This window comes from Paraburkholderia sp. BL17N1, from assembly GCF_003634175.1.
GTDB lineage: Bacteria > Pseudomonadota > Gammaproteobacteria > Burkholderiales > Burkholderiaceae > Paraburkholderia.
The window spans coordinates 2691347-2747813 of the sequence record NZ_RBIW01000001.1 but is presented as its reverse complement, the minus strand read 5'-3'; the positions used below and the strand labels follow the sequence as shown (position 1 = coordinate 2747813).

At 63.2% G+C, this 56467-nt stretch carries 53 protein-coding genes (2 of these 53 cut by a window edge); 19 read left to right on the top strand and 34 right to left on the bottom strand.

Annotation, left to right across the window (positions count from 1 at the left end; genetic code table 11):
- Window positions 1-626, top strand: the 3' portion of a protein-coding gene (locus B0G82_RS12425; protein WP_121307537.1) for a DMT family transporter. It extends 301 nt beyond the left edge of the window; only the last 626 of its 927 coding nucleotides appear in the window; its start codon lies off the left edge, out of view; its stop codon occupies window positions 624-626.
- Window positions 627-1129: 503 nt separating this feature from the next.
- Here B0G82_RS12425 and B0G82_RS40055 read toward each other — a convergent pair.
- Both B0G82_RS40055 and bamC read right to left on the bottom strand, forming a co-directional pair.
- On the bottom strand, window positions 1130-1285 hold the full coding sequence (locus B0G82_RS40055; protein ID WP_199730080.1) for a hypothetical protein: 156 nt from the start codon (window positions 1283-1285) through the stop codon (window positions 1130-1132).
- Between the two features lie 181 nt (window positions 1286-1466).
- The gene (gene bamC / locus B0G82_RS12420) at window positions 1467-2696 is read right to left on the bottom strand and encodes an outer membrane protein assembly factor BamC (RefSeq protein WP_116117762.1); all 1230 of its coding nucleotides are present in this window, start codon (window positions 2694-2696) and stop codon (window positions 1467-1469) included.
- A gap of 461 nt (window positions 2697-3157) precedes the next feature.
- On the opposite strand from bamC, the gene B0G82_RS12415 reads away from it, so the two are divergent.
- From B0G82_RS12415 to B0G82_RS12405, 3 genes are all read left to right on the top strand, one after another.
- Window positions 3158-3622: a DUF2844 domain-containing protein gene (locus B0G82_RS12415; RefSeq protein ID WP_121307536.1), complete on the top strand. Its 465-nt coding sequence runs from the start codon at window positions 3158-3160 to the stop codon at window positions 3620-3622.
- A 60-nt stretch (window positions 3623-3682) separates the two neighbouring features.
- The gene (locus tag B0G82_RS12410; protein WP_121307535.1) at window positions 3683-4966 is read left to right on the top strand and encodes a DUF3443 domain-containing protein; all 1284 of its coding nucleotides are present in this window, start codon (window positions 3683-3685) and stop codon (window positions 4964-4966) included.
- 139 nt (window positions 4967-5105) lie between these two features.
- Window positions 5106-6980 (top strand): glycosyl transferase family 1, encoded by a 1875-nt coding sequence (locus tag B0G82_RS12405; RefSeq protein WP_121307534.1) that lies wholly within the window; start codon window positions 5106-5108, stop codon window positions 6978-6980.
- A 21-nt stretch (window positions 6981-7001) separates the two neighbouring features.
- Here the strand turns inward: B0G82_RS12405 and B0G82_RS12400 are convergent, their stop codons facing one another.
- Window positions 7002-7463, bottom strand: coding sequence for a hypothetical protein (locus B0G82_RS12400; RefSeq protein ID WP_121307533.1), 462 nt, complete (start codon window positions 7461-7463; stop codon window positions 7002-7004).
- Between the two features lie 314 nt (window positions 7464-7777).
- Entirely contained in the window at window positions 7778-8107 is a 330-nt protein-coding gene (locus B0G82_RS12395) for a hypothetical protein (protein ID WP_121307532.1), read from the bottom strand.
- Between the two features lie 266 nt (window positions 8108-8373).
- On the opposite strand from B0G82_RS12395, the gene B0G82_RS12390 reads away from it, so the two are divergent.
- Both B0G82_RS12390 and leuA read left to right on the top strand, forming a co-directional pair.
- The gene (locus tag B0G82_RS12390) at window positions 8374-9264 is read left to right on the top strand and encodes a class I SAM-dependent methyltransferase (protein WP_121307531.1); all 891 of its coding nucleotides are present in this window, start codon (window positions 8374-8376) and stop codon (window positions 9262-9264) included.
- A gap of 278 nt (window positions 9265-9542) precedes the next feature.
- The gene (leuA, locus tag B0G82_RS12385) at window positions 9543-11261 is read left to right on the top strand and encodes a 2-isopropylmalate synthase (RefSeq protein ID WP_116140006.1); all 1719 of its coding nucleotides are present in this window, start codon (window positions 9543-9545) and stop codon (window positions 11259-11261) included.
- 160 nt (window positions 11262-11421) lie between these two features.
- On the opposite strand, the gene B0G82_RS12380 is transcribed toward leuA, so the two are convergent.
- From B0G82_RS12380 to B0G82_RS12345, 8 genes are all read right to left on the bottom strand, one after another.
- Window positions 11422-12210 (bottom strand): amino acid ABC transporter ATP-binding protein, encoded by a 789-nt coding sequence (locus tag B0G82_RS12380; protein WP_116140004.1) that lies wholly within the window; start codon window positions 12208-12210, stop codon window positions 11422-11424.
- A complete protein-coding gene (locus tag B0G82_RS12375; RefSeq protein ID WP_012433671.1) occupies window positions 12210-12887 on the bottom strand; it encodes an amino acid ABC transporter permease in 678 nt (225 codons plus the stop codon). The genes B0G82_RS12380 and B0G82_RS12375 overlap by 1 nt, the downstream gene beginning before the upstream one ends.
- 22 nt (window positions 12888-12909) lie before the next feature.
- Window positions 12910-13692, bottom strand: a complete 783-nt coding sequence (locus tag B0G82_RS12370; protein WP_116117771.1) for an amino acid ABC transporter substrate-binding protein — start codon at window positions 13690-13692, stop codon at window positions 12910-12912.
- Between the two features lie 358 nt (window positions 13693-14050).
- On the bottom strand, window positions 14051-15502 hold the full coding sequence (gene hydA, locus B0G82_RS12365; RefSeq protein ID WP_116117772.1) for a dihydropyrimidinase: 1452 nt from the start codon (window positions 15500-15502) through the stop codon (window positions 14051-14053).
- A 65-nt stretch (window positions 15503-15567) separates the two neighbouring features.
- Window positions 15568-17079: an NCS1 family nucleobase:cation symporter-1 gene (locus B0G82_RS12360; protein ID WP_116139998.1), complete on the bottom strand. Its 1512-nt coding sequence runs from the start codon at window positions 17077-17079 to the stop codon at window positions 15568-15570.
- Between the two features lie 125 nt (window positions 17080-17204).
- Window positions 17205-18533: an NAD-dependent dihydropyrimidine dehydrogenase subunit PreA gene (preA, locus tag B0G82_RS12355; RefSeq protein ID WP_121307530.1), complete on the bottom strand. Its 1329-nt coding sequence runs from the start codon at window positions 18531-18533 to the stop codon at window positions 17205-17207.
- A 67-nt stretch (window positions 18534-18600) separates the two neighbouring features.
- On the bottom strand, window positions 18601-19950 hold the full coding sequence (locus tag B0G82_RS12350; RefSeq protein WP_121307529.1) for an NAD(P)-dependent oxidoreductase: 1350 nt from the start codon (window positions 19948-19950) through the stop codon (window positions 18601-18603).
- A gap of 129 nt (window positions 19951-20079) precedes the next feature.
- The gene (locus B0G82_RS12345) at window positions 20080-21360 is read right to left on the bottom strand and encodes a Zn-dependent hydrolase (RefSeq protein WP_116139992.1); all 1281 of its coding nucleotides are present in this window, start codon (window positions 21358-21360) and stop codon (window positions 20080-20082) included.
- A 302-nt stretch (window positions 21361-21662) separates the two neighbouring features.
- On the opposite strand from B0G82_RS12345, the gene B0G82_RS12340 reads away from it, so the two are divergent.
- Both B0G82_RS12340 and B0G82_RS12335 read left to right on the top strand, forming a co-directional pair.
- Window positions 21663-22412 (top strand): TetR/AcrR family transcriptional regulator, encoded by a 750-nt coding sequence (locus B0G82_RS12340; protein ID WP_181916709.1) that lies wholly within the window; start codon window positions 21663-21665, stop codon window positions 22410-22412.
- A 53-nt stretch (window positions 22413-22465) separates the two neighbouring features.
- On the top strand, window positions 22466-22699 hold the full coding sequence (locus tag B0G82_RS12335; protein WP_121307528.1) for a type II toxin-antitoxin system Phd/YefM family antitoxin: 234 nt from the start codon (window positions 22466-22468) through the stop codon (window positions 22697-22699).
- 59 nt (window positions 22700-22758) lie between these two features.
- Here the strand turns inward: B0G82_RS12335 and boxA are convergent, their stop codons facing one another.
- From boxA to B0G82_RS12315, 4 genes are all read right to left on the bottom strand, one after another.
- Window positions 22759-24000, bottom strand: a complete 1242-nt coding sequence (boxA, locus tag B0G82_RS12330; RefSeq protein WP_121307527.1) for a benzoyl-CoA 2,3-epoxidase subunit BoxA — start codon at window positions 23998-24000, stop codon at window positions 22759-22761.
- A 62-nt stretch (window positions 24001-24062) separates the two neighbouring features.
- Complete coding sequence (gene boxB, locus B0G82_RS12325) at window positions 24063-25490, bottom strand: benzoyl-CoA 2,3-epoxidase subunit BoxB (protein WP_121307526.1); 1428 nt, start codon at window positions 25488-25490, stop codon at window positions 24063-24065.
- A 114-nt stretch (window positions 25491-25604) separates the two neighbouring features.
- Window positions 25605-27275, bottom strand: coding sequence for a 2,3-epoxybenzoyl-CoA dihydrolase (gene boxC, locus B0G82_RS12320; RefSeq protein ID WP_121307525.1), 1671 nt, complete (start codon window positions 27273-27275; stop codon window positions 25605-25607).
- Window positions 27276-27392: 117 nt separating this feature from the next.
- Window positions 27393-28367 carry a helix-turn-helix transcriptional regulator gene (locus B0G82_RS12315; protein ID WP_121307524.1) on the bottom strand — a complete coding sequence of 325 codons (975 nt, stop codon included), beginning with the start codon at window positions 28365-28367 and terminating at the stop codon, window positions 27393-27395.
- A gap of 192 nt (window positions 28368-28559) precedes the next feature.
- Here B0G82_RS12315 and B0G82_RS12310 point away from each other — a divergent pair, with 192 nt between their 5' ends.
- The 7 genes from B0G82_RS12310 (at window position 28560) to B0G82_RS12285 (ending at window position 34518) form a co-directional block, all read left to right on the top strand.
- Window positions 28560-29027 (top strand): DUF4863 family protein, encoded by a 468-nt coding sequence (locus tag B0G82_RS12310; RefSeq protein ID WP_121308670.1) that lies wholly within the window; start codon window positions 28560-28562, stop codon window positions 29025-29027.
- Between the two features lie 8 nt (window positions 29028-29035).
- Window positions 29036-29158 (top strand): hypothetical protein, encoded by a 123-nt coding sequence (locus tag B0G82_RS41060; RefSeq protein ID WP_277872792.1) that lies wholly within the window; start codon window positions 29036-29038, stop codon window positions 29156-29158.
- A gap of 62 nt (window positions 29159-29220) precedes the next feature.
- The gene (locus B0G82_RS12305; protein WP_121307523.1) at window positions 29221-30813 is read left to right on the top strand and encodes a benzoate-CoA ligase family protein; all 1593 of its coding nucleotides are present in this window, start codon (window positions 29221-29223) and stop codon (window positions 30811-30813) included.
- Between the two features lie 8 nt (window positions 30814-30821).
- Window positions 30822-31676 carry an alpha/beta hydrolase gene (locus tag B0G82_RS12300; protein WP_121307522.1) on the top strand — a complete coding sequence of 285 codons (855 nt, stop codon included), beginning with the start codon at window positions 30822-30824 and terminating at the stop codon, window positions 31674-31676.
- 4 nt (window positions 31677-31680) lie between these two features.
- Complete coding sequence (locus B0G82_RS40415; protein ID WP_241974539.1) at window positions 31681-31923, top strand: hypothetical protein; 243 nt, start codon at window positions 31681-31683, stop codon at window positions 31921-31923.
- A gap of 75 nt (window positions 31924-31998) precedes the next feature.
- Window positions 31999-32325 (top strand): hypothetical protein, encoded by a 327-nt coding sequence (locus B0G82_RS12290; RefSeq protein WP_121307521.1) that lies wholly within the window; start codon window positions 31999-32001, stop codon window positions 32323-32325.
- Between the two features lie 81 nt (window positions 32326-32406).
- The gene (locus tag B0G82_RS12285; protein ID WP_121307520.1) at window positions 32407-34518 is read left to right on the top strand and encodes a phospholipase C, phosphocholine-specific; all 2112 of its coding nucleotides are present in this window, start codon (window positions 32407-32409) and stop codon (window positions 34516-34518) included.
- Between the two features lie 99 nt (window positions 34519-34617).
- On the opposite strand, the gene B0G82_RS12280 is transcribed toward B0G82_RS12285, so the two are convergent.
- From B0G82_RS12280 to B0G82_RS12250, 7 genes are all read right to left on the bottom strand, one after another.
- Window positions 34618-35907 (bottom strand): MSMEG_0569 family flavin-dependent oxidoreductase, encoded by a 1290-nt coding sequence (locus tag B0G82_RS12280; RefSeq protein WP_121307519.1) that lies wholly within the window; start codon window positions 35905-35907, stop codon window positions 34618-34620.
- A 26-nt stretch (window positions 35908-35933) separates the two neighbouring features.
- Window positions 35934-36218, bottom strand: coding sequence for an MSMEG_0570 family nitrogen starvation response protein (locus B0G82_RS12275; RefSeq protein WP_116117786.1), 285 nt, complete (start codon window positions 36216-36218; stop codon window positions 35934-35936).
- 124 nt (window positions 36219-36342) lie between these two features.
- Entirely contained in the window at window positions 36343-37326 is a 984-nt protein-coding gene (locus B0G82_RS12270; RefSeq protein WP_121307518.1) for a sll0787 family AIR synthase-like protein, read from the bottom strand.
- Entirely contained in the window at window positions 37323-37934 is a 612-nt protein-coding gene (locus B0G82_RS12265; protein WP_121307517.1) for an MSMEG_0567/Sll0786 family nitrogen starvation N-acetyltransferase, read from the bottom strand. Before B0G82_RS12265 ends, B0G82_RS12270 begins: the two co-directional genes overlap by 4 nt.
- 2 nt (window positions 37935-37936) lie before the next feature.
- Window positions 37937-39049 carry an MSMEG_0568 family radical SAM protein gene (locus B0G82_RS12260; protein ID WP_199730079.1) on the bottom strand — a complete coding sequence of 371 codons (1113 nt, stop codon included), beginning with the start codon at window positions 39047-39049 and terminating at the stop codon, window positions 37937-37939.
- The gene (locus tag B0G82_RS12255) at window positions 39000-40034 is read right to left on the bottom strand and encodes a Nit6803 family nitrilase (protein ID WP_121307516.1); all 1035 of its coding nucleotides are present in this window, start codon (window positions 40032-40034) and stop codon (window positions 39000-39002) included. Before B0G82_RS12255 ends, B0G82_RS12260 begins: the two co-directional genes overlap by 50 nt.
- Window positions 40035-40064: 30 nt before the next feature.
- Window positions 40065-40547 carry an MSMEG_0572/Sll0783 family nitrogen starvation response protein gene (locus B0G82_RS12250; protein WP_012433701.1) on the bottom strand — a complete coding sequence of 161 codons (483 nt, stop codon included), beginning with the start codon at window positions 40545-40547 and terminating at the stop codon, window positions 40065-40067.
- A gap of 352 nt (window positions 40548-40899) precedes the next feature.
- On the opposite strand from B0G82_RS12250, the gene B0G82_RS12245 reads away from it, so the two are divergent.
- From B0G82_RS12245 to B0G82_RS12235, 3 genes are all read left to right on the top strand, one after another.
- On the top strand, window positions 40900-42291 hold the full coding sequence (locus B0G82_RS12245; RefSeq protein WP_121307515.1) for a PLP-dependent aminotransferase family protein: 1392 nt from the start codon (window positions 40900-40902) through the stop codon (window positions 42289-42291).
- Window positions 42292-42531: 240 nt separating this feature from the next.
- Window positions 42532-44331, top strand: coding sequence for a methyl-accepting chemotaxis protein (locus B0G82_RS12240; RefSeq protein ID WP_121307514.1), 1800 nt, complete (start codon window positions 42532-42534; stop codon window positions 44329-44331).
- Between the two features lie 22 nt (window positions 44332-44353).
- Entirely contained in the window at window positions 44354-45934 is a 1581-nt protein-coding gene (locus B0G82_RS12235; RefSeq protein ID WP_121307513.1) for a methyl-accepting chemotaxis protein, read from the top strand.
- Window positions 45935-45993: 59 nt separating this feature from the next.
- Here B0G82_RS12235 and B0G82_RS12230 read toward each other — a convergent pair whose 3' ends face one another.
- The 5 genes from B0G82_RS12230 to B0G82_RS12205 form a co-directional block, all read right to left on the bottom strand.
- Window positions 45994-46374 (bottom strand): DUF5594 family protein, encoded by a 381-nt coding sequence (locus B0G82_RS12230; protein WP_116139958.1) that lies wholly within the window; start codon window positions 46372-46374, stop codon window positions 45994-45996.
- 133 nt (window positions 46375-46507) lie between these two features.
- Entirely contained in the window at window positions 46508-46858 is a 351-nt protein-coding gene (locus B0G82_RS12225; protein WP_012433706.1) for a ribbon-helix-helix domain-containing protein, read from the bottom strand.
- A gap of 147 nt (window positions 46859-47005) precedes the next feature.
- Window positions 47006-48592, bottom strand: a complete 1587-nt coding sequence (locus B0G82_RS12220) for a GMC family oxidoreductase (RefSeq protein ID WP_121307512.1) — start codon at window positions 48590-48592, stop codon at window positions 47006-47008.
- Window positions 48593-48762: 170 nt separating this feature from the next.
- Window positions 48763-49446 (bottom strand): tat (twin-arginine translocation) pathway signal sequence, encoded by a 684-nt coding sequence (locus B0G82_RS12210; protein ID WP_116139954.1) that lies wholly within the window; start codon window positions 49444-49446, stop codon window positions 48763-48765.
- Between the two features lie 112 nt (window positions 49447-49558).
- The gene (locus B0G82_RS12205; RefSeq protein ID WP_121307511.1) at window positions 49559-49957 is read right to left on the bottom strand and encodes a VOC family protein; all 399 of its coding nucleotides are present in this window, start codon (window positions 49955-49957) and stop codon (window positions 49559-49561) included.
- A 360-nt stretch (window positions 49958-50317) separates the two neighbouring features.
- Here B0G82_RS12205 and B0G82_RS12200 point away from each other — a divergent pair, with 360 nt between their 5' ends.
- Window positions 50318-50728 carry a DUF2000 domain-containing protein gene (locus tag B0G82_RS12200; RefSeq protein WP_121307510.1) on the top strand — a complete coding sequence of 137 codons (411 nt, stop codon included), beginning with the start codon at window positions 50318-50320 and terminating at the stop codon, window positions 50726-50728.
- Window positions 50729-50749: 21 nt separating this feature from the next.
- Here B0G82_RS12200 and B0G82_RS12195 read toward each other — a convergent pair whose 3' ends face one another.
- From B0G82_RS12195 to leuC, 6 genes are all read right to left on the bottom strand, one after another.
- Window positions 50750-51274, bottom strand: coding sequence for an Lrp/AsnC family transcriptional regulator (locus B0G82_RS12195; RefSeq protein ID WP_121307509.1), 525 nt, complete (start codon window positions 51272-51274; stop codon window positions 50750-50752).
- A complete protein-coding gene (locus B0G82_RS12190) occupies window positions 51271-52941 on the bottom strand; it encodes an acyl-CoA synthetase (protein WP_121307508.1) in 1671 nt (556 codons plus the stop codon). Before B0G82_RS12190 ends, B0G82_RS12195 begins: the two co-directional genes overlap by 4 nt.
- The gene (locus B0G82_RS12185; protein WP_121307507.1) at window positions 52938-53858 is read right to left on the bottom strand and encodes an SDR family oxidoreductase; all 921 of its coding nucleotides are present in this window, start codon (window positions 53856-53858) and stop codon (window positions 52938-52940) included. The genes B0G82_RS12190 and B0G82_RS12185 overlap by 4 nt, the downstream gene beginning before the upstream one ends.
- A gap of 94 nt (window positions 53859-53952) precedes the next feature.
- A complete protein-coding gene (locus B0G82_RS12180; RefSeq protein ID WP_121307506.1) occupies window positions 53953-55338 on the bottom strand; it encodes a dicarboxylate/amino acid:cation symporter in 1386 nt (461 codons plus the stop codon).
- Between the two features lie 100 nt (window positions 55339-55438).
- Window positions 55439-56050, bottom strand: coding sequence for a 3-isopropylmalate dehydratase small subunit (gene leuD, locus B0G82_RS12175; protein WP_121307505.1), 612 nt, complete (start codon window positions 56048-56050; stop codon window positions 55439-55441).
- On the bottom strand, window positions 56047-56467 hold the 3' portion of the coding sequence (gene leuC / locus B0G82_RS12170; protein ID WP_121307504.1) for a 3-isopropylmalate dehydratase large subunit. 995 nt of this gene lie beyond the right edge of the window; the window shows 421 of its 1416 coding nt (coding positions 996-1416); its start codon lies beyond the right edge, outside the window; the stop codon is at window positions 56047-56049. The genes leuD and leuC overlap by 4 nt, the downstream gene beginning before the upstream one ends.

The window sequence follows — 56467 nt, the reverse complement described above, 5'->3', positions numbered from 1 at the left end:
TCAATGCGAGCACGCCGCTGTGGGGCGCGCTGGTCGGCTTTCTGTGGCTGCGCGACAGATTGAGCGCGCTGCGCACGCTCGGGCTGGTGATCGGCTTTCTCGGCGTGCTGATGCTGGTGTGGGATCAGATCGCCGCACCCGACGGCACGGCGGCCACGCCGCTCACCACCGCGCTAGCGGCCGGCGCCGCGCTCGGCGCCACGTTGCTGTACGGCATCGCCGCCAACTACACCAAGCGCCATCTGACCGGCGTCGACGCCCTGACCGTCGCCACCGGCACGATGACCGGCGCCACCATCGTGCTGCTGCCGCTCGCCGTGATCTACTGGCCGGCGGCGCCGATCTCGCTGCACGCGTGGGGCGCGGTGATCGCGCTCGGCGTTGCCTGTACCGGCGTCGCGTATATGCTGTTCTTCCATCTGATCGCGGTGGCCGGACCGGCGCGCGCGATTACGGTGACCTTCGTCATCCCGATCTTCGGCATTCTGTGGGGCGCGCTGTTTCTCGGCGAAAGCGTCTCGCCGGGCATGATTGAAGGCTGCGGCGTGATTCTGGTCGGCACCGCGCTCGCCACCGGCGTGGTCAAGCGTCTGCCGTGGATCGGCACGCGCCGCGCCGACACCTGAAATCCGCTGCATTTCGCGCGACGCTTTCACGGCGTCGCCGACTCTCATAACTCTCATCTTTCGCGCCGCCACACCTGGCCGCGCCGAATTCCGGCCGCACAAAAAATAGCCCGCACTCCACGTCGGAGTGCGGGCGAAACCGTCGCCCTACGAGGATAGGCGACGGGGCCACCGAGGCCGCGCAGCGCGCAGGCCGTCATCGGGCGAAGCATCGGTTCGTCGGCCGATGCTTGAATGGTCTGGAATGGTTTCAGATCGTCGATCGAGACTCGTCGCCAACTCACACCGGGTCATGCAATCCGGCCCCATGAGTGTATAAAAGCAGCTTGTGTGCCAGTTATGTTAAATCGTTCGAAACCAACGACAAACGCTTGATTTCTCTTGAGTTTTTCTGCGGAGGAAGGTTGCGGAGAGAGGCACTCAGGAGGGCTTGGAAAGTTACGTCACCGGGGTAACGTCACGTTACGTGCAGCCGCACGAGGCGGCCGCAGCGGTAGGTCGAATTAAAGCGTCGGCCACTTCGTGCGCTGAGTCGCGCCATGCCGAAGCTGCAGGCCGGTTGGCCGCCGCGCTTCACGCGGGTTCAAGGCCGCACCGCATACCAGCGCGAGGACGAGCAAGCTCGCCGCCCACATCCAGTAAGGAAACACGTCGAACATGGCCGTCTCCCGTTGAACGCCGGGTTTGGACCGGTGTTGAGCGAACCAAGCAAAAGACGTGCATAGGCGTTTGAGATCGCTTGTCGGCCAGGTCTTGCCGGACTCTCGGGGCATAAAAAAACCCGCCCGGAGTCATTCCCGGACGGGTTTCAGACAGCGTTGCCGCCTGCGGCGGCCTTGCTCAGTGCAACTGGTCGGCCATCAGACTCATGATCTGCTGGGCCTGCGGGCTCTGGTCAACCGTGCCCTTGTCGTCGACCACGGCGACACGCGTCTGGTTAGGCGTCACGGCGCGCACGTTCACCAGATACTGCTTGGCAACTTTTTCCTTCTTGCCGTGGAAAACCTGGCTCCAGAAGCCTTGTTCGGCCGACGTCATGTCCTTCGGATCGACGTAGCGCACGAAGTACAGGCCGCGGGTCAGATCGCGGTCGTCGACGGTAAAGTTGCTGCGGTCGAGCGCGAGGCCCACGCGCAACCAGGCGCGGTCGTACGGCTCGCCGAGGGTGAGTTCCGTCGACGAAAGCTGCGCTTCGTTGCCGTTCGCGTCCGCATTCGGCGACGGTTGCTGGGCGGACAGCGAAACGTTTTGCGCCGCCGTGGCCGCAGCCGCCGACTTGGCGCCCGCCGTGGCCGCGTTCGGCGCCGTTTGCGCGCCGGCCGACAGGTCGGCGTTTTGCGCGTCAGCCGGTTTCGAGCGCGAATCGGCCAGCGCCAGCGCCGCCATCAGCCGCTTCAGATATTCCTGTTCGAGGCCCGGATCGTTCGGCTTCGCCACCCACGTGCTCGAATCGTTGTTCGTGCCGGTCAGCGCCTCGCGCATGCCCTTCTGGCTGACGAATACGTAGGTGCCGCCGTTCGGCGCCGCTTCCAGACGCGTGCGGTACTTGTTGCGCTCCGAGGTCACATAGCTGTTGCCCATGGCTTTGGACAGCGTGCCACGGATCAGGCCGTCGTTGATCTGCGCGTGCGTTTCGTTCCAGTCGGTTTCCATCACGCCCTTGTCGCGCTGGTCGACCACCAGCAGGAAGCCCTGCTCCTGCCAGAAGCGGCGAATCTGCGGCCATGCCTGCTCAGGCGCCTTGTTGTCGATGACGAGCCAGCTTTCCGTGCCGTCGCGCTGGATATGCATGCCGCTGACCGCCGGCGCCACCACCACGGAATTGGCCGACGGCGCTTGCGCCTGAACCTGCTTGAGCGTGGACAACGAGGTTTCGCCGCCCTGCGGGGGCAACGAACGCTGATCGGCCGTCTCATCGATCATGTTCGGCGGTACGGCAAGTGATACCTGCTTCGATTTCGAGTCGCTCTTGTAGTCGACTTTGGTCGGCGACGACGTGCCGCAGCCGGCGACCAGACCGCCTGCCATCAGCATTACTGCAAACCGCTTGGTAAGACGAAGATCAGTCATGTTCGGGGAATCCTTCCGCTACGCCACGGCAAGTTTCCGTGGATCAACCCAACATTTTACCGATCCCGGCGAGTCGTGTGCAAAAACCCGGGTTTGCCCGCGAATTGAGCAGCGCGAGGCGCGCGCAAACGACGCGGAATCAATCCGCGAGAAGGACTCCGAAGCGTCCAAACTCTGTCGACCTTTCCCTGAGGCGCGAGAATCTCGTTTTCGCGCCTGAAACGGCCTCGCGCACGGCAAATTTAACAATTACCCACATTTCCCAACGCACTGTCAGATACACCCTACGCCATCGTCAGATCATTGATTCGACAGCACTTTCCGAGGTCCTGTCGCGTTCAATTTCGATATATCTAAATTAGCTGGATGCCGCTTCCAGTAACGGTTCAAAAACCCGAGTGATATCTTGAAATGGACATCACCAGAAGCCGTTGGGTGCTTCAGCCACGGGACCGACCGCCATGCCATTGCCTACTCTTACGCCGGCTTTCGCAGCCTCGGCGATCGCCTTCGCCGCCTTGATCGCGAGCCGCGGCGCGTGCGCCGAACTGGGCGGCGCCATGCCGTCGAGGGCGGATGCGAGCGCCAGCGCGCCGCGCGCCATGTTGAACGGGGCGCTGCGCACGCGCACATTTACCGACGCCGGCAACACGACTATTACCGAGTACGCGGCGAACACCGGCCAGATCATCGGCTATGGGTGGCAAGGCCCAACCATGCCGGACTTGCGCGCGCTGCTCGGCAAGTACGCGGACTCGTATCGCGCCGGCGCCGCCGCGGCGGCAGCGGACGGCAATCTGCACGTCTCGCGCGTGGCGCGGCCGGACGTGATCGTGGAATCCGGCGGCCCGATGCGCGGTTACGCAGGCCGCGCATGGCTGCCGACGGCGCTGCCGCCCGGCGTGACAGCCGACGATTTCCGGTGATGCGCCCCCCGGCCACGCACACGGCATCCGCACTCCACCTCGACGAACACGCGCCACACCATGAAATCCGACCTGTCCTCTTATGCCCCGCTGCTGATCTGCGCCGCCCTCGCGGGATGCGGCGGCGGTGGCGGCGGCACACCGGCCGCCACGTCCTCGACCGGCCCGGCCGCACCGGGCAACAGCCCGGGCGCCGCCAGCGCGCCGGTAGCCGCCGCGCCGCCCGCCGCCTCGGGCGCGAGCCCAGGCGGCTCCGTGCCGCAGTCGAACACGCCGAACGTCCAGCCGATCGCCGTCTCCGCCGCGCCCGGTCTGACGCGCAACATGCTGACCACGAGCGTTACCGTCTGCCAGCCCGGCACCAGCAATTGCGTGACGGTCGACAATGTCCAGGTCGACACCGGTTCGCACGGACTCAGGATTCTGGCGTCCGCATTGCCGGCCGACCTGCCGCTCGCGGCAATCGCGTCGGGCAGCGGGATTGCGGGCGAATGCGCGGTGTTCGGCGGCGGCTACACCTGGGGCGCGGTGCGCAGCGCGGACGTCCGCATGGCCGGCCAGTTGGCGGCCTCGGTTCCGATCCAGACCATCGCCGATCCGGCGCTCCCCGACGTGCCCGCCGACTGCGAGGGATCCGGCCGCGCCATGCAGACGGTGGCCGGCCTGCGCTCGAACGGTATTCTCGGCGTGGGCCTGTTCGCGGCCGACTGCGGCAGCGGCTGCGTCAGCGCCGCGCTGCCGCGCTGGTACTACAGTTGCGACGCCGGCGGCGCCTGTCTCGCCAGCACGCAAGCCCTCGCGCAGCAGGTCACCAATCCGGTCAGCCGCTTTGCGCTCGACAACAACGGCCTAGTCATCGACCTGCCGGCCATCGCCGACGCCGGCGCGGCCAGCGTATCGGGTTCGATGATCTTCGGGATCGGCACCCAGGCCAATAACGCGCTGAACGGCGCCAGCGTCCTCAAGGCGGATCCGGTGACGGGCTACGTCGTCACCACGAGCGGCGGGCAGACTTATTCGCAGAGCTATGTCGACAGCGGCTCGAATGGGCTGTTCTACCGCACGAGCCAGTTCCCGCAGTGCGGCTTCTGGTACTGCCCGGCTTCGACTCAAGCCGCGAACGCCGCGATCACCGGAACGGATGGCGCGTCGAACATGGTGTCGTTCGCGGTCGGCAATTCGAGCGCGCTGTTCGCCTCGTCGAACAACGCCTTCAACAATCTGGCCGGCGTGGCCAGCAGCGGCTTCGGCTGGGGCTTGCCGTTCTTCTTCGGACGACGTGTCTATACCGCCATCGCCTCGCGCGAGACATCGGCGGGCCCGGGGCCGTACTACGCATTCTGAACCGATGGCTTCTTTCGACGCTGAAATTTCGCAAACCCATCGGGCAAACCGTTTTGGGATCCATCGGCTGAGATAATTCCGTGCTCCGGCTAACCTGGTTCCGATTAGTTAGTCATGCAAATTCTGGACGTCTCGGCAGATGGAAGAACCCACTTTTTCGCTCGATCATTTCGAGCAGCTCGTCTACACGCGGCAGCATCTGAAAGCCGCGATCCAGTTCATCGCCGCGCTGGCGCTCCTGCAGCAGAAGCGCGGCGAACTGGACGGCAGCTTTCGCGCCTCGGGCATGGCCGGTCTGCCGCCCGCCGAGCAGCACAAGCGCTTCTGCACACGTCTCGCGAGCGCGGCGTCGACCCTGTTCGCGGACCCGGCATTCCAGTTGCCGAACGAGTGCTTCAGATTGCTTCTGACATTGCACGAATGGGTCGGATTGGTGTTTGCCTGCACGCCATTCGGCAATGCGGACCACGTAAGCCGTCACCTGAATCCGCGTGGTCCGGATAACGCCCAGTTTCTGCCCGGCGACCGCTTCATCGAAAAACTCTGCGTGCTCTATTCGACCGAGTCCGAACTGGAACTCGACTTCGCCGCGCTGTGGGCCTATGACAAATCGCTTGCCGCCTGTCTCGCACTCGCTCTGCTGGCGCCGGTCTTCAAGGGCTCGGCGAACGCGCATATCAAACGCGAAGCGCTAATGGAATGGCTGCCCGGCAAACTGCAGCAGATCGACGACCTCGACGACCTGCCAACCGCCGTGCTGCACAACGCCTATATGTTCTGCAGCTACGCGGACACGCCGCGGCGGCACGAGAGCAAGCGGGACATCAACGCGCTGGTGCGCCGCAAGCTGGACCAATTAGGACTGGCCGACATCCCCGCGGCACAACTGGCGCGCGCGAAAAACCGGCGGCAACGTGGCAAGAAACCGCTCATGGTGGTCGTGCTCGAGTGGTTCAGCGGCGCGCATTCGATCTACCGCACGCACTCGCTCACGCTCGAAGCCGCGCGCGAACATTTCGAAGTGGTGGCTTTCGGCTTTGGCTATGCGGTCGACGAGATTGGCCGCGCGGTGTTCGACCGTTTCATCGAACTGGAGGAGCCGGAATATATCGGCGAATGTCTGAAAACGATTCGCGATTTTGCCGAGACGGAACAGCCCGACGTGCTCTATATGCCGAGCGTCGGCATGTTCGCGCTCACGGTGTTCATGTCGAACCTGCGCATCGCGCCGCTGCAGATCGCCGGCCTTGGGCACCCGGCCACCACGCACTCCGACAAGATCGATTACGTCAGCGTGGAGGAAGACTACGTCGGCGACCCCGCCTGTTTCAGCGAGCGTCTGATGAAGCTGCCGAAAGACGGCCAACCGTACCGGCCGTCGGTGGCGCTGCCGGAGATCGTCGCTGAGATTCCGCCGTCACGCGAGACGCTGGAGATCGTCATCACGGCCAGCGCAATGAAGCTCAATCCCGGCTTTCTCGAAGCGTGCCGCGAAATCGGCGAACGCGCGGCGACGCCGGTCCAATTTCACTTCATGAGCGGCGTGCCCTTCGGTTTGCCGCTCGACCGCATGCGCGACGTGATCCGCCAGACGCTGCCGCACGCCGTCGTGCACAGCTTTCATGAATACGCGGGCTATCTGGCGCGCGTCAATCGCTCAGACCTGTTTCTCAGTCCATTTCCGTTCGGCAATACCAACGGTATCGTCGACGCGCTCACGCTGGGTTTGCCCGGCATCTGCAAGCGCGGGCCGGAGGTGTTCGAGCGCATCGACGGCGCGCTGTTCGAGCGCGTGGGCATGCCGTCGTGGACCACCGCGGAGAGTGTCGAGGATTACATCGCCGCCGCCGTGCGAATGATCGACGCCCACGAGGAGCGCACGGCCCTGCGGCAGCGCCTGATCGATATGCGGGCGGTGGAACGGTGCTTTGAAGGACGTCCGCAGGCGTTCGGTGAATGCGTGCTGGAACGGGTGCGGGCGAAGCAACGCAAGCGAGACGAGGCGACGGCTTGAGTTTCGGCGCCGCGCGCTGTGCTACTCGGTCGCGCTGGCGGCCGGCGTCGCCAGACTGGCCGGCGCGAGCCAGTTGAATGCGCTCAGCGTCGGGCCGTTGAACGTGCACTCCGCGGCCGCCGGCGTGACGGTCTTCCGCGTCCTGGCGGATTTGAACCAGAACCCTCCGGATGCCGACGCATCTGATGCGCCCGATGCGCCTGTCGCACCTACAGCCACAGTCGACGCTGCGAGCGGCGCACTCGCCGCGCCGGGAGCGGACGCCGGGACCGCCGCCCGTTCGATCGATCCTTCGACCACCACGCGCGAGCCGTAGATACCGGCGGCGGCATGGGTGATCTTGAGCGGATCGGCCGACGTTTCCGCCAGCTTGCTTCGCATCAACTGTTCGCATGCGTCCGTGTTCTTGTAGACGGCCGTGCAGCCCGCCAGCAGCGCAGCGGCGGTCGTGACGCAGACGAGAGAGAGAATCCGAATCTTCATTGATGTTCCGTTTTTCAAGCCGTCGGCAATTGTAGCTTACGGCCTGCTTCAACGGCAGCGGCGTCGGGCGCCGGCGAGGCACGCCGATCCGCGCGATGGCACCGCGCTGCTACTGCTGATCCTGGTGGCCATCGGCGTCGCGGTGATCGCGCGGAGCGGTACGCTGCCAAACGTGGTCGGACTCCGACCCGTACCCGTATTCAGGCCACACGCGGCCCATCGCCCGAAAAAAAGCTCAATTGAACAAAACAGTCCGTGCGGGGATGCGCTGCTATCCAACGCGCGATGCGGCACGCCTGTCGTCCGCGGGCCGCTCAATTCGAGGGCATTGCCGGTTGCACGTAGGTGCGCACGCCGGCGAGCGGCGAACCATAACCGCCGGAATTGGTGTGATTCGGCAGGCCGTTGACCAATTGCGCGCGCGGGTCGGTCGGATTCAGGTTCATTTCCCCTGCCTGCTGGTTGCCGTGCGTCGGATATTCGCTGCCTCGCGCCGCGTTCGGCATCAAACGCGTGCTGTTTTGCGGCGCGTTCATGTCGTCCTGCGGGCTCAAACCCTGCGCGCCCGCCTGGGCGGCGATCGCGCACGCGGCCGCGCACAGTAAAACCCGCCCTACCTGCGACATCGTCGATGTTCGTTTCATACCTGCCTCCGGCAAAATGAAATGAAGGGGATCAAGTCGCGCCCCGGCATACAACAGGCCTGCACGCGACGGCCAACGCTGACCACACCAGTTATACGCGCCACGCCGCGCTTCGGATTCGGCAACCTTCAGGACGCGCCGCGGTCAACAGGGAAACCGGCGGGTACGGTCTTTTATTCCGGTTGCGGCGACCGCCACGCAAAACCCGGCAAGCTCCTATCCTTATGCCGATTACCGATTTTGTTCCCGCGCGGTCGCGCCCGATAATGGACGTCATGAACCCACAACCCAATCTTCAGGCTCGCACGCTGCGCGCCACGCTTGCGATGCTCACCGCAACGTTGCTGCTGGCGGCCTGCGCCGGCCCGTCGGGCTCGAGTTCCGCGTCAACTTCCGCATCGTCCAGTCCGGCGCTGCTCGATGCCGCGATTTCCGGACCGCAACGCAGCGACAAGGCCCGCGCCCGCGACATCTACCGCCATCCGAAAGAAACGCTGCAATTCTTCGAACTCACGCCGTCGCAAAGCGTGCTGGAGATCGAGCCGGGCGGCGGCTGGTACACGGACATCCTCGCGCCGTATCTGCGCGAGCACGGCAAGCTCTACGAGGCGCAGTACGACGGCCCGCAGAGTGCGCCATCTGCGGAAACACAGGCCAATCGGGCCGCGTTCGCGCGCAAGCTGGCGGCCACGCCCGCCGTGTACGGTCATGTCGTGGTCGGCACGCTGCACGCCGGCCAGTTCAGCGGTTTTCCGGCCGATGCCAGCGTCGACGAAGTCCTGACCTTCCGCAACATCCATAACTGGATCAAGGACGGCCAGATCGACGCCAACCTGCGCGCGTTCTACGCGGCGCTCAAGCCGGGCGGTGTGCTCGGTGTCGAGGAACATCGCGCGGCGCCGGGCACCTCGCTGCAGCAGACCATCGACACCGGCTATGTGACGGAAGAGTACGTGATCGAACACGCGCGTGCGGCCGGCTTCGAACTGGCCGGAAAGAGCGAAGTGAACGCCAACCCGCGCGACACGAAAAACTACCCGAACGGCGTCTGGTCGCTGCCGCCGACCTTCGAAGGCGGCGACGTCGACCGGGCGAAATATGCGGCGATCGGCGAATCGGATCGCATGACCTTGCGCTTCGTGAAACCGGCGCACTAATCTCCGCCAGCCTCGATCCAAAAGGGAACGGCGCTTGACGCCGTCCCGATAATATGGTCCTATTGCGCACTATGTACCGCGCCCAGACCATCCTATCGCTACTACTAGCCCCCTCTACCGGGCTAGGTCTGCTGCTGCGCGCTTCCATCTGAAACACCCGAAGCACCGCAAAATTCCCCAGTAACTGACCCAGCCCCGGTTTTCGACCGGCGCCTCGTCATGTCTTTTCGTCGTCCGGTCGACTCCCAGCTACCTGGTCTCACCCACGGATGATGAAAATGTTGAAGAACCCCGCTACCAAATACCGCTCGTTCAAACCCGTCACCTTGACGGATCGCCAGTGGCCGTCGCGCACCATCACGCACCCGCCGATCTGGATGAGCACCGACCTGCGCGACGGCAATCAGTCGCTGTTCGAGCCGATGGACGCGCAGCGCAAGATGCGCATGTTCAAGACGTTGGTGCAGATCGGCTTCAAGGAAATCGAAGTCGCGTTTCCGTCCGCTTCGCAGACCGACTTCAATTTCGTGCGTGAACTGATCGAAGGCGGCCATATCCCCGACGACGTCACCATCGAGGTCTTGACGCAAGCGCGCGACGACCTGATCGAGCGCACCTTCGAATCCTTGCGTGGCGTGCCGCGCGCCATCGTCCACCTGTACAACGCGACCGCGCCGGAATTCCGCAAGATCGTCTTCAATCTGGACAAGAGCGGCGTGAAGGAACTGGCGCAAAACGCTGCGCGCACGATGAAGCGCATCGCCGCCACCATGCCGGAAACGCAGTTCACGTTCCAGTACAGCCCGGAAGTGTTCAGCGGCACGGAAATCGAATTCGCCAAGGAAGTCTGCGACGCCGTGTTCGATGTCTGGCAACCGACGCCGGAACACAAGGCCATCGTCAACTTGCCGGCCACCGTCGAAATGTCCACGCCGAACATCTACGCGGACCAGATCGAGTGGATGCACCGCAATCTCGCGCGCCGCGATTCGTTGATCATCTCCGTGCATCCGCATAACGATCGCGGCACCGCCGTGGCCGCTGCAGAACTCGCCGTGATGGCCGGCGCGGATCGTATCGAAGGCTGCTTGTTCGGCAACGGCGAGCGCACCGGCAACGTGGACCTCGTCACGCTCGCATTGAACCTGTACACGCAGGGCGTCGATCCGGGCCTCGACTTCTCGAACATCAACGAAGTCGCGCGTACCGCGGAAGAATGCACGCAGTTGCCGATCCATCCGCGTCACCCGTATGTCGGCGATCTGGTGTTCACGGCCTTCTCGGGCTCACATCAGGACGCGATCAAGAAGGGTTTCGCGGTGCAGAAGCCGGACGCGGTCTGGGAAGTACCCTACATGCCGATCGATCCGGCCGATCTCGGCCGCACTTATGATTCGGTGATTCGCGTGAACAGCCAGTCGGGCAAGGGCGGCATCGCGTATCTGCTCGAACAGGGCTACGGAGTCGTGCTGCCGCGCCGCCTGCAGGTGGACTTCAGCTCGGCCGTGCAGCGCTTCACCGACGACAGCGGCCAGGAAGTCACGTCCGCGCAGATCTGGGAATTGTTCCAGCAGGAATATGTGCAGAACACCGCGCCGATTCATTACGTGGGCCATAGCCTGTCCGAGCGCGAAGGACGCGAGCGCATCAAACTGACGGTCGATATCCACGGCACGCGGCGCGTGCTGACCGGCGAAGGCAATGGCCCGCTCGACGCGCTGATGCACGCGATCGGTGTGCCGGTGCGGATTCAGCACTATGAAGAACGCGCGTTGACGCAAGGCGCGGATGCCCGCGCGGTGGCCGTCGCTGAAATGGCCGGCGCCGATGTGACCGGCAGCGCGTTCGGCGTCGGCATCGACGCCAACCTGGTGACGGCGTCGATTCGCGCGGTGATCAGCGGGGTGAATCGCGCTTATGCTCGTGTCAATACGCGGGCGCAGGAAAGCTTCTTTAACGCCGCGATGAACGATGCCGTGGAGAGCGTGGGCGTTTAAGGTTCGATGAGCGTGGCTGCGACTGCGTAGCGGTGTTGTTAGAAGGGGGCGTTCCGACGCCCCCTGTTGTTTGGGCTGCTGTCTTGGTGCGTCGCGATGCTGGTGCATCGCACAGTCATGCCGCTGCGGCTTGCGCCTGCCGCATGCCTGCCCTGCCGCGTTACCGCCGTCCGGCTCCGCCCGATTCAGTCCATTCATCCGGCAAACTATGCGTCAACGTCGAGACGAAACGCTCCGTTTCCGGCGCGCGCGGCTGCATGAAAATCTCGCGCGACGGCCCGGCCTCCACCACCACGCCGTTATTCAGAAACACCACGTCCCGCGCGATCGTCGCGGCGAGGCGCAAGTCGTGCGTGGCCATCAGCATGGTCATGCCTTCGGTGGCGAGCTGCTTGAGCACTTCCACCACTTCCGCCGCGAGGCCGGGATCGAGCGCCGAGGTCGGCTCATCGCATAACAGCACTTCCGGCGACGGCGCCAACGCCCGCGCAATCGCCACGCGCTGCTGCTGACCGCCCGACAGCGTGGAAGGCCATGCGTCCGCCTTCTGCGCGATGCCGACCTTCTCCAGCAACTCGTCCGCGCGAGCGCGCGCTTTGTCCTTGTCCCACTTCAGCACGGTCACCAAGCCTTCCATCACGTTCTGCCGCACCGTCAGATGCGGAAACAGCTGAAAGTTCTGGAACACCATGCCGGTGCGGCGGCGAATCGTCAGCACCGCTTCGCGAGAAGGTCGCTGGTCGCGGCTGAATTCCAGCCGCTGGTCGCCGAGTTCGAGAGCCCCGGACTCTGGAATCTCGAGCAGATTCACGCAACGCAACAGCGTGCTCTTGCCGCTGCCCGATGGACCGATCAACGCGGTGACATTACCCGAGGCGAGTTGAAGATCGACCGAGTTGAGCACCCGCAGGCCGCCGAAATACTTGTCGATTTTTTCCAGCCGGATCATCAGTTGCCTGCCTGGAAAAGTGCGTGGCGCCCGAATTTGCGTTCGAGCCTGACTTGCGCCGACGACAACACCGAACTGAACACCAGATAAACCAGTGCCGCTTCCGTGTACAGAATCAACGGCTCATAAGTCACCGAAGCGATACGTTGCGCCGCCTGAAACACCTCGGGCACGGTCAGCACCGCGGCGAGCGAAGTGTCCTTCACCAGCGCGATAAACGAATTGGACAACGGCGGCAACGCAACGCGCGCAGCTTGCGGCAGGATCGCGCGACGCAAGGCCTGTTCGCGGGTCATCCCCATCGAATACGCCGCTTCCCACTGCCCCTTCGGAATCGACTCGATCACGCCGCGTATCACTTCGGAGTTGTACGCGCCGACATTCAGCGAAAAGCCGATGATCGCCGCCGTCAACGGATCGAGCACGATGCCCACGTTCGGCAAGCCGTAGAAGATCACGAACAGTTGCACGAGCAACGGCGAGCCGCGAAACAGCCACACGTAGAAGCGCACGATCGCGACGGCCCACTTCGGTCCGAACAAGCGGACCAGCGCGACGAGAAACGCCAGCGCGAGCCCGATCGCGAACGAGATCAGCGTGAGCGGCACGGTAAACACGAGCCCCGCATACAGCAGGGGCCACAGCGACTGCGCCATCAGATGCAACCATGCCGGCATGATTCAGACTCGCGGAAGGCGTTTACTGGGAGACGTCTTTGCCGAAATACTTCTGCGAGATCTTCGCGTAGGTGCCGTCTTTCTTCATGTCGGCGAGCGCCTTGTTGATCGCCGCCTGCAATTCCGGGCTGCCTTTGCGAATCAGTACTGCGGACTTGTCGCTGCTGTCGGGCGAGGTATCGAGCGCGGCGATCTTCACTTTCGCATCCGGCTTGTGCTTCTTGAAGTCGAGGAACGACAGCGAGTCGTTGACGGTGGCATCGACACGGCCCGAGGTCAGCAGATCGATCGACTCATTGAAGCCCTGCACGGGGATCACTTCCGCGCCGTGCGCGGCCGCGATCTTGCCGAAGTTGCTGGTCAGCGTATTGGCCGACTTCTTGCCCTTCAGGTCGTCGAAGTTCTTGATCGTGGTGTTGTTCGACGCCACGATCAGCGCCGCGTGCGACGTGATGTACGGATCGGAGAAATCGTATTTAGCCTTGCGCGCATCGGTCACGGCCACTTCGTTGATCACCGCGTCGTAACGGTTCACATCGAGGCCGGCAATCAGACCGTCCCATTTGCCTTCGACGAATTGCGGCTTGACGCCGAGACGCTTCGCGATCTCCGTGCCGATCTCGACGTCGAAGCCGGTCAGCTTGCCCGATTCGTCGTGGTACGTGAACGGCGCATAGGTGCCTTCGGTGCCGATCTTGAACACGCCGGCGGATTTGATCTGCGCGAGTTCATCGGCGGCGAATGCGGAAGTCACGGCCACGGCCTGGAACAACGCGATCAGCAGAATGGAACGAATCGATTTCATCAGGCGGCTCCGTCAAATGTGCCACGTGGGTGGCTGAGTCTTGTGTTGGACAGTCCCCGCCGGCGCATGCGCCTTGCAGAGTGGGCGGACTGTAGCAAACGGTCTGCGTTTTTACAAAGGATCAGGTTTTCGATCGATATGCGCTTGCGTGCTAAGCGAACAGCCAAGGCCTCTGGTATGACGCGGATTCCAACTCTACAGCAGATAGGACAGACGCGGGATGCATCGCAACACGGAACCTATGTTGCGCGCCATCGGGGAAAACGCGAGAGCGGTGCGGCCGCGGCGAACGCGCGGCATAAAAAAGAGCGGCGCCGCGTTTGAATGCGGCGCCGCCCGCTGGCGGATTGCGAATAGCTTACCGCTCCACCGGATGCGGTTCCTTGCGCTTGTTGGCGACGCGGATCGCGTCGAAGTAGGCGCCGTTCGGCGGACGTTTCAGATAGCGGCCGGCGCCGCGCTCCGCCCGCAACTCGCCGTCGGTCCAGGCGAGCGCGCCACGGGTGAGCGTGTGCATCGCCACGCCTTGCACCGTCATGCCTTCGAACACGTTGAAGTCGACCTTCTGATGATGCGTCTTCACCGAAATCGTTTTGCTCGCGTTCGGGTCCCACACCACGAGGTCCGCATCCGCACCGACCCGCACCGCGCCCTTGCGCGGATACAGGTTGAAGATCTGCGCGGCATTGGTCGACGTAATGCGCACGAACTCGTTCGGCGTGAGACGCCCCGAGTTCACGCCGTGATGCCAGAGCACTGCCATGCGGTCTTCCACACCGCCGCAGCCGTTCGGGATCTTCGTGAAGTCGTCGCGGCCCATGGCTTTCTGCGACGCGCAAAATACGCAGTGATCGGTTGCCGTGGTGTGCAGCTGCCCGGCTTGCAAACCCCGCCACAATGCCTCGCGATGCTCGGCCGAGCGGAACGGCGGGCTCATCACATGGGCCGCCGCGCGGGTCCAGTCGGGATCGCGATACACCGCTTCGTCGATCACCAGATGGCCCGGCAATACCTCACCGAACACGCGCAGACCTTCGCTGCGGGCGCGGGCGATCGCATCGACCGCGTCTTTCGAGGACACGTGCACGATATACACCGGCACCCCCAGCACCTGCGCGATCCGGATCGCGCGATTGGCGGCCTCGCCCTCCACTTCCGGCGGCCGCGACAACGGATGCGCCTCCGGACCGGTAAAGCCTTTCGCCAGCAACTGACGTTGCAATTGAAACACCAGCTCGCCATTTTCCGCATGCACGGTCGGCAGCGCGCCGAGTTCGAGCGAGCGCGAGAAGCTGTTCACCAGCACTTCGTCGTCGGCCATGATGGCGTTTTTGTAAGCCATGAAGTGCTTGAAGCTCGACACGCCGTGTTCATGCACCAGCGTGCCCATGTCGCGATAGACCGAATCGTCCCACCATGTCACCGCGACGTGAAAGCCGTAGTCCGCCGACGCCTTCTCGGCCCAGCCGCGCCACTCCTTGAACGCGTCCATCAGCGGCTGCTTCGGGCTCGGAATCACGAAGTCGATGATGCTCGTGGTGCCGCCCGATAAACCCGCCGCCGTGCCCGTGTAGAAGTCGTCGCTCGCCGTGGTGCCCATGAACGGCAATTCCATATGCGTGTGCGGGTCGATGCCGCCGGGCATCACGTACTGCCCGCCCGCATCGACGATCGCGGCGCCGGCGGGCGCCTCCAGGTCCGCTCCGATCTGCAGGATCGTGCCGCCGTCCTGCGGGTCCGCACACAACACGTCCGCACGATACGTGTTCTCCGCGTCGATAATCGTGCCGCCGCGAATCAGGGTCGTCATGTTGCCGCCTCCTTATGAACTGCTGGTTTCGGTGCTACGTAATCGCTGGCACTCGTGGGCCGGCTTTATGCGCTCGCCACGCGCGCACTCGGTCCTTTGCTCAACTTCATCCACGCGCTATATACGATCGACGCCAACGCGAGTCCGACAAACCACGCGTACGTATAAAGCGTATTGAAGATCGCCGGCACGTTCGGGAACGAGGCCGGAAACGCGGTATGCAAGAAGCCCGGCAGATTCGGCAGCACGCCGATCACGAGCGCGACGACCGCGCCGATATTCCAGCCACCGGTGTAGCTGTATTCGCCGTGTTCGTCGAACAACTCACGCGTGTCGAGCCGTGTACCGCGGATCAGGAAATAGTCGACCATCAGAATACCCGCCACCGGACCGAGCAGCGCCGAGTAGCCGACGAGCCACGTAAAGATATAACCCTGCGTGGTGGCGAGAATCTTCCAAGGCATCATCACGATCGCGATGGTCGCGGTGATCATGCCGCCCACGCGATACGAAATGCCCTTGGGCCACAGGCTCGAAAAATCGTAAGCCGGGCCGACGAGATTTGCCGCGAGATTGCAGCACATGGTGTCGAGCGTCAGGATGATCAGCGCGACGCCCACGCCGATGCCGGTCATGCGGCTCGTCAGATCGATCGGATCCCAGATCGCCTTGCCGTAGATCACCACCGTCGCCGACGTAACAACCACCGAGATCACCGAGAGCAAGGCCATCGGCACCGGCAAGCCGACCGACTGGCCGATGATCTGATCGCGCTGCGTTCTGGCAAAGCGCGTGAAGTCGGGGATATTGAGCGCGAGCGTGGCCCAGAAGCCGACCATGGCCGTGAGGCCGGGCCAGAACGTGGCCCAGAAGAGGCCTTCTTTCTTGCCGCCCGCCACGAATTGCGACGGCGCCGACAGCATCGACCCGAGACCGCCCGCTTTCGATGTCGCCCACCACACCAGTGCAATGCACATCACGATCTTGATCGGCGCGGACCAGCTTTCGAGCCAGCGGATCGAATCCGTGCCGTGCACGATGAAGTAGATCTGCAGCGCCCAGAACACCAGGAAGCACGCCAGTTGCGCGAGCGAGATGTCGAGAAACGGCAAGGCCGCGCCGTGCAGCGCGTTGCCGGTGAGAATGTTCAGCAGCGTATAGATCGCGCTGCCGCCGAGCCACGTCTGAATCCCGTACCAGCCGCATGCCACAATGGCGCGCAGCATTGCCGGCAGTTTGGCGCCCTGCGTGCCGAACGAGGAGCGCACCAGCACCGCGTACGGAATGCCGTGCTTCGCGCCCGCGTGGCCGATCAGGAGCATCGGCACCAGTACGATCAGGTTGCCGAGCAGCACGGTCGCCACCGCTTGCCACGGCGACATGCCCTCTTCCGTCAAGCCGGCGGCCAGCATGTACGACGCGATGTTCATCACCATGCCCACCCACAGCGCGGCGAAGTGATACCACTTCCACGTGCGCTGCGCGACGCCGGTCGGCGCGAGGTCGTCGTTGTAAAGACTGCTGCCCTGCACGCCGGCCGCGAACTGCGGGTCGGCGGGTTGCGCTGTCTGCTTCATCTAGAGCTCTCCACTCGATCGTTGAGACCCGCGCGGCTTCTGTCGGCGCGTCGAGCCTTTTGGGGAATGACAGGTTCAGTACTAGCGCTGCGTTTGTTTCGGTTCCCTTCAACCGTGCTCTGTTTTCAGGCGGCTTTTGCCGCGTGCGCCGGCTCGCCGGTTTCAGCCGCGTCCGCCGATGCGCTCAGCCCTGCGTCCACGCGCGCCGGATTGTTCGGATGCGTAGTCCAGTTCGCATACTCGCCGTTGTCCACGCGTTCCATCGAGATGCACTGTTCGACCGGACACACGTGCATGCACAGATTGCAGCCCACACATTCGGAGTCCATCACTTCAAAATGCCGGACGCCATCTTTTTCTTTCATGATCGCCTGGTGAGCCGTGTCTTCGCAGGCGATATGGCACAAGCCGCACTGGATGCACTTGTCCTGGTCGATGCGCGCCTTGATATCGTATTTGAGGTTCAGGTACTTCCAGTCGGTGACGTTCTGGACGGCGCGGCCGCGAATATCGTCGAGTGTCGCGTAGCCTTTTTCGTCCATCCAGTTGGAGAGGCCGTCGATCAGGTCGGAAACGATACGGAATCCGTAGTGCATGGCCGCCGTGCAGACCTGCACGCTGCCCGCGCCGAGCACCATGAATTCCGCGGCGTCGCGCCATGTCGAAATCCCGCCGATGCCGGAGATCGGCAGATTCGGCGTTTCCACATCGCGCGCGATTTCCGCGACCATGTTCAACGCGATCGGCTTCACGGCCGGGCCGCAGTAGCCGCCGTGCGTGCCCTTGCCATCAACCATCGGCAACGGCGACATCGCGTCCAGATCGACCGCGACGATCGAGTTGATCGTGTTGATCAGCGACACACCATCCGCGCCGCCCTTGTAGGCCGCGCGCGAACCCGTGCGAATGTCGCTGATGTTCGGCGTGAGCTTGACGAGGCACGGCAGCCTGGTGCCTTCCTTGACCCAGCGCGTGACCATCTCGACATACTCGGGCACCTGGCCGACCGCCGCGCCCATGCCGCGCTCGCTCATGCCGTGCGGGCAGCCGAAATTCAGTTCGACCGCGTCCGCGCCGGTGTCTTCGACGAGCGGCAGAATCCACTTCCAGTCGCGCTCGTTGCACGGCACCATCAGCGAGACGATCATCGCGCGGTCCGGCCAGTCGCGTTTGACTTGCGCGATTTCCTTCAGATTGACGTCGAGCGGACGGTCGGTGATCAGTTCGATGTTGTTCAGGCCCGCCATGCGCTGGCCGTTCCATTGCACCGCGCCATAGCGCGAGCTGACGTTCACCACATGCGGGTCGAGGCCGAGCGTCTTCCACACCACGCCGCCCCAGCCCGCCTCGAAGGCGCGGTTCACGTTATAGGCTTTGTCGGTCGGCGGCGCGGAGGCGAGCCAGAAAGGATTCGGCGAAGTAATGCCGGCAATCGTACAGCGCAGATCGGCCATGTTCGGCTCCTTGGGGACTGCTGTTTTTGTCTGGTATGACGCTTCGTTCGGCTTGGCTCGATTCGCTTCAGGCGGCTTTCACCGCGGTACGAGCGAACTGCGCATCGATCGCGGCAGCGGCGATCTTGCCGTCCTGCACCGCCTGCACCGTGAGGTCGATGCCGCCGGTGGCCGCGCAATCGCCGCCGGCCCACACATTCGCGAGCGAGGTCTGGCCATTCGCATCGACCGCGATACGGCTGCCGTCCAAAGTCAGCAACTCACGCTCGATGCCGACCGGCACCAGCGTTTGGCCAATCGCCTTGAGCACCATGTCGGCTTCGACCACGAAGCGCTCCTCGCCACCATCTTTCGACGTGCGCGCGAACTCGACACTTGTCACCACGCCGCCGTCGCCGATCAAACGCATCGGCGTGGCATACGTGACGAGCGTGACGCCGCTGGTCTGTGCAAAGTCGCGTTCGGCCCAGGTCGCGCTCATCGCTTCGACGCCGCGCCGGTAAACCATCGTCACCGACGTCGCCCCGAGCTTGCGGCTTTGCACGGCAGCGTCCACCGCCGTATTGCCGCCGCCGATCACGACCACGCGGCGCCCCACCGGCACCGTGCCGAGATCGCTCGCGCTGCGTACCTGCTCGATGAAGTCCACCGCGTTCATCACGCCGCCGAGGTCTTCGCCGTCCATGGCGAGCGCGCGCACGCCGGTGAGGCCGATCGCGAGAAACACGGCGTCGTGCTGCTTGCGCAGCGTGTCGAGGTCGACATCGCGTCCGAGCGCGACGCCGTGTTTGATCTCGATGCCGCCCACCGAGCACAGCCACTCCACTTCACGCTGTGCAAAGTCATCGACGGTTTTATAGGCCGCGATACCGTATTCGTTCAGGCCGCCGGCTTTTTCGTGCGCGTCGTAGATCGTCACGTTGTGGCCGGCCAATGCGAGCCGATGCGCACAAGCAAGTCCCGCGGGACCCGCGCCGACCACCGCGACATGCCGTCCGGTTTCCGCCGCGCGCTTGAAAAGCACTTCGCCGCGCGCCATCGCCCAATCCGTGGCGTGACGTTGCAGCGCGCCGATCGCCACCGGCTTCGCATCCTGATGGTTACGCACGCAGGCGCCTTCGCACAGAATTTCCGTCGGGCAGACGCGCGAGCACATGCCGCCCAGCGGGTTGGCCGACAGAATATCCACGGCCGCGCCCTTCAGATTGCCGTTACTGATCTTGCGAATGAAGCTGGGAATGTCGATCTGCGTCGGGCAGGCGTTCACGCACGGCGCGTCGTAACAGTAGTGGCAGCGGCTCGCCGCCGCGGCGGCAGCGCTTGCGTCGAGCAAGGGCGCGATGTCGGAAAACTCGCATGAGAGCTGCTCGGGCGAGAGCCGCTGAGCGGCAATGTCGCCGGTTTGCTTGATGGCCATACTCGTTCCTTCTTCGATGTGAGGACGTAGCCGCTCCTGCCGGCCACGCTGCGAAGCCGGGACGGCATGTTTTTGGGCACTACGGTGCAGCGGATGAAACAGGTGGTAAGGACCGCAACCGCTAAAGCGTTATGAAACCGGCTCGCACGCACGTTCCAGCATGGCGTGCAGCAACACGTTGGCGCCGGCCTCGATCCATTCGAAAGTGGCGTCCTCGATCTCGTTGTGACTGATCCCGTCCACGCACGGCACGAACACCATCGAAGTCGGCGCGACTTGCGACAGATAGCAGGCATCATGTCCCGCACCGGACACCATGTTGCGATGCGGATAACCGAAGCGTTCCGCAGCGGCGCGCACGGACTTCACGCAAGCTTCGTCGAAGGCGACCGGCGCGTAATAAAAAATCTGCTCGAGTTCGGTTTCGAGGCCGATACCGTTCGCGATGTCGGCCACGCCCTTGCGCAAGGCGGCATCCATTTTCGCGAGCACGGCATCGTCCGGATGACGGAAATCGACGGTGAAGAACACGCGGCCCGGGATCACATTGCGCGAGTTCGGATAGACCTGCATCATGCCGACCGTCGCGCAGCCGAACGGCGCGTTGTCCAGACCGATACGATTGACCAGATCGACCACGCGCGCGGCGCCGAGCAACGCGTCGCGACGGCGCGGCATCGGCGTCGGACCGGCGTGCGCCTCCTGTCCCGTCAGCGTGATTTCGTACCAGCGCTGACCTTGCGCGTCGGTCACGACGCCAATGGTTTTCTGTTCGGCTTCGAGAATAGGCCCCTGTTCGATATGCAGTTCGAACGCCGCGTGCAGCGGCCGTCCGCCGCATGGAATATCGCCCGCATAACCAATGCGCTCGAGTTCGTCGCCGATGGTCTTGCCGTCCACATCCTTGCGCGACAGACCGTACTCGAGCGTGAACACACCGGCGAACACGCCCGATGCCACCATCGCGGGCGCGAAACGCGAGCCTTCCTCATTGGTCCAGATCACCACTTCGACCGGATGTTCCGTCTCGATGCCGTGATCGTTCAGACTCCGAATCACTTCGAGACCGCCCAGCACGCCGTAGATGCCGTCGAAGCGGCCGCCGGTTGGCTGCGAGTCGGCGTGCGAACCGGTCATGACCGGCAGCGCAGCGGGATTGCGCCCGGCGCGCCGCATGAACACATTGCCCATCTGGTCCACACTGACCGTGCAGCCGGCTTCCTTCGCCCAACTGACGATCAGATCGCGGCCTTCCTTATCGAGGTCGGTGAGCGCCAGGCGGCAGACGCCGCCTTTGGGCGTTGCGCCGATCTTCGCCATTGTCATCAGGCTGTCCCACAGCCGCTTGCCGTCGACCTTGATCGACGTGGTGGGTTCAGCGTGCTTCAGCGCTTCGGATACCGCGTTCATTCGTCTCGCTCCTTTCGGTGAACCGACATGAAACTGGTGCATCGGCGGCGGCTTTTGGGGCGTGCCCGCACGGGGGCGGTGCAGATTCGATGCCGTCGCTCGCCTCTCATACAGAGGGCAAACCCTGGGGTATCGGCCGCTCTTCCAATCCTGTCCAGTTGGACAGGTTGTAGCTGATTAAACTCGCCAAATCAACACCTTTCGTGCGGTGAGAAACATAGCGAGAAGCGTGCCATTGCATCGCAGCATGCCCGCGCCGCGCGCGATGAATGCGCGTGTGGGCAGCGCGCCAAACGACTAGAATGAAGCGCGACGCGGCACCCATGCCGCCGAAGGCGAACATGAGAGACGACGACGTGGCGGCTGACATCACGGAAAGCGAGGAAACACGCGCACCTTTGCGGCGGCGCAAGGCGCACATTCGCGAGTCGAATGAAGCGCATCTTCTGGCGTGCGCCGAGGCGGTTTTCGCCGAGCGCGGACTGGACGGTACGAGCACCGCGATGATCGCGGAACGCGCGGGCTTACCAAAAGCCAACGTGCATTACTACTTCCCGACAAAACTCGCGCTCTATCGACGCGTGCTGGAAGACCTGTTCGAAGACTGGCACCGCGCGGCGGATACGTTCGAATGCAGCGACGACCCGGTCGAAGCGATCGGCGGGTACGTGCGCGCGAAAATGGAACTGTCGCGGCGCCGGCCGCTCGGTTCGAAGGTGTGGGCGAGCGAGATCATTCACGGCGCGGAGCATATGGAGGACATTCTCACGGGGCGCGTGAAGCCGTGGCTCGACAGCCGCGTGAAGGTGATCGACGATTGGATCGCGCGCGGGCTGCTCGCGCCGGTGAATGCGCAGACGCTGATGTATATGATCTGGGCGACGACGCAGCATTATGCCGACTTCGATGCTCAGATTCGCGCGCTTAAAGGCAAGCGCGCGTTGACGCAAAAAGCGTTCGATGCGACCACGGAGGAAGTGGTGCAGTTGGTGCTTCGGGCTTGCGGGGCGGTGTCGCCGGGGAAGGTGGATTCGGCGGAGTGCGACACGTAGGCCCTCAATCTTCGAACAGCACTATCCGATTCACAAACCACTATAGGAAAATCATGCGCACCAATCAGATATCAAAATCCGAATTCGAAGCCAGGGTGCTCGAGTTGTTTCGGCAGGTCGAATCTTCCGGCGAAAGTGTGATCGTGACAGACTGCGGAAAACGCGTGCTGGAAGTGCGGCCCTATCGCAGCGTGGAACGCCACGCACTCGAAGTGCTGCGTGGCACGCTTTTGCGTTACGACAATCCCACCACGTCCATCAGCGAAGACGAGTGGGAGGCCGCTTAGCGATCACTCGAGGCGAGTTCCGTAAGATTTCGCCGAACGCATGACCGGCCACCAGCCGCTCAATACGTCTCCAGATGCAGCCTCCCCTCCTTCTTCAACTTCACCCACAGCGCTTCCCAATCCAGCTGATGCTGCTCACCAATCTCCTTGAGCGCCTGCAGCACACCATCCTCCATGCCCCTCAACCCGCACACGTAAATATGCGTGTTGTCGTCCTTGAGCATCTGCGCCACATCGACCGCGCGCTCGCGCATGGCGTCCTGAACATAGCGCTTCGGTTGACCCGGCGTGCGCGAGAACGCCAGATTCGTATCGATGAAATCCTTCGGCAGATTCGTGAGCGGTCCGAAGTACGGCAACTCTTCTTTGGTCCGCGCGCCGAAGAACAACATCAACTTCCCAGTCGCGCCCTTCAGCCGACGCCGGCGGCGATACTCGGTCATCGCGCGCATCGGCGCTGAGCCCGTGCCGGTGCAGATCATCAGCAGATGCGAGTTCGGATGGTTCGGCATCAGGAACGTGCCGCCGAACGGGCCGATCACCTTCACCACGTCCCCCTTCTTCAGATCGCACAGGTAGTTCGAACACACGCCGTCCAACGAGTCGCCGTGTTGCTGCGAAACACGTTTGACCGTCAACGAGACGTTGTTGTAACCGGGCCGCTCACCATCGCGCGGGCTCGCAATCGAATACTGGCGCGCGTGATGCGTGCGGCCGTCCGCGGTCGCGCCGGGTGGAAGAATACCGATTGACTGGCCTTCCAGCACCGGAAACGGCATCGATCCAAAATCCAGCACGATATGATGAATGTCGCTATCGGTCGGTCCGTCCGTGAGCCGGTAGTTGCCCACCACCGTCGCGCTAGTCGGCTCCTTGTGCGTGTAGAGGTTCACGTACGGCTTCGCCGCGGACCATGGCGGCACGACCGAACCGCGCACGGTATCCACTTCAATACCGTCCGCCTCCGCCGGCGTATCACCCGACCCGCCCGCGCCCGGCGACTTGTCCGCGGCGGGCACGGCCATCGTGTTCTGTTCCGGCAGGACGTCCCACGTGAACTGTTCTTCGATGGGATATGCGTCGGCCTTCAGCACCGTGCGCCAGTTGTCGATCGCGCCAGTCGGACACGGCGGCACGCATGCCATGCAGCCGTTGCAGATCTCCGCCTTGACCACGTAGTTGTTGTCGTCGTGCGTGATCGCATCGACCGGGCAAGTCTCTTCGCACGTATTGCAGCGAATGCAGATTTCCGGATCGATCAGATGCTGCCTGAGAACTTCGATCGATACTGGGCCGTTCATGACTTCCTCCACCTTGAGATGCGGCGCACTGGCGCCACGCGCGTCAAGCGCCGCTCGCGCGCTCAGTTGAAGCGCACGTATTCGAAATCGACCGGCTGACGGTTCACGCCCATCGCGGGCGGCGCGATCCAATTGGCGAACTTGCCGGCTTGCGTGACGCGTCCCATCAACGACGCGACGTAAGCGCGGTCTTCCGGCGTGGCGAGCCATTTCGTCTCGTTGGCGGCCCATTCGGTTTCGCTGACCACGCGGCCGTCGGGCGACACGCGCGTGCCCGCGAACGTCCCGATCTGCCGATTGAACGCTTTGTGCGGCACCGTCATGCGGAAATCGATGCCGGCTTTTTCGAGCACCTTGTTCCAGCGCCCCACGCCCGCCACCGAATCCTTGATGTAGTCGTCGCGCAGCACTTCGTTCATCGCGTTGAGCATCGGCACTTCGCGCTCGACCAGTTTGCCGTCCTGCACGTCGAGCAATTTGTAGCTCTGGCCGTTCAACTGATGATCGTCGTCGCGCTTGTTTTCTTCGTAACGACCCTTGAGGCCCGAGCTATAGAACGTGGCCGCGTTGGACGAATGATCGGCGCCGAACAGGTCGATCGTGACCGAGTAATGGAAGTTCAGATAGCGCTGGATAGTCGGCAGATCGATCACGCCGGCCGCGCGAAGCTTCGCGACATCGTCCGTGCCCAGTTCGTTCATGACCTGGGCAGTGCGCTGAATCACGCGAGATACACCCGATTCACCCACGAACATGTGATGCGCTTCTTCGGTCAGCATGAACCTGGTGGTGCGCGCGAGCGGATCGAAGCCGGACTCGGCAAGCGCCGACAACTGAAACTTGCCGTCGCGATCCGTGAAGTAGGTGAACATGAAAAACGCGAGCCAGTCGGGCGTTTTCTCGTTGAATGCGCCAAGAATGCGGGGATTGTCGTCGTCGCCAGAACGGCGGCCGAGCAATGCTTCGGCTTCCTCACGGCCGTCCCGGCCGAAGTAGCGATGCAGCAGATATACCATCGCCCACAGGTGACGGCCTTCTTCCACGTTCACCTGGAACAGGTTGCGCAAGTCGTACATGGAGGGCGCCGTCAAACCAAGGTGGCGCTGCTGCTCGACCGACGCCGGTTCGGTGTCGCCCTGCGTCACGATGATACGGCGCAGATTCGCGCGATGTTCGCCGGGCACGTCCTGCCAGGCCGCTTCGCCCTTGTGTTCGCCGAAATGAATCTTGCGGTCGTGCTCGCCGGGCGTGAGAAAAATGCCCCAGCGGTAGTCCGGCATCTTCACGTGATCGAAATGCGCCCAGCCGCCCGCGTCGACGCTCACCGCGGTACGCAGATATACGTCGTAGCCGTGCGAGCCTTCCGGGCCCATGTCGCCCCACCACGCCAGAAAATTCGGCTGCCATTGTTCGAGCGCGCGCTGCAGTGCCCGGTCGTCGGCGAGGTTGACGTTGTTCGGAATCTTTTCGCTGTAGTTGATCGTTGACATGGTCGGTTCCTGGTTCGGAAACTGCAGTGACGATGAGAGGCTGGTATCGGGCAATTGGTGTCGATGGTCTTCAGACGCCCATCACGCGCACATCAAATGCGTACCCCGCGCGTATCAAACACGCGAGACGTCGAATTGCGCCTTGCTACCCTTGCCGTACACCTTGAGCGCGCCCTTCTCGCCCACTGCGTTCGGCCGGTTGAAAATCCAGTTCTGCCACGCGGTAAGACGCCCGAAAATGCGCGTCTCCATCGTTTCCGGACCATTGAAGCGCAGATTCGCCTCGAGGCCGGTCAATGCATCCGGCGACATCGCGGCGCGTTCTTCGAGCGCGATGCGAATTTCGTCGGCCCAGTCGATGTCGTCGGGCGATGCGGTCACGAGGCCGAGACGCTCGGCTTCGACCGGCTTGATCGGCTGACCGATCAGGGAGCGCACCGCGTCGAGCGGTTCGTCTTCTTCATAGAAACGCCGGCCGAGACGCGACTGATGCGTGACCATCGGATAGAGGCCGAAGTTGACTTCCGAAAGGGTGATGGCCGGCTCTTCCTCTTCATTGCCCGGCAGCGCCGCCATATACGTGCGGTCCGCAGCGAACGCGAGTTCCGCGAACGTGCCGGCAAAGCACGAACCCGGCTCGATCAGCGCGAACAGCGAACGCGACGAAACGTCGATACGTGCAAGCGTGCGACGTAATAGGCCGATGGTCTCGCGCACGAACCAGTGGTCCTTGTGTTGCATGAGCGAGGCATCCGCGGCGAGCAGATTGCGGGCATCGCCTTCGGTTCTGAAGACCCACGTGCCGACCGCCAGTTCGTTGGTGCGCATGCACAGGATCGCGTCGTCGAGTTCGCGGGCGAATTGCAACGGCCACCAGTTCACGCCCGCTGCGACGATCTCATCGATATTCGCGGGCGGTTCGCCTCGCGGCGCCTTGGCGGTGAACGTCGCGATACGTTTCGCACGATCGATCGTGACGTCGAGCGTCCTATAAGTGAGGCCGTCTTCGCGGTCCGTGCGTTCGATACGCGTGAGCACAACGCCTTGCGCGTCGGCGGGACGATCGCTTTGCTCGGCGAGTTCGAGCGCGCGCGCCTGGATCGCCTGATCGAACTGGTTCGGCTTCACGACTTCATCCACGAGACGCCATGCTTTCGCTCGCTCGCCGCGTACGCCTTCGACCACCGTGCAGAAAATGTCGGCGCGGTCGTGCCGCACCTTGCGTTTGTCGGTGACGCGCGTCAGGCCGCCGGTGCCCGGCAGCACGCCGAGCAACGGTACTTCCGGCAGCGACACCGACGACGAGCGGTCGTCCACCAGATAGATTTCGTCGCAGGCCAGAGCGAGTTCATAACCGCCGCCGGCGCACGCGCCGTTCACGGCAGCCAGAAACTTCAGACCCGAATAGCGCGACGAATCTTCCAGGCCGTTGCGCGTCTCGTTGGTGAACTTGCAGAAGTTGACCTTCCACGCGTGTGTCGAGAGGCCCAGCATGAAAATGTTGGCGCCCGAGCAGAACACGCGGTCTTTCAGGCTCGTCAGCACCACGGTCTTCACTTCAGGATGCTCGAAGCGGATGCGCTGTATTGCGTCGTGCAATTCGATATCGACGCCGAGGTCGTACGAATTCAGTTTCAGCTTGTAGCCGTCACGAATGCCGCCGTCCTCGGCGATGTCGATGCCGAGCGTCGCGACGGGGCCGTTGAAGCTCAGCTTCCAGTGCTTGTACTGCGAGGGATCGGTGCGGTAGTCGACCGGCGCGACGGCGGTTTCTGCTGTGGACATGGGGCGTCTCCTGACTGGACGATGCAAATTTGTTTTTTTGAACAATAGTGCATCGTCATACCCATGTAAAGCACTTTAGTGCATGTTTGCTAGTAAACCCTGACGCCGCAGCGCAGGTTAGCTCGCATGCGCTTCGTCGGGCGATTCCGCGGCGAGTCTTGCGGCGAGGCGGTCGCGCAGTTGCAGGTAGGCGTCGGCCAAGGTTTTTTCGCTGGTGTCGAAGGTCATGTCGGCGCGGCCGTACAACTCGGAGCGCCCCGCCAGAATGCGCTTCAGGTCATCCATCGCCTCCTTGTTGCCCGACATCGGCCGCAGATCGCCCTGCGCGACGACGCGGCGCATGTGCTCTTCCGGCGCGGCCTGCAGCCACACCGTATAGCAATGCGACAGCAGCGTATTGAAGGTGCCAGACTCCGACACGAGTCCGCCCGGCGACGCGATCACCGCGCGCTCGTGCTCCTGGATCACGGCCTCCAGCGCACGGTGTTCATAACGCCGGTAGGCGGCCGCGCCGTAAAGCGAATGAATCTCCGAAGGCGGACAGCCGGCCAGTTGCTCGATCACGCGCGTGAGTTCGACGAACGGCACTTTGCGCTCCTGCGCCAGCATTCGCCCGAGCGTCGATTTGCCGGCGCCGCGCAAGCCGATCAACGCAATCCGGTCCTTGCGATGCGGGTCGCGCGGCGCCTGCGCGAACATCTCGGCGAGCGCCACGCGGGCGCGCTGCAAGGCCGCCTGATCGCGTCCCTGGAGCAATTCGCGGATCAGCAGCCATTCGGCGGAAGCCGTGGTTTCGTCGCCGATCACCTCGGCCAGCGAGCAGTTCAAGGTAGCCGCGATCTGCCGAAGCACCAGCACCGACGCATTGCCCACGCCCGATTCCAGATTCGCCAGATGCCGCTCCGACAGACCGGTTTCCGTGGCCAGCGTCTTGCGCGTCATGCCGCGGCGCGCGCGTAGCAGGCGTACGCGGTCGCCCATCGCCGTGAGAAACGGATCGCGCTCGGCGCCGCGCTCCGGCGGCCGTTCGGCACGGGGCGCCTCCTCATCGGATGCGTCGTCAAGAGGTGCCTGAGAGTAATTTTGGTTCATGTTTTGCTGCCTCATAACTGCGATACATGTACTATAGTGCTTGACAGACACCGAGTGAACGGTTAATTTTCGCCAAATATTGATCCAATAACAAACGCTGTCGAGATTTTCGGCGGCGTCACGGAGATGGCGCGACGACTCGCATGCATTAACGTGCGTGTGCCGGTCGGAGGCGCCGATCTGGAGGCTCGCATGTCCCCACATGAATTCCAGCGCCTGATCGCGGGCGTCACTGAGCAACTCGCCGGCCGGCCGCTCGACGATAAGCTGGCGGACTGGCTGAACGAGGCCTACCCGGCCGGCGGCGACGCGTTCCGCGAGCTTGCAGAGGCATGCAAAAGCGGCGTCGCCGAAGGCTGGCTGTGCAACCGCGAAGGCGGCGGCATTCGTTACGGTCGCATCTTCAAGGCGCTGCCCGAGACCCACGGCTTTTCCGTCGACGTCGTCGATATGAAGGATATTGCGGGACCGCACCATGTTCACCCGAACGGCGAGATCGATCTGATCATGCCGCTCACCGCAGGCGCCACCTTCGATGCTCACCCGGCCGGCTGGTGCGTGTACGGGCCAGGCTCCGCGCATCGTCCGACGGTGGCGAACGGCGAGGCGCTGGTGCTGTATCTCCTGCCGCAAGGCGCCATCGAATTCACTCCCGCCTGAGCACCGCCATGACCGAACTCCTGAAGAACCATGTCGCCCGCGAGCGGATCGCCGGCCGCGGCGCGAACGTCACATTCACCGATCCGCTGACGGGCGTTGCGCTCGTGGACCGGGCAAGCACATTAGCCTGACAGCATCGAGCGGATCATGAGCACAGAACAGCCGGACCGCGCCCACCCGATGGAGGAGACACATGGAAGCCCTGTTGGAAAAGGCAGCGAATCAGCCCGCCGCGACAGTCGAAGCGCCGCCCGCGCTATTCAACTTCGCGGCCTACCTGTTTCGACTGAACGAAGCCCGCGCCGCCAAGACCGCCTATATCGACGACACCGCCAGCATCACCTACGCTGAACTCGAAGAGCGCGCGCGGCGCTTTGCAAGCGCGCTGCGCACACTCGGCGTGCATCCCGAAGAGCGCGTGCTGCTCGTGATGCTCGATACCATCGCCCTGCCGGTTGCCTTTCTCGGCGCGCTCTACGCGGGCGTCGTGCCGGTCGTCGCAAACACGCTGCTCACGCCCGCCGACTATGTGTACATGCTCACGCACAGCCACGCGCGCGCGGTGATCGCCTCAGGTGCGCTGATGCAGAACGTGACGCAGGCGCTGGAGTCCGTCGAACACGATGGTTGTCAGTTGATCGTCTCGCAGCCGTGTGAGGGCGAGCCGCTCATCGCGCCGCTGCTCGAAGAATTGATCGACGCCGCCCCACCCGCCGCCAAAGCCGCGGCAACCGGTTGCGACGACATCGCCTTCTGGCTGTATTCGTCGGGCTCGACCGGCAAACCGAAAGGCACCGTCCACACGCATGCGAATCTGTACTGGACCGCCGAGCTTTATGCCAAGCCGATCCTCGGCATCGCCGAAAGCGACGTGGTGTTCTCCGCGGCCAAGTTGTTCTTTGCGTACGGTCTCGGCAATGGCTTGACGTTTCCGCTGTCGGTCGGCGCCACGGCGATCCTGATGGCGGAGCGTCCCACCGCCGACGCGATCTTCACGCGCCTCGTCAAACATCGCCCTACCGTTTTCTACGGCGTGCCCACGCTCTACGCCAACATGCTGGTCTCACCCAACTTGCCCGCACGCGCCGATGTCGCGATGCGCATCTGCACGTCGGCGGGCGAAGCGTTGCCGCGTGAAATCGGCGAGCGTTTCACCGCCCATTTCGGCTGCGAGATTCTCGACGGTATCGGATCGACTGAAATGCTGCACATCTTCCTGTCCAATCGCGCGGGCGCGGTCGAGTACGGGACGACGGGCCGCCCGGTGCCGGGATACGAAGTCGAGTTGCGCGACGATGCCGGTCATGCGGTGGCTGATGGCGAAATCGGCGACCTGTATATCAAAGGGCCGAGCGCCGCCGTGATGTACTGGAACAACCGCGAGAAAACGCGCGCCACCTTTCTCGGCGAATGGATCCGCAGCGGCGACAAGTACTGCCGGCTGGCGAACGGCTGCTATGTCTACGCGGGCCGCAGCGACGACATGCTCAAAGTCAGCGGCCAGTATGTCTCGCCGGTCGAAGTGGAAATGGTGCTGGTCCAGCACGGCGCGGTGCTCGAAGCGGCGGTGGTCGGCGTCGATCACGGCGGCCTCGTCAAGACTCGTGCTTTCGTGGTGTTGAAGCGTGAATTCGCGGCCTCTGAGATACTCGCGGATGAGTTGAAGGCTTTCGTGAAGGACCGGCTCGCGCCGCATAAATATCCGCGCGATATCGTGTTCGTCGACGATTTGCCGAAGACCGCCACCGGAAAAATTCAACGCTTCAAACTGCGCGAGCAGTCATAAGGTGATCTATGCAGAACCCCGCCATTGGCAACGTTGCAGCGACGAGCGCCAGCGAATTCGCTGACTTGCCCGCTTGCGCGTCGCATGGGCCCTTGCGCATCGAGTATCGTTGGCTGAATGACGAGGCCGGCGGCGCGCCGATCGCCGTCTTCCTGCATGAAGGCCTCGGTTCGATCGCGATGTGGCGCGACTGGCCGCAATCGTTATGCGAGCGGCTCGGCATGCGTGGGCTGGTTTATTCGCGGCCTGGCTACGGACTTTCCACGCCGCGTCCGCATGAGGTGAAATGGCCCGTCGATTTCATGACGGCTCAGGCGCGCGACATTCTGCCCGCGTTGCTGGACGCGCTCGATATCGATATGCGCGAACGCCGGCGCATGTGGGTGATCGGCCATAGCGACGGAGGCTCGATCACGTTGCTGTATGCAGCGCTCCATCCTGAAGAATTGGCCGGCGCGGTGGCAATCGCGCCGCATGTCTTCGTCGAAGATATTTCGGTGGAGAGTATCGCCCAGACCAAACAACTCTACGAAACAACGGATCTGCGCGGCAAGCTCGGCCGCTATCACGCGGATGTCGATTCCGCGTTCTATGGCTGGAACGATATCTGGCTGAATCCGGCTTTCAGGCAGTGGTCGATTGCAGAAGAATTGGCGTCGATCCGCAAGCCGTTGCTCGCCGTGCAAGGCCACGACGACAACTACGGCACGATGGCGCAGATCGAGACGATCGCCGCACACGTGCCGCATGCGCAACTGGTCAAGCTCGACGCTTGCGGACACTCGCCGCATCGCGACGCGCCGGGGCCGCTGAACGAAGCCATTGCGGCATTCGTTTCGAGCGCCACGCATTCGGACCATTGAGGTCATGAGCGCGGCGCGTCTTCCCGACGACGCGCCGGGTCATAACGCCATTGCCGGCAAACGCCTCAGATTAACTTTACGCACTGCACACGCGAGGGCAATCTCGCGCTCCGCGGTCGGCGTGGGTTCGCTGCCGGGCAATATTACCGTCGAGATCGAGGCCATCGTCGCCATCGCAGGATTGACGGTCGCGCAATTCTCAACAAATACCCAAATTTCCACATCTTCACAAAAGTTACACAGGTAAGCGACTATTCTTGCGCATCGCTGACCTGGGCACATGGACGCCCTGGCTCATCTTCCCCGTGCCGGAGACATTGCCATGTCTGTTGTGTCGAACCCGTCGATTGCCTTGCATTGCAAACGTTTGGCGGCCGCACTGGTCGCCGTGTCGCTGTGCATGCTGCTCGGCGCATGCGGCAACGACGACGACAAAACCCCGGACACGCGCGCGGTTACGTCTACCGGGAGTCCGGCCAGCGACAGTAACGCCGGCGCCGTGCTGTCGGCGAATCCGTCCTTCGCTTCACCCGCGCCCGCTGCCGTTACGATTCAAACCCTCGCACTACCCGCATCAAGCGCCGACCCGGCATTGTCCGCCGCCGCGTCGACGCCGCTCGCCACACCCGTGATCCATACCGTCGACTGAGTTTCGCGCGTCATGCGGCGCGCGGGCGAGTCTCGTGCGTTGCGTGCATCGTTCCTCCACCGAAGATCGAAAGCCAATACCATGACCTCAAAAAATCGCCGTGATTTTCTGCGCTCCGCCGCGCACGCTGCCGGTTCCGCCACCGCGCTGAGCATGCTGCCGCTGGGCATTCGCAACGCACTCGCCATTCCCGCCAACAACAAGACCGGCACCATTCGCGACGTCGAGCACATTGTCGTGCTGATGCAGGAAAACCGTTCGTTCGACCACTACTTCGGCACGCTCAAGGGCGTGCGCGGTTTTGGCGACACGCGCGCGATCAATCTGCCGAACGGCAAGCCCGTGTGGTATCAGCCGCTCGCGGCGGATGCTGGTTACGTGCTGCCGTTCCGGCCGAGCGCGCCGAATCTGGGTCTGCAATTCCTGCAGGATCTCGCGCACGACTGGACCAGCACGCACGCGGCATGGAACGGCGGCCGCTACGATCAATGGGTGCCCGCCAAAAGCGCCACGACGATGGCCTATTTCACGCGCGAGGACATTCCGTTTCACTACCAACTTGCCGACGCCTTCACCATCTGCGACGCGTACCACTGCTCGCTGATGGGACCGACGGACCCGAACCGCTATTACATGTGGAGCGGCTGGGTCGGTAACGACGGCAGCGGCGGCGGCCCGGTGATCGACAACTCCGAACTCGGCTATGGCTGGTCCACGTACCCCGAAGTGCTGCAGAACGCGGGCATTTCGTGGAAGATCTATCAGGACATCGGCACCGGTCTCGACGCGAACGGCTCGTGGGGCTGGACGCAGAACCCGTACATCGGCAACTACGGCGACAACTCGCTGCTCTACTTCAACCAGTACCGCAACGCGCAGCCCGGCAACCCGCTTTACGACAACGCACGCACCGGCACGAACGCGGCGAAGGGCGACGGCTACTTCGACATTCTCAAGCGCGACGTCCAGAGCAACGCACTGCCGCAAGTGTCGTGGATCGTCGCGCCCGAAGCCTACTCCGAACATCCGAACTGGCCGACGAACTATGGCGCGTGGTACATCGACCAGGTCTTGCAGATTCTCACGTCGAATCCCGAGGTGTGGAGCAAGACGGTGCTGCTGATCAATTACGACGAGAACGACGGCTTCTTCGATCACATGGTGCCGCCGTTCGCACCGTCGTCGAGCGCGAACGGCCTGTCCACCGTCGACACCAGCAACGAAATCTATCCGGGAGACGCGAAGATTACCGCCGCCCCGTACGGCCTCGGACCGCGTGTGCCGATGCTGGTGGTGTCGCCGTGGTCCAAAGGCGGCTACGTGTGCTCGGAGCTGTTCGACCACACGTCGGTGATCCGTTTCATCGAAAAGCGTTTCGGCCACGAGCACAATCTCGGCGAGTCGAACATCACGCCGTGGCGCCGCGCGGTGTGCGGCGATCTGATGTCGGCGTTCAACTTCAGCAATCCGAACGACGCTTTCCCGACACTGCCGGGCACGAGCGGCTACGTGCCGCCGGATCAGAACCGCCATCCGGATTACGTGCCGCTGCCGCCCGCGTTGCAGGCCGTGCCGAAGCAGGAACCCGGCGTACGCCCCGCGCGCGCATTGCCGTACGAATTGTTCGTGCGTGTGCATGGCGAAGGTTCGGCCAACCAGCTCACGATGCGCTTCGTCAATACGGGCCGTACCGGCGCGGTGTTTCTCGTCTACGCCGCTCATAGTCTCGACGCGCCGCGCACCTATACGGTCGAAGCCGGCAAGCGCCTGCAGGACGTATTGCCGCTGAATGCGGACGGCAGTTACGACTTCACCGTGTACGGCCCGAATGGCTTTCTGCGCCGCTTCGCGGGCAAGCCGGTCGCGCGCAACTGGTGGAACGGCTCCGACATAGCGCGTCCTGAAGTCGAGGAAGGTTATGACGTCGCGAACGGCAATCTGCAACTGCGTCTGGAAAACGTGGGCAGCGCGCCTGCCCAGTTCAAGATCGTCAACGCGTACGACCCGAACAACGTGATCCGGCATACGGTGCGCGGCGGCGATACCGACCCGATCTACCTCGATCTGCGCAACGCTCACGGCTGGTACGATCTGGCGATTACGGTCAATACGGATCCGCTGTTCGCGCGGCGATTTTCCGGACACGTGGAAACCGGCAAGAGCAGCATGAGCGATCCGGCGTTGGGCAGCTAAGCCTTAGCCGAACGTATCGGTGAAATACAGCGGCCGCTGCGATGAAAAACGCAGCGGCCTTTTTTCATGCACCATGCCTGGTCACTGCATCGAGCAACGTCACGCGGCGACAGCGGACGATAACGACGCGCGCTCGCGTGCCTTCTCGTGAATCGCCTGCACAATGAACTCCGCATCGCGCGCGACGCCGGAGAAACGCCCCGAGCCCCACGTATGCAGCCACGGCAAGCCGACGAAATACAAGCCGTCGATCGGCGTAATACCGCGCGTATGTGCCGGATAACCGCGACCGTTGAACACGGGTGCATCGAGCCAGCTGAAGTCCGGCGTAAAACCGATGCACCAGATGATCGCGGCAATGCCGCTTGCTTCCAGATCAAGGGTGGTGCGCTCCTGTGACGGACGCCAGACAGGTTCGTACACACCGCCCTTCGGCGCGTCGATACCCCGCTTCTCGATGAAGTTGTCGATGCTCACGTTGATCCGGTTATACGTATCGTCCGCCGCGTCGAGATTGGCCGCGAGCGTGGGCGAGAAATGAAACTGGCCGTCGCGCAGATCGTCGAGGCGGCCGTACAACTCCATGCCTTCGGCGGCGAACTTGCGCAGATCGATATCGCGGCCGCCGTCGCGGCCCGTCACGTAATGATTGGTGTTGTCGCGCACGCCTTCGCGCAACGGATGTTTTTCCACCGGCATGTCGTAGTACTGCATATCGGCCAGCCAATCCACCACGTCGCGGCCACGATAGAAGCGCGCGCAACGCGGCGCCTCACCGACCGCCAGCACCACCTTGCGGCCGGCCAGATGCAAGTCTTCCGCGATCTGCGCGCCGGACTGCCCTGTGCCGACCACCATCACCGCGCCGTCAGGCAGCGCCTGCGGGTTGCGATACGCCGACGATTGCAGTTGCACGATTCGCGCGGGCAAGCGCTCTGCCAGGCGCGGCACGATCGGCGTGTGATAGCCGCCCGAGGCCACCACCACCTGATCCGCGCTGAAATCGCCCCGCGTTGTCGTGATCGCGTAGACGCCGTCGTCGCGCTGTTTGACGCGTTTGACCTCAGTGCGCTCCATCAGCGGCGCATCGACATGCGCAATGAAGCCGTCGAGGTACGCCACGATCTCGTCCTTCTTCATGAAACCGTGTGGATCGTCGCCGCGATACGGATAACCGGGCAGCGCGCATTGCCAGTTAGGCGTGACCAGACAGAACGCGTCCCAGCGCTGCTCGCGCCATGTGTGCGTCACAGTGTTCTTTTCGACGACCAGATGGTCGATGCCGGCCTCTTTGAGGTAATAGCTGACCGACAGTCCCGCCTGACCGCCGCCGATGACGAGCACGCTGTAATGACCCTCGGCGCGCGCGTGATGTGCTGGATTCGACATGATGCGTCCTCTGAAAGAATAAGCGCCTAGCTGAATTCGATAACCTTGACGGTCGCGTCCGGGCGATCGCGAAAGCGCGCCGCGTCGCGCTCGATCTGCGCAAGCTGGTCCATCGCCGCCGAGCAGGCAAAGCCATATTTCTCGCGCACCCGCTCCGACGCGATGCCCAGCGCCTGCCGCGAGCGCGCCACGAAATCCTCCAGCGCGTACGCCTCGCCCGGGATGAAAAAATCGCCGATCACGTGCGAGGGCGAGTAACAGTTCGCTTCGTCGCCATCGGGCCATTGAATGCGAAAGTGCATGACGGGCATTGCTGATCCTCGAATCAATGAGTGGGCACGAACACGGTCGCGTCGTGCCCATGTGTCGTCAAAGGCGTCGCCAGTTCGAGCGTGTGCTGAACGCCGTGACGCGGCTTGACTGTGCACAACGCGTTCATGTCACGTCACCCTCCCCGACAATGAAAGGCTCGCGCTGAAAATCCCACAGCGTTGCAGCGTCCTCTCTGTGATGCACGACAACGTGACTCGCCGCATCGACGGATCCGATCACCGCACACGAGAGAGTGCGCGCATCGAACAGCGCCTGCACGGCATCGACATGCTCGGGTCGCACGGATAGCAGATAGCCGAAACTCGGAAACGCGGTCACCCAGCGTTCCAGCGCCACGGCTTTGGGTTTGGGAATGCGAGCGAGGTCGATCCGCGCTCCTACTCGCGAGCATTCGAGCAACATCAACGCCGTGCCGAGCGTGCCCGCCATGCTGATATCTTTCGCGGCATCGCACAGGCCGCTTTCCGCCAATTGCGGCAGCAGTTCGAGATCGCCGCGCAGACGCTCGGCCGGTGCATCCACCGACGCATTCCAGAACGGATACGGTTCTTCAAAACGGCCGCGCAGATCGACCGCCATCATCAGGCTGTCGCCTGGTTTGGCGTTGAAGCTCGATAGCAACGCCTTGGCGCGGCCGATAATCGATACCGCCAGTTGCGCCGCGTCGCTGCGCGTATTCGTGTGGCCGCCGACAATCGGCACGCCGTACGCGACCGACGCCGCCGCCATGCCCGCCAGCACGTCGTCGGCGGCGCCGATGCCCGGACTCCACAGCGCGTCCACCACCGCCAGCGGCCGTCCGCCCATCGCATAGATATCGCTGACGTTGACCATCACGCTGCTGTAGCCGGCAAACCACGGCATGGCGCTGACAAAATCGCTGACCATGCCTTCGATCGCAAAGAGCAGAAAGCCGTCGCCATCGGCGAGCGCGGCGCAGTCGTCGCCGAGCGCCACGGCTTGCGCGAGATCGCGCGTGCCGCGAGGCAAACGCTTCGCCAGCGCGCCGACCACGTCGACGATATCGGTCTTGTGGCGGAACCCACGACTTTCGCGCAAGCTCCCGACGAGATCGGCGACGCTCATGCCGCACTCCGCGCGGGCTCGAGACGGCGCGAATACACTTGCGCTTGCGTGCGCGTGACGAAGCCGCCAAAGGGCGTCACACACGGCGGATAGCGGTCCAATTGCGCCTGCATCAGATGGTGCGGCCTGCCGAGCAGCGTTTCCTCCGCGAGCACGTCCCAATGCATCGCGCGAAAGAGCGGCACATTCTGGCTCTGCACATGGGCCAAAAACGTCTCACAGCCCAACGCATGCGCGCTGCTCACCGCGAGACGAATCAACGTCGCGCCGATCTTTCCATGCCGACGAAACGCCGCGTGCACGGCGAGGCGCGAACCGAACCACACGTTCTCGTGATCGCGGTGAATCCGCACGGTGCCGACCACCTGCTCCGGCATGCCGCCGAGACAACTGACGGCCACCAGTTGCTGCGCGTGCCGATCGATATCGTCACGATCGTCGGAAACAAAAATGCCTTGCTCGATGCAGAACACCGCGCGCCGCAATTTGAATGCCTCTTCGGCCTCCCAATGCAACGTCGTCCACTTGATGCGGAATTCACTCGGCGCATACGGTGCGGAATCGATGTCACCGTCCAGCGCCTCGCCTGCAATCGCTTCACCGAACATGATCACTCCTCGTACGACGACAACGACGAACACGCGCCGCATTTCCCACAACCGGCCTTGATATCGCTCGAACGCATGGCCGCGGCATTGAGCATGCCGCCAAGCGGCTGCAACACCGACTTCATGAACTCGGGCGTGGGCGCCGGATGATCTTCGAGCGGCGTGCCGCTAATCGGCACGAATGGCACCACGAACGGATAGACGCCCAGCTCGATCAATTCGCGCGACATCGCCAGAATCGCCGCCGCGCTATCGCCGAGCCCCGCAAGAATGTAGGTACTGACCTGGCCGCGTCCGAATACGGCCACGGCGGATTTGAACGCTTCCATGTAGCGCGATAGCGGCACGCTCGCTTTGCCCGGCATGATGCGTTCGCGCAAAGCGGGCGTCACCACTTCGAGATGCATGCCGAGCGTGTCGATGCCGCTCGCTTTCATGCGCGCGAACCAGAGGTCGTCGTCGGGTGGCTCGCATTGCGCCTGGATCGGCAGATCGACCGCGGCCTTGATCGCGAACGCGCTCTCGCACAGAATCTGCGCGCCGCGATCCGGCGTGGGCGGCGTGCCGGTGGTCAGCACCATATGCTTCACGCCGTCGAGCAACACCGCCGCGCGCGCCACTTCCGCGAGTTGCTCCGGTGTCTTGCGCGCAATCGTGCGGCCCGCCGCGAGCGACTGCCCGATTGCGCAGAACTTGCAACTCTTGCGCCGGCTCTCGTAGCGAATGCAGGTTTGCAAGACGGTGGTCGCGAGTACGTCGGCGCTATGCAATGCGGCGATATGCGAGTACGGCACGCCGTCGAGCGTCTGCATGCCGTAGAAACGCGGCGCTTTCGGAAAGCTGATGTTGGCGATTGGGATCGTGCCGCGCAATAGCGCGCTCGAACCGCTCGCATCCGGCGTCTGCGCGACGAAGGGCGAGTGCCACGCGGTGCTCGTATGCACGGGCACCATGATCGTCACGCCATCCACCGTCACCGCCTTGTGATCCGACGGACCCGCACCGCCGCGCCGGCTCGCTGCGCCCGCATCCGGCGACACCAGCCGCAAACCGGTCGACTGCAATTCAGTCATCAATTGCCGGCTCTGCGCCGACAGCGACTCGCTGGCGTTCATCGCATCCTCCTTCGGTTGAATTGAAATCCACGCTCGATGTGACCGGCCATGCCGGCATCGGCGCGACGGTTTCCGCGGGCCGCCGGTTGATCGCGAGGCTCAGCAATTCGGGCCGCGCGTAATGGCCGACCGAATCCATCATGCGTTTGCGCTTGGTGATCAAGGCCATGTCGAGATCGGCGATCACCATGCCTTCGCCCTCGCGCAGCGGTTCGGCGAGATGCTGTCCTTCCGGCGAGACGATCGCGGTATTGCAGCCGCCGCGCAGCGCCTTCTGCAACTTCGTATCCGGCGTTACGGAGGCGATCTGCGCTTCGGTAAGCCATCCCGTTGCATTGACGACGAAGCAGCCCGACTCCAGCGCGTGATGCCGGATCGTCACCTCGATCTGCTCGGCGAAAATCGGCCCCACGAGAGAACCGGGAAACTGGCTGCAATGAATCTCTTCGTGCTGCGTCATCAACGCATAACGCGCGAGCGGGTTGTAATGCTCCCAACAAGCCAGCGCGCCGACACGCCCCACCGCCGTATTCGCCACCGTCAAACCCGCGGCGTCGCCCTGCCCCCAGATCATCCGTTCATGAAACGTCGGGGTGATCTTGCGGCGCTTGAGGACGATCCGGCCATCCACGTCGAAGATCAACTGCGTGTTGTAGAGGCTGCCGTGATCGCGTTCGTTGACGCCGAGCACCACCACCATCCGGTGCAAACGCGCCTGCTCGGCCACCGCCTGCGTCACCGGGCCCGGCACGATCACGGCCTCTTCGTAGAGTTTCATGTGATCGGCGCCGGACACGACCGGCGGCCGCACGAAAGAAAAGTACGGGTAATACGGCACGAAAGTTTCGGGGAACACGATCAGCTGCACGCCCTCGCGCGCGGCTTTCCCGATGGCCTCGCAAACCTTCTCGAGCGTGCCGCCGCTGCGCTCGAAGTCGGGTGCGATCTGAACCGCTGCGGCGCGCACGATACGTTTGTCGGACATGGTGGTCACTTGCCTCTTGTCAAACTGCCGTCAGACCGTCCATGTGTGGATGACCAACGCATTGTCCTTGCGGTGAAGCAACTGGATGTCGAGCACGTCGAGCGGGCTGATCGGCCGGATGCCTTCGATCAGCGAAGCTTCGCCATGGCCATACAGTGCTTGCAGCGCGAAGCGGCATGCGTAGACCTTGCCGCCCTCTTCCATGAACTTCGTCAGTTGTTTGTTGAAGTTCAGATGGCCGGGAAACGCTTCGTCGCCGAGCGTCGGAAAGCCGCGTTGCAAGCCGAGCGTCACGCCCGGCCCATACAGCAGCACCGATGTTTCGAAGCCCTTACGTTGCAGGCGCGTGGCCTGCAGCATATTGACGAAACCGATCGAACCTTCGAACGCGACCGTATGAAACGTGACGAGCGCCTTCTCGCCCGGCTCGGCTTTCACGTCTTCGAAAACTTTCTCCTCATAGTCGACAAGGTAATCGCCTTTCTGATGCAGCGGTTTGTTGACGGCTGGCATGACACTCTCCGATCAGGTTTGCTAAGTAAAAGAGGACGCGCGTTCAAGCTGTGCGCGCTTCTTCCAATGCAACGGCCGTGCCATTGATCGGGCACGCGAATGCGATCAATCAGCAATCAATTCCGTCTCGATTCGAAGTGCGACTCGAAAAAATTTTGGGCGCGAAGGTTGCATATGACTCGGGCATCCGGCGCGAACGCCGTTGCCGCGGCTTTGTCGCACCAGCCATGTGCGATTCGCGCATACCGACGTGTCGGCGTGGTGCAGTCATTCACCACAGTCGATCAATCCGATCATTGATCGCATGCCAATGCTATCAAGTTCTCTCAACGTGAATAGAGACCAGAAACCAATGAGCAGCCCGACACATCACTGGATCAAACGTCTCGCCGACATTCGCAAACCCGCTTATCTGGCGATTCCCGATCTGATCGAAGAAGATCTCGCCACTGGGCGGCTGCGTCCACGCGACCGCTTGCCGGGGCTGCGCGATCTCGCCCTGGAACTCGCGCTGAACTACACGACGGTGGCGCGCGCTTACGCCGAAGCGCGCAAACGTGGCCTGCTCGATTCGCGCGCGGGCAGCGGCACGTTCGTGCGCGGGCGTACAGCCACGTTGCCGCTCGCGGGCGGCAGCAGCATCGAGATGTCGATGAACACGCCCCCCGAGCCGCCCGACTTCGCGATACGCCTGCGCGAATCCGCCGCGCGGCAGATGGCCGATAGCGATCCCTATCAATTGCTGCGTTATCAGGACTTCGGCGGCTCGGTGGCCGACAAGGACGCGGGCGCCGAATGGTTGAGACGCCGCGTGCCGCATTGCGACGCGCAAAACGTGCTGGTGTGCCCCGGCATCCATAGCGCGCTGGTGGCGCTCGTCTCGCAGTTGGCGCGGCCGGGCGGCACCATTTGCCTCGATGCACTCGCCTACCCCGGCATCAAGGCGATCGCCGCGCAACTCGGCGTGCGTTTGCAGGCATTGCCGCGCGATGACGAAGGACCGCTCGCGCACGCCTTCGAGGCGCTCTGCAAGACCGACAAGCCGAGCGCGTTCTATTGCAATCCGACGCTGCAGAATCCGAGCACGCTCACGCTCACGCACAAACGGCGCGAGGCGCTCGCCGACGTGGCGCTGCGCTACAGCGTGCCGATCATCGAAGACGACGCCTACGCGATGCTGCCGCAGAACGCGCCCGACGCGCTCGCGAGTTTCGCGCCCGAACTGACCTATTACGTCACGGGTTTGTCGAAGAGCTTCGGCGCGGGTTTGCGCGTCGCGCATCTGCATGCGCCGACGCCGCGGCAAACGCAGCGGCTAGCCGGCGCATTGCGCGCCACCACCGTGATGGCGAGCCCGTTCACGGTCATGCTCGCGACGCAGTGGATCGTGGACGGCACCGCGGCTGACATGCTCAACGCGATCCGCAACGAGTCGCGCGCTCGCCAGGCCATTGCTTCGCGCATGCTCGAAGCATGGCCTTTCGAAGCGCATCAGGATGGCTTTCATTTGTGGTTGCCGGTGCCGGTGGAAAGCGGCTGGAGCGCATCTGAACTCGCGTTGCAGTTGCGCAATCAGGGCATCGCCGCCGTGGCGGGCGCCGCGTTTTCGACCGACGGCAATCCGCCCAACGCCATGCGCGTCTGCCTCGGCGGATCGAAAACGCGCGATGAATGCGAAGAGGCGCTGCGCATCGTTGCGGAGACACTCGATCATCCGCATCATCTGCACTCTCCGGTGATGTGAAGCGATCCTTGGACGCCTCTAGCCGGCGTTATCGTCATACGAATACGTGCACATTGAAAAAGCCAACGCGCAAGAAAGATTTCGCGCGAACTCGACACGCCGCCCCGCACCGCTCACCCGCCGTTGGTGAGCAATTGAAAGCATTCCCCGCTCAAGTCCCACTAATTGGAGCCGTATACAACGTGTGAGGCCCCCGCCTCACCGACTCCGGTTCACCGCTCACTCCGAAAGACTCCCGACATGTTCACCTCCATTCGCGCGCGCATCGTCGCCCTGTGCGTCGCTATCGTTGTGGTCGCGCTCGCCGCCAACGCGGTTCTCAACTATGTCGTCGCCAACTCGTATAACGCCGATGCCATCGACAGCAGTCTGACTGCGGTCGAAAGCGGTCGCGCAGGCGGCATCGGCGACTGGGTCGCCACCAACAGCCAGATGATCAACTCGCTGCAGGACGCGGTGCTGCAAGCGGATCCGTCCGCCGCGCTGAAGCAGATCGCCGCGGCCGGCAAGTTCACCAACGTGTACGTCGGTTATGCGGACAAGACGGCGAAGTTCTCCGATCCGACCGGCATTCCGCCCGACTACGATCCGACCGGCCGTCCCTGGTACAGGCAGGCCGCGGAAGCGGGCAAGCCGGTGGTCACGCCGCCTTACGTGGACGTGGGCACGGGCAAACTGGTGGTGGCGTTCGCCGCGCCGGTGGTGCGCGACGGCGTGGTGAAAGGGGTGGTGTCCGGCGACGTCGCGATGGACAGCGTGATCGCCAACGTCAAAGCGATTCATCCGACGCCGGCGAGCTTCGGCATGTTGATCGATGCGAGCGGCCATATCGTCGCGCATCCCGATGCGAAACTGACCTTGAAGCCGGTCTCCGATGTGGCGCCGGGGTTGACCGGCGACAAGCTCGCTGCTCTCTTCAGTGCCGACCGTCCGCTTGAAATGGACGTGAACGGCAGCACGAAGCTGCTGCGCGCGCAAGCGATTCCCGGCACCGACTGGTACGCGGTCGTCGCGCTCGACAAAGCCGAAGCGACCGCCGGCATGCGTTCACTGCTGACCGCTTCGGTGATCGCGTTGATCGTGATCGCGGGCATCGCCGCCGCGGTCGTGGCGGCGGTCACTGCCGTGTCGTTCCAGCGTCTGTCGAAAGTGCGCGACGCGATGGATGCCATTGGCTCCGGTGAAGGCGACCTCACGCAACGTCTGCCCGCCGTCGGCAACGACGAAGTCGCGCAGATCGCGCGTTCATTCAACACCTTCATCGACAAACTCAGCCACGTGATGCGCCAGATTCGCGACGCCAGCGAATCGGTGCGTGTGGCCGCGAATGAAATCGCCGCGGGCAACGTCGATCTGTCGGGCCGCACGGAGTCCGCCGCGGCGAGTTTGCAGCAAACCGCGGCGTCGATGGAAGAAATCACCTCGACCGTCACGCAGTCGGCAAGCGCGGCGAAGCAGGCCGACGATACCGCCGTGTCCGCCTCGCAGGTTGCCTCGCGCGGCGGTGTCGTGATCTCCGAAGTGATTGCGACGATGGGCGAGATCCAGCATGCGTCGGTCAAGATCTCCGACATCATTGGCGTGATCGACGGCATTGCGTTTCAGACCAACATCCTCGCGTTGAACGCCGCGGTGGAAGCCGCGCGCGCGGGCGAACAGGGCCGCGGTTTCGCGGTGGTGGCCGGCGAAGTGCGCAGCCTCGCGCAGCGCAGCGCGCAGGCCGCGAAGGAAATCAAGGCGCTGATCGAATCGACAGTGGCGAGCGTGACCTCGGGTTCGGGCCAGGTGCGCCAGGCCGGCGAGACAATGACGGAGATCGTCAGCAACGTCGCCAACGTGACGACCATCATTTCCGAAATCACCCAGGCCGCCAGCGAGCAGACGCGTGGCATTCAGGAAGTGAACCGCGCGGTCAGCCAGCTCGACGAGATGGTTCAACAGAACGCCGCGCTGGTCGAGCAATCCACGGCGGCGGCCGCCGCGCTGCAAAACCAGGCCGTGAGCCTGGCAGGCGCGGTGACGCAATTCAAACTCGATTAAATGCCTTACCTGGGACATCGCAGTGACGTTCTATAGAAATCTGAAGATCGCCGTTAAATTGGCCTTGCTCGGCGCGGTGTTGCTGGCCGCGACGATGATCGTGGGCCTGGAAGGCTGGCATGCGTTGGCAAAAACGCATGCACTGCAAATCGAGTCGGCGCAATCGCTCGCTCACTACGCGCGAGCCGCCGACACGGCGCGCGTTGCGCAGGTCGAGTTCAAGAAGCAGGTGCAGGAATGGAAAGACCTGTTGTTGCGCGGCGCCGATCCCGCCGCGTTCGCCAAATACCGTGACGCCTTCAGCAAGGAAAGCGGCACGACGCAGGCCGCCCTGCTGCGTCTGAAGGATCAGTTGAGCGCATTGGGCGCAAACGTGGACGGCGTCGACAAGGCGCTCGCCACGCACGCTTCGTTGCAGGACACTTACCTCGGTGCGCTCAAGCGCTACGACGCCGCCGATCCGAACACCGCACACGTGGTCGACGCTCTCGTGAAGGGCATCGACCGCGCCCCGACCGCCGCAATCGACGACATCGTCGCTTCCGTCATGCAACAGGCGCAGGATTCCAGCGTGCGCACGAGCGAAGCGGCGGAACGCTCCTATACGATTGCCACGGTGCTGCTGCTGTCGGTCGTGATCGGTTCGCTCGGCGTCTGCGCATTTGCGGTGTGGTTTCTCAGCCGCAGCATCACGCTGCCGGTCAGGCAGGCCGTGGGCGTCGCGCAGGCGGTTGCGGCAGGCGATCTGCGCGCGGACGTGGCCGTGTTGAGCCGCGACGAGACCGGCCTGCTGCTCATCGCGCTCAACGACATGAACCGGCGCTTGCGGCAGATCGTCAGCGAGATTCGTGAAGGCGCAACGACGATTTCGTCGGCCACGCAGGAGATCGCCGCAGGCAACCTCGACCTGTCCGCACGCACTGAACAGCAAGCGGCCTCGCTCGAAGAAACCGCCGCGTCGATGCAGCATTTCACCGACTCGGTTCAGCGCAACGCCGCCAATGCGCGCGAGGCCACCACGCTCGCGCAAACCGCGGCGCAAGCGGCACGCGATGGCGGCGCCGTGATGAGCGACGCGGTGCGCACGATGGGCCAGATCGAAGCGGCGTCCAGGCGCATTGTCGATATCATCGCGGTGGTGGAAGCGATCGCGGCGCAGACCAATATCCTCGCGCTCAACGCCGCAGTCGAAGCGGCCCGTGCCGGCACGCAAGGGCGCGGCTTTGCGGTCGTCGCGAGCGAAGTGCGCAGTCTCGCGCAACGTTCCGCCGATGCCGCGCAGGAGATCAAGGCGCTGATTCGCGAGTCGGTCGCCACGATCGACGCCGGCACGCAGTTGATCAATCACGCGAGCAATACGATGGACGGTGTGGTGGCCAGCGCGGGCAGCGTGACGCGCATCGTCGAATCCATCGCGACGGCAAGCGTCGATCAGGCAGCGGGTATCGCGGAAGTGAACGATGCCGTCACGCAGATGGATCAGGTGACGCAAAGCAACGCGGCGCTCGTCGAGCAGGCGGCTGCCGCAGCCGATGCGGTGCAAAGCAAGGCCTCCGGGCTCGTGCAAAGCGTGAGTTTCTTCAGGCTGGGAGCCGCGGCTTAAGGCTTGGCGCCGTGTGGCGCCCGTAGTTATGCAAGCTTGAAGCGGCGCGCAATGCGCGCTTACGACTCGAAATCGAGTCCGCCGATCAACACCAGAGGATCGGCCTGCGTATGCGAGAGAAAATCCAGTTCGCGCGCATGATTCCAGGCCGCGAGCTTGCGCGGCAGCGCGGCCAGATAGCCGGCGAAACGCGAGGGCCCTTCCGCGCCCATCAGTCGCTCGATTTCGTCGCTGTCCCAGGTCAGATACAGATTCAGCGGATAGGTGTAGTGCCCCATGTCTTCGATGGGCGCTGCGTGAATCCGCACGCGAGTGGGATGCCCATGGCCGCCGTACGGCAGCACTTTGGTCTGCACGGTTGTCGCGAAACAGGCGGCAATCGCCTCGGCAATGCGAGGCGCGAACTCTTCATCGAAACGGGCGGCACTCTCCGGACTCATCCAGGTCTCCAGCTTTGTGCGTGATGAGCCGGCTATCCTAGCACGCGGACGGGCGCGTGCCGGTTGCGTCGCGGCATGTCTGCCTCGTGGCCACGCGCAACCGCGGCAGCGGCTTTGCGTCGGCCCATCCGCCTCAAACCGTCTTCAGAATCCGCGGCTTCGCTTCGTTCACCGCCAATGCGAGTTCAGGCACCGCATCGGGCGCGCCGGCGCCCTTCTCCGTGCGCATCGACAGATAGCGCAAACAGCACACCCGCAAAAACGATGCGAAGTTGGTCGGCATCTCGCCGCGCAAAGCGATCAGTTCGTCGTAGAGCTTCACGGCGAACTGGCTGGTCGTCATGCTTTCGCGCGCGGCGATTTCGTGCAGCACGTCCCAGAACAGATTCTCCAGCCGCACCGTGGTGATCACGCCGTGAATGCGCAACGAGCGCGTGCGCGACTCGTACAGGATCGGATCGGCGTTGATGTATATCCCACACATAACGTTTGCTCCTTAATTACAAGCACGCGCGCCGTGGCGCTTTTCATGCAGCCACGGCACGCCGCCCGTCTTCGTCAACATACGCCGGCATTCGCCGCCCGGCAATCGCATCGAACCCGAACGCCGCGCCGGCCCCGTCGAACCGCTTTACACCGCGCGTTTATTCATCTGTCCCGCGATGTGATCCGCCTGACGGATCGCCAGTGTGACGATCGTCAAGGTCGGATTTTCCGCCGCGCCGGTGGTGAACTGGCTGCCATCCGAAATGAACAGGTTCGACACTTCATGCGTCTGGCCGAACCGGTTGCACACGCCGTCTTCGGCACGCGCGCTCATGCGGGCTGTGCCGAGATTGTGCGTGGACGGATACGGCGGCACGCGATACACCGTCTTCGCGCCCGCCGCTTCGTACACTGCCGTGCCCTGCTTGTAGGCGTGTTCGCGCATCGCTTCGTCGTTCGGGTGATCGTCGAAATGCACGTTGGCGACCGGCTGGCCGTACTGATCCTTCACGTCCGTGTTCAAGGTCACACGATTGCTCTCGCGCGGCATATCCTCACCGACGATCCACATACCCGCCGTGTACGCGTATTGATCCATCGCCTGGCTGAAGGTCGGCCCCCATGCGCCCGGATTCAGAAAAGCCGCGTAAAACGGCAGGCCGAGCGACACGGTCTCCATGTGATAGCCGCCCGCGAAGCCGCGTTGCGGATTGAACACCGCTTCGTCCTCGATGATGCCGGCCATCGTGGTGCCCTTGAACATCTCCACCTTGTCGTTGAACACCGCATACACCGAGCCCGTGGTGTGACGCATATAGTTGCGGCCCACCTGGCCCGAGCCGTTCGCGAGTCCCTGCGGGAATTTGCTCGAATGCGAGTTCAGCAACAGCCGCGGCGTCTCGATCGAGTTGCCGGCCACCGCGACGACGCGCGCCTTCTGCCGCTGCAATTTGCCGTTGCCGTCGTAGTAGATCACCTCCTTCGCTTTGCCGCGCGCATCGGTTTCAATGCGCACCACGTGGGCCTGCGTGCGCAACTCCATATGGCCGGTTGCCTGAGCGCGCGGCAATTCGGTGTAGAGCGTCGACCACTTGGCGCCCGTGCGGCAACCCTGAAAACAGAAGCCGCGCTGGAAGCAATGCGCGCGGTCGTCGCGCACCACGCTATTGATCGCCATGTGGCCGGTATTGCATTCCTTGTAGCCGACTTTCATCGCGCCGGCCGACATCACCTTGAAGTTGTTGTTGCCCGGCAGGCCCGGCAGACCGTTGGTGCGCGTCACGCCCATTTTCTGCGACGCGCGGTCGTAGTACGGATCGAGTTCTTCACGCGTGAGCGGCCAGTCGAGCAGATTGGCGTCCTTGATATCGCCGTAGGTCGTCTTCGCCTTGAACTCGTACGGCTGGATACGCAGACTCGCGCCGGCCCAGTGCGTGGTCGTGCCGCCCACCGTCTTGCAGATCCACGCGGGCAGATTCGGAAAGTCTTTGGCGATGCGCCAGCTGCCCGACGTGGTGCGTTTGTCGAGCCATGACAGCATCTGGAACGCGCCCCATTCGTCCGTCGTGAAATCGGCCTGCGTATGCAGCTTGCCCGCTTCCAGCACGACGACGTTGATGCCCTTCTGCGCGAGTTCGTTGGCGAGCGTGCCGCCGCCCGCACCGGAGCCGATGATCACGACGACCTTGTCGTCGTTGTGCGAAAAACGCACCTTGTTGTTGTCCTGATCCATTTCTTTCTCCGCTGTCGACAAGAGTTGGCGCTTCAGCGCTTACTCTTGTCCCATGCACCGCAGTCGACAAGAGTTGGCGCTTCAGCGCTTACTCTTGTCCCATGCACCGCAGTCGACAAGAGTTGGCGCTTCAGCGCTTATGCCTGCCCCATGCAACGTTCTCGTCGCGATTAGCTGTCCGTCGGGATCGGGCCACTGGCTGCAGGCGGCGGATTGGGCAGCCACGAAAGGCTGTTGAACCCTTTCGTCAGGTAGCCGCCATCGCCTTCCGAAGCGCCGTAGCCGAAGTGCGCGTACGCCATGGTGTTGGCGTACAGCGAAACCACCGCAGTGCTGCGTATCGTGTTGAAGAACGGCGTGCCCGCGAGCGCGGCGACGTCTTTCGCCTGGTCCGCAGGCGCGCGTTTCAGCCAGTCTGAACCCGCCTGCGCGTCGAGTTGTTTGACCCCGTCCGCAAGTTGCTGGCGTACCGCCGGATCGGCTTTCGCTTTCGCGTCGAGGTCCTTGACCACCAGCGCGTAGACCGCGTTGTCGAGCGTGGGGTGTGGATAGATCTGCCGCGTGATGGCCAGAATCACTTCGCCCTGGTGCGTGTCGAGACCTTGCAGTTCGAGGGCCCACGCGCGGCTCGGCGCGAGCGTCGACAGTACCGACGAGAACGCCAGCGTGCCCATCAGCACACCCGTGCCTCTCAAAAGTTCGCGACGCGTGAGCGGAAGCCGCAACGCGGCCGCGGCAGCCTTCGCCGCGCGATGCTCGCCGCCGTGTTCATGCGTGTGCTTATGCGTGTGTTCGTGAGAATGCTCACGGCGTGCGTGATCGGACGCGACGATCGGTATGACCGTTGTCTTCATGGTTGTCTCCTGTCGACCAGAGCTGGCGCTTCAGCGCCTCATTCCAGTCCCATCCAAGATGGTTGCTTGTGGGGTATTGCAACTACGCGCGGCGGCCGCCGGATTACTTTGGCTATTGATAGTGGCCGTGGCGTTCCAACACTTCGATCTTGTAGCCGTCAGGGTCCTGAATGAAAAAATAACGCGCCAGCAACTCACCGTCGTCGTTGTGAAACTCGCGCAGATCGTTGGGCGTCATGCCGAGATCGAGTAGACGCTGCCGTTCGTGTTTCGCATCGTCGACCACAAAAGCGACATGGCCGTAGCCGTCGCCGTGCGAATACGGTTCCTCGCGGCCTTTGTTCCAGGTCAGTTCTATTTCGGCGTCGGCTTCGGCGTTGCGCAAATAAGCGAGCGTGAAGTCCGGAAAATCGAGCCGGTGCGATACGTCTAAATTGAAAGCTTTTTGATAGAACGCGAGCGAGCGCGGCAGATCCTGCACACGGATCATCGTGTGGATGAGTTTGGCCATCGGTGTCCCCTCCTGTTTGAATCAAGTTTAGGAGGACGCACACGCGAGTGGTAATGCACGGCTAAATAGCGCCAGGGACTTGCCCTATGTTGCAGCAGCGTCGCTTGCGGGAGTTTCGCTCGCGCGTCGATGGGGTGAACACTGATGCACATGGCGCCCCGTCAGGTTGCATTGCAGCACGCCGGCCTGTTCAGGCAAGCATGTGCCGAATGGCATTAGGCGAAACCCGACGTCGACGTGGCGGCCACGCACATCCGGTGAAGCCCATTCGTTTTTGCCCGACAGCCATACACAGATGCGTCGAGTTTCCATAAGATCGGGTTCGGATGTCTTTCTAAATGCCGTGGAGCGTAGTGCGTTATGGAATTCGATACGAAAATCGCGATCATCGTGCTGGCCGATCTCGCTGTCTGGCAAAAACTCAATGTGACCGCGTTTCTCGCGACGGGGATCGCCGGCGCCGCACCGGAAGCAATGGGCGAGCCGTACGAGGACGCGGCGGGCCGCCGGCACGCGCCGCTGCTCGGCCAGCCGATGATGGTGTATCAGGCGGACAACGCGGGTTTGCTGCGCGCGTTTCGCCAGGGCATTGAACGCGAATTGACGCGCGCGGTGTATGTGCGCGCGATGTTCGCGACCGGTCACGATCAGGCGAACCGCGAAGTGTTACGCGCCGAACCCGCCGATGCGCCCGACCTCGTCGGCATTGCCGTGCGCGGGCCGAAGAAGGCGGTCGATAAAGCCGTGAAAGGTCTCTCACTGCATGCGTGACACGCCGCACTGCTAGCGCGTTCAGAGTTCAGGACTCGGGCCGCGTTCCAGATAAGTGGTCAGCGCGATATAGCTGCGCGTGCCGGTAAAGCCTTCGATCGCGTGAATACGCGCGAGCAGTTGTTCGAGCGATTGCGTGTCGCGCGTGCGGACCTTGAGCAACATTGCGCTCTCGCCCGTCACGGTATGAATCTCCTCGACGTCGGGCAGTTCCTGCAGCGCCAGCAGTTGCCGCGTCACCGCCCAGCTCGTCGTATCGACATGCACGAACGCAAGCAACGGGCGATTCAGCCTCGCGCCGTCGAGCGCGGCGACCGTGGCCTTGATCACGCCTTCCTTCTTCAAACGCCGCGTGCGTTCGTGGACCGCGGGCGCCGACAGGAACAGCAGCTTGCCGAGTTCCGCATAAGTGCGCGTGGCGTCTTCGGCGAGCAGTGCGAGCAGCTTGCGGTCGGTATCGTCGAGCGAGGCCGGGCCCGGTTGAGTGCCCGGCGTCCGCAGCGCCCTGCCGCTGCGCGTGGAAGGTGGGCGCGGACCCGTGCTCATGGTTTTGCGGCGGAATCGTTACCTTCTTGTGCGAGTCCCTCGCGCAAGGCTTTGCGGATCACCTTGCCGGTCGGCGTCAACGGCAGACTGTCGACAAAGCGGATCTCGCGCGGATATTCGTGCGCGGCAAGGCGCGTTTTAACGTGATGCTGGATCTCGCGCACGAGCGCCTCGTCGCCGACAAATCCGGCCTTGAGCACCACGAACGCCATCACGATCTCGGTGCGCTCGGGATCCGGCGCGCCGATCACGGCCGCCATCGAAACTGCCGGATGACGCAGCAAAGAATCTTCGATCGAAGCCGGTCCGATCCGATAACCGGCACTCGTGATTACGTCATCGCCACGGCCGACGAAGCGGATAAAACCGTCCGCGTCGCGCGTGCCGAGGTCGCCAGTCAGCAGAAACTTGCCGCGGAATTTTTCGCGCGTGGCCGCCTCGTTGCCCCAGTAGCCGAGGAACATGACCGGATCGGGCGCGGCCACCGCGATATCGCCGATTGCGCCGATTGCGCCTTGAGGCAGTTCATTGCCGTCCATGTCGACAATCGCGACATGATGCCCGGGCACCGCGCGGCCGATCGCGCCGAAGCGCGGCTCGAACAGCGCCGCGCACGAGGACACCACCACGTTGCACTCCGTCTGCCCGTAGAACTCGTTGATCGTCACGCGCAGCGCCTTGCGGCCCCAGCCGATCAATTCCTCGCCGAGCGATTCGCCGCCGCTTGCCACCGAGCGCAATGCGAGGCCCCAGCGTTCGGGATGCTCGACGCCGCGCATCATCTTCAGAGCGGTCGGCGGCAAGAATGTATGCGAGACCGCGTGACGCGCCATCAGATCGAACGCGGCCTCGCCGTCGAATTTCGCAAAGCGGCGCGCCAGCACCGCGACGCCGTGATGCCACGACGGCAGCAGCACGTCGAACAGGCCGCCGATCCACGCCCAGTCCGCGGGCGTCCACATGAGCGTGGCGTGCGCGGGAAAGCCCTGCTGCGACATCTCGACACCCGGCAGATGGCCGAGCAACACGCGATGCCCATGCAGCGCGCCCTTCGGTTTGCCGGTCGTGCCCGACGTATAGATGATCACCGCGGGATCGTCGGCGCCGGTGTCGGAGGGCCTGAAGCTGGCGGACGCGCTGTTCAGCGCCTGCCAGAATGAACGCACGGGCGCTTGCGGATCGCCGTTGTCCTGATCGATATCCACGCTGAAGACATGGCGCAATGCCGGCAGCGCCGCGCGGATTTCGTCGACCTTCCGCACGCCGGCGTGATCGGTGATCAATGCCACCGCGCCGCTGTCGCCGAGCCGGTGCTCGATCGCGTCGACGCCGAACAGCGCGAAGAGCGGCACGGCCACCATGCCCGCCTTGTAGGCGGCGAGATGCGCGAGCGCCGTTTCGATCGATTGCGACAGAAAGATGCCGATGCGGTCGCCGCGCTGCGCGCCCGCCGCGAGCAGCGCATTGGCAAAGCGATCGGACAGCGCCTTCAACTGGTCGAACGTATAGCGGGTGGCGTTGCCCTCGGCGTCCTCGTAGATCAGCGCGAGACGGCCCGAACTGTCGGCCCATTTGTCGCATACATCGACACCGATGTTATAGCGCGCCGGGATGTCCCAGGCGAAGCTTGCCGTGAGCGACTCGTAGGTCTGGCCGTCGAGATTCATCCTGTCTGCTCCTGCAAGCCCGTCGGCGGTTGATAGCGCGGGAAGCCGTTATATTCGATCGTACGCTGCGCTTCAGCGAGCGGCCATGAATGGCGCGCGTTCGGCACGCCGCCGTCGACACGGATCACTGTACCGTTGATAAACGCCGACGCCTCCGACAACAGAAAGACCGCCGCGCTGGCCAGTTCCGATTCCGTGCCGAAACGCTGCAACGGCACCTTGTGCTTCAGCGTGCGCAGCAGCGCCTGGTACTCTTCGTTGTAGCTGTCCATGCCCGCTGACGCAATCCAGCCGGGCGCGACCGCGTTGACTCTAACGCCGGCGTGGCCCCATTCGCAAGCGGCCGTTTCGGTGAAGTTCCATACGCCCGCACGCGCCGCACCCGAGTGCCCCATGCCGGGCATGCCGCCCCAGATGTCCGCCAGCATGTTCACGATCGCGCCGCCGTGATGCTGCATCCATTGGGTATAGCACTCACGGGACATCAGAAACGTGCCGTGCAGATTGTTGCGCACGACCGCGTCCCAACCGTTCAGGGAGATCTTTTCGAGCCTCGCGGGGAATTGCCCGCCTGCGCAGTTGAAAAGGCCGTCCACGTTGCCCAGATCCGTGATGATGGAAGCGATCGTTTCACGGACCTGCTGCTCGTTGCGGATGTCGCAGGAATAAATCTTGTGGCCGTTGCCGGAAGACGGATGATCCGTGGCCAGTTCGGCTTGCACCGCTTTCAGCTTGTCTTCGCTTCGGCCGACCAGCGCCAGGGTCGCCCCCAAGGACGCCAGTTCGTGAGCCGTGCATCGGCCAAGCCCGCTGCCCGCGCCGGTGACGATCACCACCTTGCCGCCGAAAAGACCTTCGCGGAAAACTGAACGATAGCCGCCGGATGGCGGCGAGGTACTCGACGAAGCTGCGGGCATTCGGGTGTCTCCTTCACGAACTGCGCTTTCGGTGTTTTCTGAGTTTAGCTCAAGTTTTGTTCGCGCGTTGTTGCCGCCCTCAATTTTATTTCCCTTATTTCGTGCTTGGTATTTCATTAATTTTTGAGCCAGGCTCAACTCCAGCCCACTCGACTTTCCGCGCTGGACCCACCGTCGGGCGTTCATCGAGCGCGCCGGCCAGATCGTCAACCGGCCGCGAACGTGGCGGCGCCAACGCCGCCCTCAGCTTGTCCCGATCCAGTTCCTTCTCCCACGCCGCAATCACAATCGACGCCACGCCGTTGCCCATCGTATTGGTCAGCGCCCGGCATTCGGACATGAACCTGTCGATGCCGAGAATCAGCACCATCGCCGTCACAGGCACGGTCGGCACCACGGAAAGACTCGCAGCCAGCGTGATGAACCCCGCCCCCGTGACGCCCGTCGAACCCTTGGACGTCAGCATCGTCACCGCCAGCAGCGTGATTTCCTGAGCGATCGTCAAATGCGTGTTGGTCGCCTGCGCGAGAAACAGCACCGCGAGCGTCATGTAGATATTGGTGCCGTCGAGATTGAACGAGTAGCCGGTCGGCACCACGAGACCGACAATGCCGCGCGAGCAGCCGAGCCGCTCCAGCTTCTCCATCAGTTGCGGCAGCGCGGCTTCCGATGTGGAGGTGCCGAGCACGATCAGCAACTCATCCTTGATATAGACGACGAAGCGCCACAAGCTGAATCCGCATGCTCGCGCAATCAGACCAAGGCCGCACGAGACGAACAGAAACGCGGTCAGATAGAACGTGCCGATCAGTTTCATCATCGGCAGCAAGGAGACGATGCCGTATTTGCCGATCGTGAACGCGATCGCACCGAACGCTCCGATCGGCGCGAGGCTGGTGATCATCCGCACGATGCGGAAAAAAGTTTTAGACAGCAGGTCGATCAGACCGATCAGCGGTTTGGCGGGTTCGCCCAGCACCGCGAGCGCGGTGCCGAACAACATTGCGATCAGCAGCACCGGCAGAATGTCGCCCTGAGTGAAAGCGCCAGCGAACGTATCGGGAATGATGTGTATGAAGAAGCCCGCGAGCCCTTCGCCGTGTGCGGCTTGCGCGGCATAACTCGCGATCGCGCCGGCATCGAGCGTGGCGGGATCGACATTAAAGCCCACGCCCGGTTTCAGCACATGCGCGGCGAGCAGGCCGATCGCCAGTGCGAGCGTCGACACCACCTCGAAATACAGCAAGGCCTTGCCGCCGACGCGCCCGACTTTGCGCATGTCGTGCATGCTGGCAATACCGGTCACGACCGTGCAGAAAATCACGGGGCTGATGATCATGCGCACGAGTTTGATGAAGGCATCGCCGAGCGGTTTCATCGCCACGGCGTCCGTGGGCAGAAAATGCCCCAGCGCCACGCCGATGATGATCGCGACAATCACCTGCACATACAGCACTTTGTAGATCGGTTTGCGTTTCATGTCTCCTCCGTTTTTGCGGGCAAGGCACGTCCCTTCCCTTCTGGTGGGAAATTAGTCACGCGCAGTTTGGTTGGATGGCGACGTGGATGTCGCCAGGGTGTTACAACACGGCGACCCAGCTGTGCCGCGCGAAATGGTCGCGCTCGAATGCTTCGATGTCGTGCAATGAAGCGAGCGTCAGATCGATGGTGTCCATGCCTTCGACCACCATCTGTTTATGGCGAGCGCCTAGTGGAAACGCAAACACGCGTCCCGTGGCGGACGTCACCGTTTGCCGTTCGATGTCGATATGCAGCGGCGCTGCGGGTTGCGTCGCCGCGTCATGCAACAGGACGTCGATTTCGTCGCGTTCAAGTTGCACGAGCAGCAGACGGTTGTTCATCGCGTTCGAATAGAAGATCTCCGCGAAGCTCGGCGCGATGACCGCCTCGAAACCGGCTTGCTGAAGTCCCCACACCGCGTGCTCGCGGCTCGACCCGCAGCCGAAGTTCGAGCCGCCGATCAGAATGCGCGCGTCACCATACTCAGGCTGATTCAGCACGCAGTCGCCACGCGGCTCGCCTTGCGCGTCGAAACGCAAGTCATACAGCAAGCCTTCCTTGAGCCCCGCCTTGTCGATAATGCGCAGAAACTGCTTCGGCATGATCTGATCGGTATCGAGGTTTTCGATTGGCAAAGGCGCGGCGGCGCCGTGGATTTCGGTAAGTCTCATGACTGCGTCTCCAGCGTGCGGACGTCGGTGATGCGCCCGGTCAATGCGGCCGCCGCCGCCATCGCGGGGCTCATCAGGTGAGTACGGCCGCCACGGCCCTGGCGTCCTTCGAAGTTGCGGTTGGTGGTCGAGGCACACCGCTCGCCGAGCGTCAGAAAATCGTCGTTCATCGCGAGACACATCGAGCAGCCCGGCTCGCGCCATTCGAAGCCGGCCTCGCGCAATGTCGCCGCGATGCCTTCGGCTTCCGCCTGGCGGCGCACGCTGCCCGAGCCGGGCACGACCATCGCGCGCACGCCCTGCGCGACGTGGCGCCCCGCGACGATCGACGCGACGATGCGCAGATCTTCAATGCGTCCATTCGTGCAGGAGCCGATGAACACGCGATCGATCGGTGTGCCCGCAATCGGCTGATCC

What these genes read in the sequence shown, in the direction of transcription:
- B0G82_RS40055 (WP_199730080.1), bottom strand. Translation starts at nt 1,285, where the DNA reads ATGTTCGACGTGTTTCCTTACTGGATGTGGGCGGCGAGCTTGCTCGTC.
- bamC (WP_116117762.1), bottom strand. Translation starts at nt 2,696, where the DNA reads ATGACTGATCTTCGTCTTACCAAGCGGTTTGCAGTAATGCTGATGGCA.
- B0G82_RS12415 (WP_121307536.1), top strand. Translation starts at nt 3,158, where the DNA reads ATGCCATTGCCTACTCTTACGCCGGCTTTCGCAGCCTCGGCGATCGCC.
- B0G82_RS12410 (WP_121307535.1), top strand. Translation starts at nt 3,683, where the DNA reads ATGAAATCCGACCTGTCCTCTTATGCCCCGCTGCTGATCTGCGCCGCC.
- B0G82_RS12405 (WP_121307534.1), top strand. Translation starts at nt 5,106, where the DNA reads ATGGAAGAACCCACTTTTTCGCTCGATCATTTCGAGCAGCTCGTCTAC.
- B0G82_RS12400 (WP_121307533.1), bottom strand. Translation starts at nt 7,463, where the DNA reads ATGAAGATTCGGATTCTCTCTCTCGTCTGCGTCACGACCGCCGCTGCG.
- B0G82_RS12395 (WP_121307532.1), bottom strand. Translation starts at nt 8,107, where the DNA reads ATGAAACGAACATCGACGATGTCGCAGGTAGGGCGGGTTTTACTGTGC.
- B0G82_RS12390 (WP_121307531.1), top strand. Translation starts at nt 8,374, where the DNA reads ATGGACGTCATGAACCCACAACCCAATCTTCAGGCTCGCACGCTGCGC.
- leuA (WP_116140006.1), top strand. Translation starts at nt 9,543, where the DNA reads ATGTTGAAGAACCCCGCTACCAAATACCGCTCGTTCAAACCCGTCACC.
- B0G82_RS12380 (WP_116140004.1), bottom strand. Translation starts at nt 12,210, where the DNA reads ATGATCCGGCTGGAAAAAATCGACAAGTATTTCGGCGGCCTGCGGGTG.
- B0G82_RS12375 (WP_012433671.1), bottom strand. Translation starts at nt 12,887, where the DNA reads ATGCCGGCATGGTTGCATCTGATGGCGCAGTCGCTGTGGCCCCTGCTG.
- B0G82_RS12370 (WP_116117771.1), bottom strand. Translation starts at nt 13,692, where the DNA reads ATGAAATCGATTCGTTCCATTCTGCTGATCGCGTTGTTCCAGGCCGTG.
- hydA (WP_116117772.1), bottom strand. Translation starts at nt 15,502, where the DNA reads ATGACGACCCTGATTCGCGGCGGCACGATTATCGACGCGGAGAACACG.
- B0G82_RS12360 (WP_116139998.1), bottom strand. Translation starts at nt 17,079, where the DNA reads ATGAAGCAGACAGCGCAACCCGCCGACCCGCAGTTCGCGGCCGGCGTG.
- preA (WP_121307530.1), bottom strand. Translation starts at nt 18,533, where the DNA reads ATGGCCGATCTGCGCTGTACGATTGCCGGCATTACTTCGCCGAATCCT.
- B0G82_RS12350 (WP_121307529.1), bottom strand. Translation starts at nt 19,950, where the DNA reads ATGGCCATCAAGCAAACCGGCGACATTGCCGCTCAGCGGCTCTCGCCC.
- B0G82_RS12345 (WP_116139992.1), bottom strand. Translation starts at nt 21,360, where the DNA reads ATGAACGCGGTATCCGAAGCGCTGAAGCACGCTGAACCCACCACGTCG.
- B0G82_RS12340 (WP_181916709.1), top strand. Translation starts at nt 21,663, where the DNA reads ATGAAGCGCGACGCGGCACCCATGCCGCCGAAGGCGAACATGAGAGAC.
- B0G82_RS12335 (WP_121307528.1), top strand. Translation starts at nt 22,466, where the DNA reads ATGCGCACCAATCAGATATCAAAATCCGAATTCGAAGCCAGGGTGCTC.
- boxA (WP_121307527.1), bottom strand. Translation starts at nt 24,000, where the DNA reads ATGAACGGCCCAGTATCGATCGAAGTTCTCAGGCAGCATCTGATCGAT.
- boxB (WP_121307526.1), bottom strand. Translation starts at nt 25,490, where the DNA reads ATGTCAACGATCAACTACAGCGAAAAGATTCCGAACAACGTCAACCTC.
- boxC (WP_121307525.1), bottom strand. Translation starts at nt 27,275, where the DNA reads ATGTCCACAGCAGAAACCGCCGTCGCGCCGGTCGACTACCGCACCGAT.
- B0G82_RS12315 (WP_121307524.1), bottom strand. Translation starts at nt 28,367, where the DNA reads ATGAACCAAAATTACTCTCAGGCACCTCTTGACGACGCATCCGATGAG.
- B0G82_RS12310 (WP_121308670.1), top strand. Translation starts at nt 28,560, where the DNA reads ATGTCCCCACATGAATTCCAGCGCCTGATCGCGGGCGTCACTGAGCAA.
- B0G82_RS41060 (WP_277872792.1), top strand. Translation starts at nt 29,036, where the DNA reads ATGACCGAACTCCTGAAGAACCATGTCGCCCGCGAGCGGATCGCCGGC.
- B0G82_RS12305 (WP_121307523.1), top strand. Translation starts at nt 29,221, where the DNA reads ATGGAAGCCCTGTTGGAAAAGGCAGCGAATCAGCCCGCCGCGACAGTC.
- B0G82_RS12300 (WP_121307522.1), top strand. Translation starts at nt 30,822, where the DNA reads ATGCAGAACCCCGCCATTGGCAACGTTGCAGCGACGAGCGCCAGCGAA.
- B0G82_RS40415 (WP_241974539.1), top strand. Translation starts at nt 31,681, where the DNA reads ATGAGCGCGGCGCGTCTTCCCGACGACGCGCCGGGTCATAACGCCATT.
- B0G82_RS12290 (WP_121307521.1), top strand. Translation starts at nt 31,999, where the DNA reads ATGTCTGTTGTGTCGAACCCGTCGATTGCCTTGCATTGCAAACGTTTG.
- B0G82_RS12285 (WP_121307520.1), top strand. Translation starts at nt 32,407, where the DNA reads ATGACCTCAAAAAATCGCCGTGATTTTCTGCGCTCCGCCGCGCACGCT.
- B0G82_RS12280 (WP_121307519.1), bottom strand. Translation starts at nt 35,907, where the DNA reads ATGTCGAATCCAGCACATCACGCGCGCGCCGAGGGTCATTACAGCGTG.
- B0G82_RS12275 (WP_116117786.1), bottom strand. Translation starts at nt 36,218, where the DNA reads ATGCCCGTCATGCACTTTCGCATTCAATGGCCCGATGGCGACGAAGCG.
- B0G82_RS12270 (WP_121307518.1), bottom strand. Translation starts at nt 37,326, where the DNA reads ATGAGCGTCGCCGATCTCGTCGGGAGCTTGCGCGAAAGTCGTGGGTTC.
- B0G82_RS12265 (WP_121307517.1), bottom strand. Translation starts at nt 37,934, where the DNA reads ATGTTCGGTGAAGCGATTGCAGGCGAGGCGCTGGACGGTGACATCGAT.
- B0G82_RS12260 (WP_199730079.1), bottom strand. Translation starts at nt 39,049, where the DNA reads ATGAACGCCAGCGAGTCGCTGTCGGCGCAGAGCCGGCAATTGATGACT.
- B0G82_RS12255 (WP_121307516.1), bottom strand. Translation starts at nt 40,034, where the DNA reads ATGTCCGACAAACGTATCGTGCGCGCCGCAGCGGTTCAGATCGCACCC.
- B0G82_RS12250 (WP_012433701.1), bottom strand. Translation starts at nt 40,547, where the DNA reads ATGCCAGCCGTCAACAAACCGCTGCATCAGAAAGGCGATTACCTTGTC.
- B0G82_RS12245 (WP_121307515.1), top strand. Translation starts at nt 40,900, where the DNA reads ATGAGCAGCCCGACACATCACTGGATCAAACGTCTCGCCGACATTCGC.
- B0G82_RS12240 (WP_121307514.1), top strand. Translation starts at nt 42,532, where the DNA reads ATGTTCACCTCCATTCGCGCGCGCATCGTCGCCCTGTGCGTCGCTATC.
- B0G82_RS12230 (WP_116139958.1), bottom strand. Translation starts at nt 46,374, where the DNA reads ATGAGTCCGGAGAGTGCCGCCCGTTTCGATGAAGAGTTCGCGCCTCGC.
- B0G82_RS12225 (WP_012433706.1), bottom strand. Translation starts at nt 46,858, where the DNA reads ATGTGTGGGATATACATCAACGCCGATCCGATCCTGTACGAGTCGCGC.
- B0G82_RS12220 (WP_121307512.1), bottom strand. Translation starts at nt 48,592, where the DNA reads ATGGATCAGGACAACAACAAGGTGCGTTTTTCGCACAACGACGACAAG.
- B0G82_RS12210 (WP_116139954.1), bottom strand. Translation starts at nt 49,446, where the DNA reads ATGAAGACAACGGTCATACCGATCGTCGCGTCCGATCACGCACGCCGT.
- B0G82_RS12205 (WP_121307511.1), bottom strand. Translation starts at nt 49,957, where the DNA reads ATGGCCAAACTCATCCACACGATGATCCGTGTGCAGGATCTGCCGCGC.
- B0G82_RS12200 (WP_121307510.1), top strand. Translation starts at nt 50,318, where the DNA reads ATGGAATTCGATACGAAAATCGCGATCATCGTGCTGGCCGATCTCGCT.
- B0G82_RS12195 (WP_121307509.1), bottom strand. Translation starts at nt 51,274, where the DNA reads ATGAGCACGGGTCCGCGCCCACCTTCCACGCGCAGCGGCAGGGCGCTG.
- B0G82_RS12190 (WP_121307508.1), bottom strand. Translation starts at nt 52,941, where the DNA reads ATGAATCTCGACGGCCAGACCTACGAGTCGCTCACGGCAAGCTTCGCC.
- B0G82_RS12185 (WP_121307507.1), bottom strand. Translation starts at nt 53,858, where the DNA reads ATGCCCGCAGCTTCGTCGAGTACCTCGCCGCCATCCGGCGGCTATCGT.
- B0G82_RS12180 (WP_121307506.1), bottom strand. Translation starts at nt 55,338, where the DNA reads ATGAAACGCAAACCGATCTACAAAGTGCTGTATGTGCAGGTGATTGTC.
- leuD (WP_121307505.1), bottom strand. Translation starts at nt 56,050, where the DNA reads ATGAGACTTACCGAAATCCACGGCGCCGCCGCGCCTTTGCCAATCGAA.